General features: G+C 70.6%; 47 protein-coding genes and 1 riboswitch. Of the genes, 17 read left to right on the plus strand and 30 right to left on the minus strand.

Annotated features, from left to right (window positions below; translation table 11 throughout):
- Positions 1–133: 133 nt before the first annotated feature.
- Together dapC and fdxA are read right to left on the minus strand one after the other, a co-directional pair.
- Positions 134–1,237 carry a succinyldiaminopimelate transaminase gene (gene dapC, locus AB0M73_RS41080; RefSeq protein ID WP_363903444.1) on the minus strand — a complete coding sequence of 368 codons (1,104 nt, stop codon included), beginning with the start codon at positions 1,235–1,237 and terminating at the stop codon, positions 134–136.
- Positions 1,234–1,560, minus strand: coding sequence for a ferredoxin (gene fdxA, locus AB0M73_RS41085; RefSeq protein ID WP_043719118.1), 327 nt, complete (start codon positions 1,558–1,560; stop codon positions 1,234–1,236). The genes dapC and fdxA overlap by 4 nt, the downstream gene beginning before the upstream one ends.
- Before the next feature lie 185 nt (positions 1,561–1,745).
- On the opposite strand from fdxA, the gene AB0M73_RS41090 reads away from it, so the two are divergent.
- Positions 1,746–2,447: an N-acetyltransferase gene (locus AB0M73_RS41090; RefSeq protein ID WP_363903449.1), complete on the plus strand. Its 702-nt coding sequence runs from the start codon at positions 1,746–1,748 to the stop codon at positions 2,445–2,447.
- Here the strand turns inward: AB0M73_RS41090 and AB0M73_RS41095 are convergent.
- The 5 genes from AB0M73_RS41095 to AB0M73_RS41115 form a co-directional block, all read right to left on the minus strand.
- Positions 2,444–2,605 (minus strand): hypothetical protein, encoded by a 162-nt coding sequence (locus AB0M73_RS41095; RefSeq protein ID WP_363903451.1) that lies wholly within the window; start codon positions 2,603–2,605, stop codon positions 2,444–2,446. The genes AB0M73_RS41090 and AB0M73_RS41095 overlap by 4 nt on opposite strands.
- Positions 2,602–3,216 carry a hypothetical protein gene (locus tag AB0M73_RS41100; protein ID WP_363903454.1) on the minus strand — a complete coding sequence of 205 codons (615 nt, stop codon included), beginning with the start codon at positions 3,214–3,216 and terminating at the stop codon, positions 2,602–2,604. The genes AB0M73_RS41095 and AB0M73_RS41100 overlap by 4 nt, the downstream gene beginning before the upstream one ends.
- The gene (locus AB0M73_RS41105) at positions 3,209–3,613 is read right to left on the minus strand and encodes a hypothetical protein (RefSeq protein WP_043719122.1); all 405 of its coding nucleotides are present in this window, start codon (positions 3,611–3,613) and stop codon (positions 3,209–3,211) included. Before AB0M73_RS41105 ends, AB0M73_RS41100 begins: the two co-directional genes overlap by 8 nt.
- The gene (mshB, locus tag AB0M73_RS41110; protein ID WP_363903457.1) at positions 3,610–4,476 is read right to left on the minus strand and encodes an N-acetyl-1-D-myo-inositol-2-amino-2-deoxy-alpha-D-glucopyranoside deacetylase; all 867 of its coding nucleotides are present in this window, start codon (positions 4,474–4,476) and stop codon (positions 3,610–3,612) included. Before mshB ends, AB0M73_RS41105 begins: the two co-directional genes overlap by 4 nt.
- 261 nt (positions 4,477–4,737) lie before the next feature.
- Positions 4,738–4,959 (minus strand): zinc finger protein, encoded by a 222-nt coding sequence (locus AB0M73_RS41115; protein ID WP_363903460.1) that lies wholly within the window; start codon positions 4,957–4,959, stop codon positions 4,738–4,740.
- Positions 4,960–5,054: 95 nt separating this feature from the next.
- On the opposite strand from AB0M73_RS41115, the gene AB0M73_RS41120 reads away from it, so the two are divergent.
- The gene (locus tag AB0M73_RS41120) at positions 5,055–5,885 is read left to right on the plus strand and encodes a helix-turn-helix transcriptional regulator (RefSeq protein ID WP_363903463.1); all 831 of its coding nucleotides are present in this window, start codon (positions 5,055–5,057) and stop codon (positions 5,883–5,885) included.
- 9 nt (positions 5,886–5,894) lie between these two features.
- Positions 5,895–6,131 (plus strand): DUF397 domain-containing protein, encoded by a 237-nt coding sequence (locus AB0M73_RS41125; RefSeq protein WP_363903466.1) that lies wholly within the window; start codon positions 5,895–5,897, stop codon positions 6,129–6,131.
- A gap of 126 nt (positions 6,132–6,257) precedes the next feature.
- On the opposite strand, the gene AB0M73_RS41130 is transcribed toward AB0M73_RS41125, so the two are convergent.
- The 12 genes from AB0M73_RS41130 to AB0M73_RS41185 all read right to left on the minus strand — a co-directional run bounded on the left by AB0M73_RS41130 (position 6,258) and on the right by AB0M73_RS41185 (position 20,721).
- On the minus strand, positions 6,258–7,307 hold the full coding sequence (locus tag AB0M73_RS41130) for a dipeptide ABC transporter ATP-binding protein (protein WP_363903469.1): 1,050 nt from the start codon (positions 7,305–7,307) through the stop codon (positions 6,258–6,260).
- Positions 7,304–8,440, minus strand: a complete 1,137-nt coding sequence (locus tag AB0M73_RS41135; protein ID WP_363903472.1) for an ABC transporter ATP-binding protein — start codon at positions 8,438–8,440, stop codon at positions 7,304–7,306. Before AB0M73_RS41135 ends, AB0M73_RS41130 begins: the two co-directional genes overlap by 4 nt.
- The gene (locus AB0M73_RS41140; protein ID WP_363903559.1) at positions 8,440–9,312 is read right to left on the minus strand and encodes an ABC transporter permease; all 873 of its coding nucleotides are present in this window, start codon (positions 9,310–9,312) and stop codon (positions 8,440–8,442) included. Before AB0M73_RS41140 ends, AB0M73_RS41135 begins: the two co-directional genes overlap by 1 nt.
- A 34-nt stretch (positions 9,313–9,346) precedes the next feature.
- Positions 9,347–10,345 carry an ABC transporter permease gene (locus tag AB0M73_RS41145; protein ID WP_043719134.1) on the minus strand — a complete coding sequence of 333 codons (999 nt, stop codon included), beginning with the start codon at positions 10,343–10,345 and terminating at the stop codon, positions 9,347–9,349.
- Between the two features lie 163 nt (positions 10,346–10,508).
- Positions 10,509–12,314, minus strand: a complete 1,806-nt coding sequence (locus tag AB0M73_RS41150; RefSeq protein WP_363903475.1) for an ABC transporter family substrate-binding protein — start codon at positions 12,312–12,314, stop codon at positions 10,509–10,511.
- 309 nt (positions 12,315–12,623) lie between these two features.
- On the minus strand, positions 12,624–14,372 hold the full coding sequence (locus AB0M73_RS41155; RefSeq protein ID WP_363903478.1) for an ABC transporter family substrate-binding protein: 1,749 nt from the start codon (positions 14,370–14,372) through the stop codon (positions 12,624–12,626).
- A gap of 185 nt (positions 14,373–14,557) precedes the next feature.
- The gene (gene typA, locus AB0M73_RS41160) at positions 14,558–16,465 is read right to left on the minus strand and encodes a translational GTPase TypA (RefSeq protein WP_363903481.1); all 1,908 of its coding nucleotides are present in this window, start codon (positions 16,463–16,465) and stop codon (positions 14,558–14,560) included.
- 337 nt (positions 16,466–16,802) lie between these two features.
- Positions 16,803–17,675 carry an NBR1-Ig-like domain-containing protein gene (locus AB0M73_RS41165; protein WP_363903484.1) on the minus strand — a complete coding sequence of 291 codons (873 nt, stop codon included), beginning with the start codon at positions 17,673–17,675 and terminating at the stop codon, positions 16,803–16,805.
- Positions 17,676–17,805: 130 nt separating this feature from the next.
- Complete coding sequence (locus AB0M73_RS41170) at positions 17,806–18,150, minus strand: hypothetical protein (protein WP_363903487.1); 345 nt, start codon at positions 18,148–18,150, stop codon at positions 17,806–17,808.
- Between the two features lie 101 nt (positions 18,151–18,251).
- Positions 18,252–18,662, minus strand: coding sequence for a (deoxy)nucleoside triphosphate pyrophosphohydrolase (locus AB0M73_RS41175; RefSeq protein WP_363903490.1), 411 nt, complete (start codon positions 18,660–18,662; stop codon positions 18,252–18,254).
- A 2-nt stretch (positions 18,663–18,664) separates the two neighbouring features.
- Positions 18,665–20,017 (minus strand): ATP-binding protein, encoded by a 1,353-nt coding sequence (locus AB0M73_RS41180; protein ID WP_363903493.1) that lies wholly within the window; start codon positions 20,015–20,017, stop codon positions 18,665–18,667.
- Positions 20,014–20,721: a response regulator transcription factor gene (locus tag AB0M73_RS41185; protein ID WP_043719143.1), complete on the minus strand. Its 708-nt coding sequence runs from the start codon at positions 20,719–20,721 to the stop codon at positions 20,014–20,016. Before AB0M73_RS41185 ends, AB0M73_RS41180 begins: the two co-directional genes overlap by 4 nt.
- A gap of 275 nt (positions 20,722–20,996) precedes the next feature.
- Here AB0M73_RS41185 and AB0M73_RS41190 point away from each other — a divergent pair, with 275 nt between their 5' ends.
- The 6 genes from AB0M73_RS41190 (at position 20,997) to AB0M73_RS41215 (ending at position 26,561) form a co-directional block, all read left to right on the plus strand.
- Positions 20,997–22,103 (plus strand): sigma-E factor regulatory protein RseB domain-containing protein, encoded by a 1,107-nt coding sequence (locus tag AB0M73_RS41190; protein ID WP_363903497.1) that lies wholly within the window; start codon positions 20,997–20,999, stop codon positions 22,101–22,103.
- A complete protein-coding gene (locus AB0M73_RS41195) occupies positions 22,100–23,068 on the plus strand; it encodes an ABC transporter ATP-binding protein (RefSeq protein WP_363903500.1) in 969 nt (322 codons plus the stop codon). Before AB0M73_RS41190 ends, AB0M73_RS41195 begins: the two co-directional genes overlap by 4 nt.
- Entirely contained in the window at positions 23,065–23,934 is an 870-nt protein-coding gene (locus AB0M73_RS41200; protein ID WP_363903503.1) for an ABC transporter permease subunit, read from the plus strand. The genes AB0M73_RS41195 and AB0M73_RS41200 overlap by 4 nt, the downstream gene beginning before the upstream one ends.
- 178 nt (positions 23,935–24,112) lie before the next feature.
- The gene (locus AB0M73_RS41205) at positions 24,113–24,772 is read left to right on the plus strand and encodes a DUF998 domain-containing protein (RefSeq protein ID WP_363903506.1); all 660 of its coding nucleotides are present in this window, start codon (positions 24,113–24,115) and stop codon (positions 24,770–24,772) included.
- Complete coding sequence (locus tag AB0M73_RS41210) at positions 24,772–25,923, plus strand: histidine kinase (RefSeq protein WP_363903509.1); 1,152 nt, start codon at positions 24,772–24,774, stop codon at positions 25,921–25,923. The genes AB0M73_RS41205 and AB0M73_RS41210 overlap by 1 nt, the downstream gene beginning before the upstream one ends.
- Positions 25,905–26,561 (plus strand): response regulator transcription factor, encoded by a 657-nt coding sequence (locus tag AB0M73_RS41215; RefSeq protein ID WP_363903511.1) that lies wholly within the window; start codon positions 25,905–25,907, stop codon positions 26,559–26,561. The genes AB0M73_RS41210 and AB0M73_RS41215 overlap by 19 nt, the downstream gene beginning before the upstream one ends.
- A 200-nt stretch (positions 26,562–26,761) precedes the next feature.
- On the opposite strand, the gene AB0M73_RS41220 is transcribed toward AB0M73_RS41215, so the two are convergent.
- The 6 genes from AB0M73_RS41220 to AB0M73_RS41245 form a co-directional block, all read right to left on the minus strand.
- Positions 26,762–27,472: a helix-turn-helix domain-containing protein gene (locus AB0M73_RS41220; protein WP_363903514.1), complete on the minus strand. Its 711-nt coding sequence runs from the start codon at positions 27,470–27,472 to the stop codon at positions 26,762–26,764.
- A gap of 29 nt (positions 27,473–27,501) precedes the next feature.
- Complete coding sequence (locus AB0M73_RS41225; RefSeq protein WP_363903517.1) at positions 27,502–28,719, minus strand: FAD-dependent monooxygenase; 1,218 nt, start codon at positions 28,717–28,719, stop codon at positions 27,502–27,504.
- 61 nt (positions 28,720–28,780) lie between these two features.
- Positions 28,781–30,943 carry an NB-ARC domain-containing protein gene (locus AB0M73_RS41230; RefSeq protein WP_363903520.1) on the minus strand — a complete coding sequence of 721 codons (2,163 nt, stop codon included), beginning with the start codon at positions 30,941–30,943 and terminating at the stop codon, positions 28,781–28,783.
- Between the two features lie 231 nt (positions 30,944–31,174).
- On the minus strand, positions 31,175–32,209 hold the full coding sequence (locus tag AB0M73_RS41235; protein ID WP_363903523.1) for an ABC transporter ATP-binding protein: 1,035 nt from the start codon (positions 32,207–32,209) through the stop codon (positions 31,175–31,177).
- Positions 32,209–33,786, minus strand: a complete 1,578-nt coding sequence (locus AB0M73_RS41240) for an iron ABC transporter permease (protein WP_363903526.1) — start codon at positions 33,784–33,786, stop codon at positions 32,209–32,211. The genes AB0M73_RS41235 and AB0M73_RS41240 overlap by 1 nt, the downstream gene beginning before the upstream one ends.
- A complete protein-coding gene (locus AB0M73_RS41245) occupies positions 33,762–34,808 on the minus strand; it encodes a thiamine ABC transporter substrate-binding protein (protein WP_363903528.1) in 1,047 nt (348 codons plus the stop codon). The genes AB0M73_RS41240 and AB0M73_RS41245 overlap by 25 nt, the downstream gene beginning before the upstream one ends.
- A 28-nt stretch (positions 34,809–34,836) precedes the next feature.
- Positions 34,837–34,948: riboswitch (TPP riboswitch) on the minus strand.
- A 45-nt stretch (positions 34,949–34,993) separates the two neighbouring features.
- Between AB0M73_RS41245 and AB0M73_RS41250 the strand changes: the two genes are divergently transcribed.
- Positions 34,994–35,299 carry a 4a-hydroxytetrahydrobiopterin dehydratase gene (locus AB0M73_RS41250; RefSeq protein WP_043730220.1) on the plus strand — a complete coding sequence of 102 codons (306 nt, stop codon included), beginning with the start codon at positions 34,994–34,996 and terminating at the stop codon, positions 35,297–35,299.
- Here AB0M73_RS41250 and AB0M73_RS41255 read toward each other — a convergent pair.
- The gene (locus tag AB0M73_RS41255) at positions 35,284–35,772 is read right to left on the minus strand and encodes a general stress protein (RefSeq protein WP_043719165.1); all 489 of its coding nucleotides are present in this window, start codon (positions 35,770–35,772) and stop codon (positions 35,284–35,286) included. The genes AB0M73_RS41250 and AB0M73_RS41255 overlap by 16 nt on opposite strands.
- A gap of 576 nt (positions 35,773–36,348) precedes the next feature.
- Here AB0M73_RS41255 and AB0M73_RS41260 point away from each other — a divergent pair.
- Both AB0M73_RS41260 and AB0M73_RS41265 read left to right on the plus strand, forming a co-directional pair.
- Positions 36,349–36,570 (plus strand): hypothetical protein, encoded by a 222-nt coding sequence (locus tag AB0M73_RS41260; protein ID WP_363903532.1) that lies wholly within the window; start codon positions 36,349–36,351, stop codon positions 36,568–36,570.
- Between the two features lie 52 nt (positions 36,571–36,622).
- Positions 36,623–37,204, plus strand: coding sequence for a Uma2 family endonuclease (locus tag AB0M73_RS41265; protein ID WP_363903535.1), 582 nt, complete (start codon positions 36,623–36,625; stop codon positions 37,202–37,204).
- On the opposite strand, the gene AB0M73_RS41270 is transcribed toward AB0M73_RS41265, so the two are convergent.
- Positions 37,185–37,685 (minus strand): GNAT family N-acetyltransferase, encoded by a 501-nt coding sequence (locus AB0M73_RS41270; RefSeq protein WP_363903538.1) that lies wholly within the window; start codon positions 37,683–37,685, stop codon positions 37,185–37,187. The genes AB0M73_RS41265 and AB0M73_RS41270 overlap by 20 nt on opposite strands.
- A gap of 54 nt (positions 37,686–37,739) precedes the next feature.
- Between AB0M73_RS41270 and AB0M73_RS41275 the strand changes: the two genes are divergently transcribed.
- On the plus strand, positions 37,740–38,723 hold the full coding sequence (locus AB0M73_RS41275) for a hypothetical protein (protein WP_363903540.1): 984 nt from the start codon (positions 37,740–37,742) through the stop codon (positions 38,721–38,723).
- 24 nt (positions 38,724–38,747) lie between these two features.
- Here AB0M73_RS41275 and ychF read toward each other — a convergent pair whose 3' ends face one another.
- Complete coding sequence (ychF, locus tag AB0M73_RS41280) at positions 38,748–39,827, minus strand: redox-regulated ATPase YchF (protein WP_043719176.1); 1,080 nt, start codon at positions 39,825–39,827, stop codon at positions 38,748–38,750.
- A gap of 80 nt (positions 39,828–39,907) precedes the next feature.
- On the opposite strand from ychF, the gene AB0M73_RS41285 reads away from it, so the two are divergent.
- Complete coding sequence (locus tag AB0M73_RS41285; RefSeq protein WP_363903544.1) at positions 39,908–41,386, plus strand: AlkA N-terminal domain-containing protein; 1,479 nt, start codon at positions 39,908–39,910, stop codon at positions 41,384–41,386.
- Positions 41,383–41,928 carry a methylated-DNA--[protein]-cysteine S-methyltransferase gene (locus AB0M73_RS41290; RefSeq protein WP_363903547.1) on the plus strand — a complete coding sequence of 182 codons (546 nt, stop codon included), beginning with the start codon at positions 41,383–41,385 and terminating at the stop codon, positions 41,926–41,928. The genes AB0M73_RS41285 and AB0M73_RS41290 overlap by 4 nt, the downstream gene beginning before the upstream one ends.
- Before the next feature lie 42 nt (positions 41,929–41,970).
- Here the strand turns inward: AB0M73_RS41290 and AB0M73_RS41295 are convergent, their stop codons facing one another.
- Positions 41,971–44,892: an SMC family ATPase gene (locus tag AB0M73_RS41295; protein ID WP_363903550.1), complete on the minus strand. Its 2,922-nt coding sequence runs from the start codon at positions 44,890–44,892 to the stop codon at positions 41,971–41,973.
- Positions 44,889–46,013, minus strand: coding sequence for an exonuclease SbcCD subunit D C-terminal domain-containing protein (locus AB0M73_RS41300; RefSeq protein WP_363903553.1), 1,125 nt, complete (start codon positions 46,011–46,013; stop codon positions 44,889–44,891). Before AB0M73_RS41300 ends, AB0M73_RS41295 begins: the two co-directional genes overlap by 4 nt.
- A gap of 250 nt (positions 46,014–46,263) precedes the next feature.
- Here AB0M73_RS41300 and AB0M73_RS41305 point away from each other — a divergent pair, with 250 nt between their 5' ends.
- Together AB0M73_RS41305 and AB0M73_RS41310 are read left to right on the plus strand one after the other, a co-directional pair.
- On the plus strand, positions 46,264–47,235 hold the full coding sequence (locus AB0M73_RS41305; protein ID WP_052395200.1) for a DNA recombination protein RmuC: 972 nt from the start codon (positions 46,264–46,266) through the stop codon (positions 47,233–47,235).
- A 209-nt stretch (positions 47,236–47,444) separates the two neighbouring features.
- The coding region (locus AB0M73_RS41310) for a DUF6542 domain-containing protein (protein ID WP_363903555.1) at positions 47,445–48,119 on the plus strand (675 nt) is incomplete at its 3' end.

A 48,119-nucleotide genomic window follows, 5' to 3' on the forward strand; every position in this document is an offset into this window, starting at 1 on the left:
CGCCAAGCGGGAAGCGCATGTGGCGTTTGGGGGTGGAAACGCCACATGCGCTTCCTATGTGGCGTCTGGTGCCAAGTGGGAAGCGCATGTGGCAAAAAAGTGGGCGGCCAGAGGTAGGGGCGTTAGGCTCCGGCTAGCCAGCGAGGCGGGAGGCGGCGGCGGCGATGCGTTCGTCGGTGGCGGTCAGCGCCATTCGCACGTGGCGGCCGCCGGTGGGGCCGTAGAAGGTGCCGGGAGCAGCCAGGATGCCGAGCGAGGCGAGCCAGGAGACGGTGTCCCAGGCGTCCTCGTCCCGGGTGGCCCACAGGTAGAGGCCGGCCTCGGAGTGGTCGATGCGGAAGCCGGCGCCGAGCAGCGCCTCCCGCAGGACCTTGCGCCGGGCCTGGTAGCGGGCCCGCTGCTCGACGACGTGCTGATCGTCGCCCAGGGCGGCGGTCATGGCCGACTGCACGGGCCGGGGCACGATCATGCCGGCGTGCTTGCGGATCTCCAGCAGACGCTTGACCAGCACGGGATCGCCGGTGACGAAGCCGGCGCGGTAGCCGGCGAGGCTGGAGGACTTGGACAGCGAGTGCACGGCCAGCAGCCCCTCGGTGCTGCCGCCGCTGACCCGCGGGTCCAGGATCGAGACGGCGTTGGCATCCCAGGTGAGGGACAGGTAGCACTCGTCGGAGGCGACGATGGTGCCCCGCTCCCGAGCCCAGTCGACGACCTTGCGCAGGTGCTCGATGGGAAGCACCCGCCCGGTCGGGTTGGACGGGGAGTTGAGCCACAGCAGCGCGGGACGGCGCGGCCCGAGCGCGGTGAGCCCCTCCACCCGCGCCACCTCGGCGCCGGCGAGCAGGGCCCCGACCTCGTAGGTCGGATAGGCGAGCTCGGGAATGGCCACCAGGTCCCCGGCGCGCACGCCGAGCAGGGTGGGCAGCCAGGCCACCAGCTCCTTGGAGCCGATGGTCGGCAGCACGGCGACCGGGTCGAGGCCGGTCACGCCGAAGCGGCGGGCCAGCGCGTCGACGGCGGCCTGCCGCAGCTCGGGGGTGCCGTGCGTGGTCGGGTAGCCGGGCTGGTCGCTGACGGCCGCGAGGGCGTCACGGATCAGCTCGGGCACCGGGTCGACCGGTGTTCCTACGGACAGGTCGACCACACCGTCCGGGTGTGACCGCGCGGTGGCGGTGTGGTCGGCCAGCGAGTCCCACGGGAAGTCCGGCAGGGCCGGCCCCGATGCAGAACCACTCACTCGTGCGCGGCCTGCTGCGGCAGCGCCGCCACGAACGACGGGTCGTTGCTGGTCTTGCCGATCTTCGCCGCGCCGCCGGGCGAGCCGAGCTCGTTGAAGAAGTCGGCGTTCGCCTTGGTGTAGTCCTTCCACTGGTCGGGGACGTCGTCCTCGTAGTAGATGGCCTCCACCGGGCACACCGGCTCACAGGCTCCGCAGTCGACGCACTCGTCGGGGTGGATGTAGAGCATCCGGTCACCCTCGTAGATGCAGTCGACGGGGCACTCTTCGATGCACGCCTTGTCGAGTAGATCGACGCAGGGCTCGGCGATCACGTAGGTCACTGCGTTCTCCTGCTTCCGTCTTCGTCCATCTGCCGCGGGACATCGGTGCGTGGTTCCGCGGGCACCCGGCCAGTATCCCCCGGCTGGCCGGTGGGGTTCGCACCCGGGCACCCAATCGCCACGGTACGTCCCGAGGGTCGGGAAAAATGCTGGAACCGCCGTGTGGCCCCGGGCACAGTCACCCGATGGACGCCATCACGGAGCTGGAACTGCGGTGTGCCGACGCCTGGCCGGCGCTGGTCGACGAGCGCCTGGGCCAGTGGCGCCTGAGGGCGGCCGGCGGCTTCACGGGGCGGGCCAACAGCGCGCTGACCACCGGCGATCCCGGCGTGCCGATGCCCGAGGCGCTGGCAACCATCGCCGCCTTCGCGGCGCGACACGGCATCAAGCCGGCAGCTCACGTCACCCAAGGGTCCGAGACCGAGCGGCGTATCCGGGAAGCGGGCTGGAGTCTGGCCGAGGACCACCCGGGCGGCGCGGTGGCCACGGTGCTGACCGGCCCGCTGCCCGATGGGGAGCCCCAGGGCGAGGTTCTGGACAAGCCGTCGCCGCAGTGGTGGGAGTTGGCCGTCGGCGAGCCGACCGCGGCGCAGCGGCATGTGCTGGGCACCGGGCCGCTGCTGGGCTTCGGGTACGTCGAGGGGGCGGCGGTGGTTCGGGGCTGCATCGTGGACTCGACCTTGCACATCTCACGGCTGTCCGTGCGGCCGGAGCTGCGCCGTCAGGGCACCGCGCGGCGGCTGATGGCGGCGCTGGGCGCGTGGGCCCGGGACCGTGGCGCGCGGGATGCGGTGCTCCAGGTCGCCGTGCACAACGAGGCGGCGATCGGGTTGTACGAGGGGCTCGGCTTCACCGAGCACCACCGCTACGCCTACTTGCGGCCCTAGGCCTTTTTCTTCTTGTCGGTGTGACGAACGTCACCGACGATGCGGAACTGGGGGCCGCCGGTGCTGGGCTTGGGCTTCTCGTTCTCGCCGTCGACCAGGGCCTTGATGGCGTCGATCGGGTCGTTGGAGTGTCGGTCGTCCTTGCGCTGCACACTCATGACTGCCTCCCACGCGGGTCCCACCGGACCGCGCTCTGCTCCCGCATCCAGCGCCGCGCACGCTTGCGCAGACGCCACAGCACCAGCCTGCCACCGATCAGGGGTCCGGTGCGCCCGTCGATCGTCGCCAACAGGTCGCCGAGGCGCTGCGCGGTGACGGCGAGGGCCCGCACGGTGACCCGGCCGTGCCGCCGGTTGGCCTCCACGAGCTCGGCAAGCAGCCACGTGGTCTGACCGTCCTCGTCGCCGCCGACGGAGGCGGCGCGGACGTCACGGCCGTAGAGGACGGCGGCGAGGACCCGGACCCGCAGCTCGACGGAGTCGGCCTCGGCGCAGACGACCAGGGCCTGCTCGCACAGGGTCAGGGCCTTGCGGTCGACGCCCGTGGAGGCGACCAGCAGGGGTACGAGGGCGGCGACGCGGCTGGTCAGCTCCGTGGGCAGGGCGCCGAGGCGGGCCAGGTACTTGGGGTCGACGCCGTCGATGTTGGCCACAGCGCCGATGGCCCGGCCGTGCAGGCGGAAGGGGTCCGGGTCGTCGAGCACGGCCAGCACCTGCGCGGCGGCGCGGGCGAACGGCCGGAGCGCGGCGACGACCTCCGCGTCATCCACCGGCGGTGGGCTGCGGCGCTCGGGCCCGGCCCAGCGCGTTGCCGAGGACCACCGCCGACGGCAGCGCACCGGCCGCGAGCAGCGCGAGGATCCGCCAGTCGGGATAGACCTGGAAGTTGCCGCCCGGACCGCCCACGGCCAGCCACAGGATCACGGCGATCCACGCGAACCCGGGCAGGCCGCCGACCCAGGTGACGGGCCGCAGCCGGGCCGCCGCCCGCACGAGCATGGGCGTGGTGACGAAGGCGATCAGGATGGTGATCGGGAACGGGAAGCCGCCCAGGTCCGGCAGCACGGAGCCGTCGAACCGGGCGGGCAGGAAGACGGTGTCGACGACCGCGAGCAGGATCGCGTCGAGTACGAGCACGACGAGAACCACCCAGTCGCCGGGCCTCATCGCATGCGCTCCACATCGTTCAGGCCGCCGAAAAGGTCGGTCTCGGCGCCCTCGGCCGGGCCGGCGGCGAGCACGTAGAACTCGGTGCCGACGACGGGCTGGGTGATGCCGTTGGACAGGGCGTAGCAGGCGGCGCCCTCGCCGTTCTGCCACACGCTGACCTGGGTGGCGTGGGCGCGCAGGGCGCTGAGCTTGGTCGGCACGTGGGGCTCGATGGCGACGCGGGTGGTGATGATCTCGTCGTCGACGACGGGCAGCTCGCCGGGCTCGGGCATCCGGTACGGCACGCCCTCGACGCCGCGCAGCTTCTCCAGGCCGGCGGCGGTGGCGTCGCGCGAGGTGACGGCGTGGAAGACGCGCAGCACGTCCGGCACGGAGGCCGCGGCGGCGGTGGTGATCTCGTGCGCGCGGATGTGGTCGGGGTGGCCGTAGCCGCCGTTGCTGTCGTAGCTGACGACAACCTGCGGCTTGACCTCGCGCAGCACCTCGGCCAGCTGCTCGGTCTGCAGGGCGAGGTCGCCGCCGACGAAGGCGCGCGGGTGGTGGTTGGCGTCGACGCCGACCATGCCCGAGTCGCGCCACCGACCGATGCCGCCCAGGTAGCGGTGGTCGTTGACGCGCAGCGCGGCGCAGGCGGAGCGGAGCTCGCCGACCCGGTAGCCGCCGAGCTGGTCGGCGGCCTCGGCGCGGAGTTCGTTCAGGCGGGCGGGGATGATCTCGCCCTCCTCACCGAGCGTGCAGGTGACGACGGTGACGTGCACGCCGAGGGAGGCGTAGTGGGCGATGGTTCCCCCGGTCCACAGGCTCTCGTCGTCGGGGTGCGCGTGCACCAGCGCGAGCCGTGGTGGGGCGGTCAGGGTCACTGGCCAAGCGTAGAGCTCGGGTCTGACGACCACCGGTGGTGGGGAGGCCGAGACCGCGTTCGGGACTGGGGAATCTGCGAACGCGGCCTCGTTTCCCCCCTTGATCGTCAGCGCCCGGGCGGCCCGAGTTCCCCCCTGCCGCGAGGCCGGCAGCGACTCGGAACATCCGGACGTCGACGTGTCTGAGCTAACCAAGGGGGCGTGACGTCTCCGTGACGCGTCGGTGGCGTAGCGTTTCGACGGCCCCGACCTGCGGAAACGTCAGCCGCCGGCCTGCCGTTCGCGGGCCTGTTCCGCGCAGTCGTGACAGGTCGGCCACAGCCACTGCTCGCGGGGGACCCGTTTGGCCGCCATGCCCTTGCCGCACAGCGCCATGACGTGCGTGCCCCAGGCCAGGAGCTGCTCGTCCGGGTAGCAGTGCCGGCGTCCGTCGGCCGGCTGCCACGCGAACCGGGGGCCGGTCAGCCGCACCAGATCGCTCATAGCAAGCACAGTACAACCTACATATGCGGTTTAGATGTGACACGATCGAGTGACGTCGGTGCACATGCGGCCGGCATGAGGTGAGGATGTCCGCCATGGCGAACCCGGTGGTCAGCAAGATCCTGTTGGGCTTCGAGATGCGAGAGCTGCGGGAGAACAGCTCGGTCAGCCGTGAGGCCATGGCCGAGGTGTTGGACTGCGACCTGTCGAAGATCAGCAGGATCGAGAACGGCAAGGGCTCGCTGAGCACCTTGGAGGTCAAGGCCCTGGCCGAGTTGTTCGACCTGCCGGCCACGCGCCGCGACCGTCTCCTCGGCCTGGCCAAGGATTCTCGGCGCAGGACCAGCTACCGCGTCGCGGACTGGGCCCAGAAGTTCATCGGGCTTGAACAGGCCAGCAGCGAAATCCGGAGCTACGAGAACGAGTTGGTCCCCGGCTTGTTCCAAATCGAGGACTACACGCGGGCGGTCACCCGTGCCGCCGACCCGACTCGTCCGGCGCGCGAGGTCGACCGACTTGTCGCGGGAAGAGCCGAGCGGCAAGGAATCCTCACTGGGGAGGCACCACCGAGGATCGTGGCGGTGATCAACGAAGCGGTGGTCCGGCGAGTGGTCGGCGGCAGCACCGTGATGGGTGATCAACTGACACGGTTGAGGGAGATCGCCGACCTCCCGACGGTGGAGCTGCACGTGCTCCCCTTCATCGCCGGCGCACATGCGGCCATGGGGAGCTCGTTCGTGTTGTTGCAGCTGCCGGATCCCTACGACGTGCGGATTGTCTACCTGGAAAGCCTCACCAGCGCCGACTATTTGGATCAGGAAGAGCAAGTCGACGCGTGTAGCCTCACGTTCGAACGGCTCCTCGGCTCGGCGCTCAGCACCGCGCAGACGGTGGAGCTGATCGACCAGGTGATGCGCACACTCTAGGAGGGCCGCATGGCGACCCCGCGCTGGCGGAAGTCCAGCTACAGCAACGGCAATGGCGGGAACTGCGTGGAGCTTGCGCAGTGGCGCAAGTCCAGTTACAGCAACGGCAATGGCGGCGACTGCGTTGAGCTGTCCCTGCAACCCCTCGTGACCGCCGTTCGGGACTCGAAGAACCCCGAGGGCAGGCATCTTCTCTTTCCCGCCACGGCCTTCGCCGCCTTCCTGACCAGCCTCAAGACCAGCTGATCCCCTCGGCGTCACGAAAATGTCAGACCCTCTCGCTAGGGTCGAGACACCGTGGGGAGGAACACCGGTGAACGGCTCGTGGGCCGTCCGACGAGGGGGAGTCGTCGAACGGCCCACGGCGCCAGCTCAGACGACCGGCATCTCCTCGGCGAAGTGGCACGCCGACAACAGCTCGCTGTCGCCGCGCCGCTTCAGCTCGGGCACCTCGGTGGCGCAGACGTCCTGCGCCTTCCAGCAGCGGGTCCGGAACCGGCAGCCCGACGGCGGGTTGACCGGGCTGGGCACGTCGCCGGTGAGCACGATCCGGCTGCGCTGGCGCTCCCGCTCCCGCTTGGGATCGGGCACGGGCACGGCCGACAGCAGCGCCTGCGTGTACGGGTGCATGGGCTTGCTGTAGATCTGCTCCCGCGGCCCGACCTCGATCAGCGAACCCAGGTACATGACCGCCACCCGGTGCGACAGGTGCCGCACCACGGACAGGTCGTGGGCCACGAACAGGTACGCCAGGTTGAGCTCCTGCTGAAGCTCGCCCAACAGGTTCACCACACCGGCCTGCACGGACACGTCCAGCGCCGACACGGGCTCGTCCAGGACCACGAACTTCGGGTTCAGGGCCAGCGCCCGGGCGATCCCGATGCGCTGCCGCTGCCCGCCGGAGAACTCGTGGGCGTAGCGGTTGCGGTGCTCGGGGTTCAGTCCGACGATCTCCATCAGCTGGTTGATCCGCTGCTGGATGGTCTCGGCGCTGCCGTAGCGGTGGATCCGCAGCGGCTCGGCGATGATGTCGTTGACCTGCCAGCGCGGGTCCAGGGACGCGTACGGGTCCTGGAACACGATCTGGAGGTCCCGGCGTATCGCCTGGAGCTCCTTGCTGTGCATGGTGGTCAGTTCGCGGCCCTCGAACTTCACCGAGCCCGACGTGGGCTTGTGCAGCTGGAGGATGGCCCGGCCGGTGGTCGACTTGCCCGAGCCGGACTCGCCGACCAGGCCCAGCGTCTCGCCGGCGGCCAGGTCGAAGCTGACGCCGTGCACGGCCTGCACCTGTCCCACCGTGCGCGGGATGATGCCGCCGCCCCGCACCGGGAACGACTTGTACAGGTCCTTGACCTGGAGCAGAGGAGTGCCGGTGGTGCCCGCGTCGCCGCTGGCCGGCCTGGTCTCGGTGCCGGTGCTCACGACGCGGCCTCCTTCTTGTCGCCGCTGTCCGCGAGGTGCTCCTCGACGATCACCTCGGGGTTGTCGATCAGCAGGGCCGCGAGCGGCTCCTCGGCGCCGATCTCCTTGCGGGCGAACAGCTTCTTCGGGTCCTCGTAGCCGGCGAGGTCGTTCCACCGGTGGCACCGGGTGAGGTGCGCGACGGCGCCGCCGATCTCGATCAGCGGCGGCTCCGACTCGTGGCACACCGGCGCCACCAGCGGGCAGCGCGGCGAGAAGGCGCAGCCCGTCGGCAGGTTGACCAGCGACGGCGGCGCGCCGCTGATCGGGGTCAGCTTCTGCCCGATCAGGCTCGGGTCCGGGTTGGAGCCGAGCAGGCCCACCGTGTACGGCATGCGCGGGGCGTCGAACACGTCGTCGACGGTGCCGGCCTCGACCACGGTGCCGGCGTACATGACCTGCACCTTGTCCACCATGCCGGCCACGACACCCAGGTCGTGGGTGATCATGATGATGGCCGCGTTGGTGTCGTCCCGGATCCGCAGCAGCGTCTCCAGGATCTGCGCCTGCACCGTCACGTCCAGCGCGGTGGTCGGCTCGTCGGCGATGATCACGTCCGGGTCGTTGATGATCGCCATGGCGATCACCACGCGCTGCCGCATGCCGCCGGAGAACTCGTGCGGGTACTGCTTGGCCCGACGGTCCGGCTGCGGGATGCCGACCTGCTCCAGCGCCTCCACGGCCTTGGCCCAGGCCGCCTTCTTGGACACCTTGTGGTGCTCAAGGTAGGCCTCGGACAGCTGCGCCCCCACCGTGAAAACCGGGTTGAGCGACGTCATCGGGTCCTGGAAGATCATGGACACCGAGTTGCCGCGGAACTTGCGCATCTCGTTGTAGCTCAGGCCGTTGAGCTCCTGGCCGCGGTACGAGATGGAGCCCGAGATCCGGGCGCTGCGCGGCAGCAGGCCGAGAATCGCCATGGAGGACACCGATTTGCCGGAGCCGGACTCGCCGACGACCCCCAGCACCTCACGCGGCTTCAGGTCGAACGACAGGTCGCGCACCGCGTGCACGACGCCGTCGTCGGTGGGGAACTCGACCGTCAGGTCGGCCACCCGGAGCAGCGGCTCGTTCGGGTCGATCGTCTCGGTCATCACGCACGCACCTTCGTCTGCCTCGGGTCGAACGCGTCACGCAGTCCGTCACCGATGAAGCTGATCGTCATCGAGATCGCCACGATGGCCAGGAACGGGCCCCAGAACAGCCACGGGCGCAACAGCACCTGGGTGTAGTTGTCCTGGACGATCAGGCCGAGCGAGGTGTCCGGCAGCTGCACGCCGAGACCGATGAACGACAGCGCGGCCTCGGTCAGCACGGCCGTGGACACCGACAGCGTGGCGTTGACCGTGATGGTGCCGATCATGTTCGGGATCAGGTGCTTGAACACGATGTGCCAGGTGCCGCCGCCCGAGGCCCGGGAGGCCTCGACGAACTCGCGGGCCGACAGCGACAGCGCCTCGCCGCGGGTGATGCGGGCGATCTGCATCCAGTTGAACAGCGCCAGCACCGCGGCCACGATGTACCAGCTGGGCGCGAAGGCGTGCACCAGCAGGGCGGTCAGCGCGATCTGCGGCACGATCAGGAACAGGTCGACCAGCCGCATCAGGCTGCTGTCGACGAGGCCCTTCAGGTAGCCGGCGACGGCGCCGATCAGCACGCCGACGATGGTCGAGCTGATCGCCACCGTGAAGGCGATGGCCAGCGAGAACTGGGTGCCGCGCAGCAGCTGGGCGAAGGCGTCCCGGCCCAGCTGGTCGGTGCCCAGCACGTGGCCGCCGCCGGGCCGCAGGTAGCTGCCCGCCCTGGTGTCGGCATAGCTGAACTTCAGGAACATCGGCACCACGAACGACGCGACCGCCAGCAGCACCAGCACGGCGAGGCTGACCATGGCCAGACGGTGCCGCACGAAACGGCCGAGAATGATCGAGGTCTGAGAACGCGCCTTGGCGTCGAACTCGTGGCGCACGGCGACCGCGCCGTCGCCTGCGGTCTGGGTTGCGTTAGCCAAGGCGAATCCTCGGGTCGAGAAGGCCGTAGAGCAGGTCCGAGATCAGGTTGAACACCACGACGACCGTCGCGGTCACCGCGAACCAGCCCATCAGGGTCGGTGGGTCGTAGTTGGACACGGCCTTCACCAGCACCGTGCCCATGCCGTTCCAGCCGAAGACCCGCTCGGTGATGATGGCGCCGCCGATGATGGCGCCGATGTTGAGCGCGAACAGGGTGCTGACCGGGATGAGCGCGTTGCGCATGGCGTGACGGAAGATCACCCGGCTCTGCGAGAGGCCCTTGGCGCGGGCGGTGCGCACGTAGTCGGCGTTGAGCGTCTCCAGCATGGAGGCGCGCTGGAACCGGCTGTACGCGGCGAAGCTGATGGTCATCAGCGAGATCGTCGGTAGCAGGAAGGTTCCGGAGTAGCTGACGATGACCTGGCCGAGGTTGCTGCCGAAGCCGCCGGGCGGTGGGCCCGCGGTGGTCAGCCAGCGCTTGAGGTGCAGCGACTGGAGCAGGTCGTTGAACTGGATGCCGTAGTTCTTGACCACGACGGCCACACAGGCGATCGGCATCGAGAACATCAGGAACGCGACGCTGGTCATCAGGTAGTCGAAGATCGAGTACTGGCGGACGGCCGAGAACACGCCGACGCCGATGCCCAGCACGAGCGCGATCAGCTCGGCCCCGATGACCAGGCGCATGGTCACCCACAGGGCGCTGGACACGGTGGTGAACACCGGGCTCTGCGCCTCGCCGAGCGCGACGCTGGTTCCCCAGTCGCCGCGCAGGAAGCTGGTCAGCCAGTCCCAGTACCGGACCAGGATCGAGTGGTCCAGGCCGAGCTGGACGGACAGGGAGTGGATCTGCTGCGCCGTGACGCCCGGCTTGGTGCGCAGCCCGGCCAGGGGGTCGCCGGCCGAGGCCACGAGTATGAAGACGAGGAAGCTGCCGATCAACAGGATGGGTATGGAGATCAGCAACCGTCGAATCAGGTATTGGAACACGGGTTGCTCCTCGACGACCTCACCGGGCGCTGGTCGGGTAGCCGGCTGGAGCGAGGTCTGCCTGGACGGGTGGGGACGGGGTCAGTGGTGAACACGGGTGCGCCCCGGCGCCGATCGCGAGCGCGACCGACGCCGGGGAGCTTCACACCCGGGGTAGAGCAGATCAGGCGTTCGGCTTCTGCCACTCGTTGGCGTTCCACATCGAGCCGTAGTAGCTCTGGAAGTACGCCTTGTCGATGTCACCGGTGTAGGCCCACATGTTCGGGGGCTGGAACAGCGGGAACGTCGAGTAGGTGTCGGCGATCGCCTTGTCCGCGGTCTGGTAGTCCGTCACCGCGGCGGCGTCGTCGGTCTGCGACAGCGCCTTGGCGAAGGCGGCGTCGGCGGCCGGCGAGGTCGTGCCGTTCCAGTTCTGGTTGCCACCGGTCTTGTAGGTGGTGATGCCGGCGGAGTGGAACGGAGCCACCGACCAGGCGAACAGCGCCACGTCGTAGTCGCTGTCGCTGACCCGCTTGTCCAGGAAGTTCGCGTCGGTGTCGTCCTGGATGTCGATGCCGGCCGCCTTGCACTCCTGCTGGAGCAGCGCGACGGTCTGCTTGCGGCGCGGGATGTCGGTGTGGCTGATCTTGAACGACAGCTTCTGGCCGCCCTTGGCCATGATGCCGTCCGGACCCGGGGCCCAGCCGTCAGAGGTCAGCGTGGCCTTGGCGGTCGCCGGGTTGGAGATCAGCTTGTCCGAGTAGTTGTCGGCGTAGCCGGGCATGCCCGGGAAGAAGATCACGCTGTTGAACGGCTTGGCGTCCGGCTGGACCTGCTTGATCAGCTTGTCCACCAGCTCGTTGCGGTTGATGCACTGGCCGAAGGCCTTGCGCACCGCCTCGTCCTGGAAGATCGGGCGCTTCAGGTTCAGGTCGAGGTGCTCGAAGTTCAGGCCGGCGTTGGCGCCGTAGGTGATGCCCGACGAGCCGAGGCCCTGCAGCGTCTGCGCGGCGTTGGCGTCCGGCTGCGCCGAGGACAGGACCTGCTCCTCGTTGTTCTGCAGCGCCTGCACCTGGGCGTTCGAGTCGGGGATCGCCTTGAGGGTGATCTTCGCCGGGCCGCCGGGGTTGCCGGCCCACTTCGGGTTGCGCACCAGCGTGATGGACGAGCCCTGCTGCCAGTCGCTGATCATGTACGCGCCGGAGCCGGGGGCCAGGTCGGCCTTGAAGCCCTTCCAGCCGGTGTTCCAGAAGTCCGAGACCTTGGTCAGGATGTCGGCCGGGCTCTTCGGGGTCACCTGGGTGATGTCCGAGACGCCGGTCTGCTTCTCCAGCACGTGGGCCGGGAGCAGGTCGTCGGAGATGCCGAACAGGCTCTTCCAGTCACCGAACGGCGACGAGAACTCCGTGACGAAGGTCTGGTCGTCCTGGCACTTGGCCGAGTCGATCTGGCTGTAGCCGGTGGTGCCGCCGGGCAGGAAGTACGTGGTCTTGCCGTCCGGCTTCAGGTCCGTGCCGCTCTGGGCCAGCCACGCCAGGTAGAAGTCCTTGCAGTTCCAGGCGGCGCCGTCGGACCAGGTCACGCCCTTCTTGATCTTCCAGGTCACGACCTGCTTGGGGCTGGTCGAGGTGACCTCGACCGAGTCCATGACGTCCTTGTTCAGCAGGACCTTGTTGTTGCCGTCCAACACGAACGGCCGCGCGAGGACCTGGATCAGGGCGTAGCTGTTGTAGGACTGGACCGCGTCGGCCGTCGCGTTGTTGTACGCGGTAAACGGCTTGTCGGTCGAAACAACGACCGGGCCAATGTCGTTGACCTTCGGCGCGGTGTAGGTGTCCCCGGATTCACCCTTGCCAATGGCCGCGCTCGCGAGTCCGCCCGAACCCGACCCATTGTCCTGACCGCCACCACTGGAGCCGCCACATGCGGTCAGCATGAGCGCGGCGCCAGCCATCACCGCGATCGCGGGGATCGCTTTCGATCTCCTCATTGACACGTGCCCTCCTAGCACAGGGCGGCAGCGACCCGATCAGGTCGATCTGCACACCCGGGGACCATAGCGCGCAACAAGCTACTCGACCTGCGCGCTGTGCCAGGCACCGTAAGAACAGGAATACCCGTGGGTCACTGGGCACACCGGGATCGTGACCAAAGGGTGACACGGTGACAGCGCGTAGCGATTGAGCAGTTACCGGGCGGGATCGTTCGCTACCCGAACGGGGGAAAAATCTGTCAAGAGTTGAAATCGGCGAGCGCCGCCATGCTGCCCGAATTAACAGCGATTAACAACACGAATGGGTCATCGGCGAACAGAACGCCGCCACGTCGGCGCGCCGGCAAAGGGCCCGACCAAGGGGGGTCCGCCGTTCACACCAGTGATCTCGGAACCGGTGGCGAGCACATCGGCCAGTTGGAACAGCGGCATCGCGACGTGCTGGGACCACAGCGCCGGCTCCACCGTGGCCAGCGCGTCCGACAGCGACAAAGCGCCGGTCAGGGCCGCTTCGACGGTCGGCTGCAGGCCGTGGTCGCAGAAGCCGTCCGGGTTGGCCGCCGGCAGCGCCGTGCCGCCGTCGGGCAGCGGTCCCCGGCAGCCGAAGGACGCCGCCAGCACACTGGCCGGGTCGCCGCCAACCGCCTGCGGGACGATGCCGATGTCCACCGAACTGTCGCCGTCACTGCCCTGGTTGTCGGCAGGGGCGGTGCCGGTGGTCGTGGTCGGCGCGGTGGTCGTGGTGGCCGGCAGCACCGTGCCGAACAGCTGGTCACCGGATGTGTTCAGGATCGTGGCCCCGATGCCGGCCGCCGACAGCTGCTGCTGGAGCACGCCGGCCAGCTGTGAATAGGGGGCCCGGTCGTTGGGCGCGCCGATGACCAGGTTGAGCGGCACGCCGTCCTTGAGCCACGACCCGTTGGTCTTGGTGTAGCCCGCCTGGGTGAGGAGCTGGTTCACCAGATCGTGGTTGGGCGCCCCGACGCCGGCCGGGATCGTCGGCTTGTAGCCCGGCTGCGACGGGGCCAGCACCAGCGAGTCGGCGCGCAGCGAGGCCGACGGGCCGCCGCCCGTGCCCAGGGTGATCAGCGCCTCCCGGTCGATCGCCGCGAACACGGCGGCCCGCAGCGTCGGATCGGACAGCCGGGCGCCGCCCTGCCGCAGCAGCACCTCGACCACGACCGGGTTGGGCACCGTGGTCAGGTTGACCGCCTTGCCCAGCTCGGCGAGCGCCTTGGACGTGCTGTCGCTCGGGTTGAGCACCGCCAGCTGGTCGTCGCCGGTCTTGAGCGCGCTGACCAGATCCGCCGGGCCGGCCTGGCGCAGCACGATCTGCTGCAGCTTGGTCGACGCGCCCCAGTAGCGGTCGTTGCGCTGCAACACGATCTCGCCGCGCTCGGGGTCGATGTTGCGGATGGAGAACGGCCCGCCGGCCGCCGGGAAGGTCTCGCTGAGCGCGCCCGTCCAGCCGCCCGGGGCGTCCTTGAGCACGTGCGCCGGCAGCAGGTCGGAGAACAGCGACCGCCAGCCCGGGTAGGGCTGGCTGAAGGTCACGTCGGCGACGCGGCCGCCGTCACGGGCCGAGACGCCGCTGATGAGGCGGTAGCCGGCCGGGTCGATCACGCCGGGCTGGGTGCGCATGTTCTGCCACAGGTAGGCGAAGTCCTCGGCGGCGATCGGCGCGCCGTCGCCCCAGGCCGCCTGCGGCTGGATGGTGTACGTGACCGTGTACGGGTTGGCCTTGGTCACCTCGGCCGACACCATCAGCGTCTTGTCCAGCAGCGGGCTGCCGTCCGGGCCGGTGTGGAAAACCGAGGGAAGCACGAGTTCGCCCAGCGCCCGGGTGACCGTCGTCTGGTTGGCCAGCAGGTGCGGGTTGAAGCCGCCCTTCACGCTGTCCACGCCGACCACCAGCTGCGTCGGATCCGTGGGCCTGGTCGGCGTCACCGTCGTCGGCGGGGCGCTGACCAGCGGCGGCGGCGGCGAATCGGTGCACGCCGTCACCAGTGCGCAGCACGCGGCCGCGAGGGCGAGCAGCGCCGACCTGCCGCGCACGAATCCGCCTCCCAGTGGTTATGGCGAAGCCCCCGTGTGGTCCATGGCCGGGCCTCAGCCCTCAACTATGGACCACACGGGTGATTAGACGCGTGCGGGGTACTGAAGGTTGTCGCCGCGCTGGCGCGCGGGGCGAGGCCGCTCGTGACCGGGGCCTCGCTACTTTGGTTGCGGGGGCCTCGCTGCTACTTGGCGGCGGCGGCCTGGTCGCGGGTCTTGGCGCGGGAGCGCTCGCGGCCGCGGGTGGTGGAGTCCAGCACCAGCTTGCGCACCCGGACCACGGTCGGCGCGACCTCGACGCACTCGTCGGTGGCGCAGAACTCCAGCGCCTCCTCCAGCGACAGCTTGCGCGGGCGGGCCAGCGTCTCCATCACGTCGGCCGAGGACTGCCGCATGTTGGTGAGCTTCTTCTCCCGGGCCACGTTGATGTCCAGGTCCTCGGCGCGCGGGTTCTCGCCCACGACCATGCCCTCGTACGAGTCGGCGCCGGGCTCCACGAAGAAGGTGCCGCGGTCGGCCAGCTGGATCATGGCGTACGCCGTGACCATGCCGGCGCGGTCGGCCACCAACGAGCCCGAGTGGCGGGTGCGGATCTCGCCGGCCCACGGGTGGTAGCCCTCGAAGACGTGGTTGGCGATGCCGGTGCCGCGGGTCTCGGTGAGGAAGTCGGTGCGGAAGCCGATCAGGCCACGCGCCGGCACCACGTACTCCAGCTTGATGCGACCGGTGCCGTGGCCGTCCATGTGCTCCATGCGGCCCTTGCGGTTGGCCAGCAGCTGCGTGACCGCGCCCAGGTGCTCCTCGGGGGCGTCCACGGTGAGGCGCTCGTAGGGCTCGCACAGCACGCCGTCGATGGTGCGGGTGACGACCTGCGGCTTGCCGACGGTCAGCTCGAAGCCCTCGCGGCGCATCTGCTCGACCAGGATGGCCAGCGCCAGCTCGCCACGGCCCTGCACCTCCCAGGTGTCGGGGCGCTCGGTGGGCAGCACGCGGACCGACACGTTGCCGACCAGCTCGCTGTCGAGGCGGGCCTTGACCAGGCGGGCGGTGAGCTTGGTGCCGCCGTTGCGGCCGGCCAGCGGCGAGGTGTTGACGCCGATCGTCATGGAGATGGCCGGCTCGTCCACGGTGATCCGGGGCAGCGGCTCGGGGCTCTCGGCATCGGCCAGCGTGTCGCCGATGGTGATCTCCTGGATGCCGGCGATGGCCACCAGGTCGCCCGCGCTGGCCTCGTCGGCCGGCTGGCGCTCCAGGCCCTCGGTGATCAACAGCTCGGTGATCTTCACGCGCTGGGTCGAGCCGTCCTCGCGGCACCAGGCCACGAACTCGCCCTTGCGCATGGTGCCGGCGTGGATGCGGCACAGCGCGATACGGCCGAGGAAGCTGCTGGCGTCCAGGTTGGTCACCAGGGCCCGCAGCGGGGCCTCCGGGTCGCCGGTCGGGGCCGGCACGTGGTTGAGCAGCACCTCGAACAGCGAGTCCAGGTTCTCGCCGTCGGGCAGGCCGCCGTCGGCGGGCTGGGTCAGGCTGGCCTTGCCGGCGCGGGCGGAGGCGTAGATGACCGGCACGTCGAGCACGGAGTCGTCCGCGCCGACCTCGGCGGCCAGGTCCAGCAGGAGGTCGTGGGTCTCGTCGACGACCTCGGCGATACGGGCGTCGGGGCGGTCGACCTTGTTGACGACCAGCACCACCGGCAGGCCGGCGGCCAGCGTCTTGCGCAGCACGAAGCGGGTCTGCGGCAGCGGGCCCTCGCTGGCGTCCACCAGCAGCAGCACGCCGTCGACCATGGCCAGCGCACGCTCCACCTCGCCGCCGAAGTCGGCGTGGCCGGGGGTGTCGACCACGTTGATCGTGATCACCCCGTCCGGCGTCGCCCGCCGCACGGCGGTGTTCTTCGCGAGAATGGTGATGCCCTTCTCGCGTTCGAGCTCGCCGGAGTCCATGACCCGGTCGACCAACTCGGCGCGGGCCGAGAAGGCGCCCGACTGCCGCAGCATGGCGTCGACCAGGGTGGTCTTGCCGTGGTCGACGTGCGCGATGATGGCGACGTTGCGAAGGTCCGTACGGATCTGACTCGCGGTGGCCGTGGGCACGCGGAACTCCTAGAGCGTTGCGAGTGGGAGGTGGGCACCAGCGGCCGTCTAATACCCGCACGTGTCCTCGCCCATCATACCTTTTCGGACGCATGGGTTCCGACTAAGGGCAGCCTCACCTATCCTGTTGGGAGTCGAGGACGGGAGCTCCGCGGGTGGGCAAGGCCAAGGTGAAGAAGAAGTGCTGCCGGTCCAAGCCGCGGTGCAAGCGCTGCCCGGTCGTCGCCCTGCTCAAGGCCAAGAAAAAGGCGGCCTGACGGCGTCGACAGAGCGTAGTTGACGATCTTGGTCCGCCGGCCGGGCCAGGCTTTTCCCTAGTGACAGGGTTCACACCTGATCAGTGCGTGGGCGCGATCACTTTGACGTCGTAGAAGACCCCGTTGTGGTCCGGGAAGACCAGGTTGCCCTGCGCGTCGACCATCTTCCACAGGACGTGGCACACCCCGGCCGCCTCGGGCGTGACGGTGACGCTCACGGCCACCATCTGGCCCGGGCCGGCGTCCGGCACCTCCGCCCGCGACGGCGAGACGCACTGCGTGGTCGTGCCGCCGGCGATCTCCAGGAACCGGTCGTGCCAGGCCACGGTCCCGGTGTTCTTGATCCGCCACACCTTGGTGAAGGTCTGGCCGAGCGGGACCTCCGAGCCGTCCGGGTAGGTCATGTCGCCGGGCAGGCCGTCGCCGCCGAAGGCGCTGGCGTCGCCGGGCAGCGGGTACGGGTTGCGCTCGCCCCAGGTCGGCAGCTGCCGGAACAGGCGCGGGATCAGCACCGCCCCGACCGCCAGCAGCACCACCGCGGCGATGGCCAGCACGGCCGCGCGCTTGCGGGCCCTGGGCGTCTTGGCAGGCTCGGCGGACTGCGCGGCGATCGCCGTTTCCGGGCTGGCCGCCACCGCACTGGCGAGCTCGGCATTGGCGTTCTCCCAACGGAAACGCCACTCGCGCCGGACGTCCTCGCCGGAGCCGGCCAGCGCGCGCACGAACTCCCAGGTGGTCTCCCACGACGGCATCACGCGGCCCCTGGTGGCCGCCGACAGCGTGGATTTCGACGCCGCCGCACCGAGTTCGGTGCGCATCCGGTCATAGGACGGGTTGCCGGCCAGCTCCTTGAGCTCCAGGAGATCGCGGGCGAATCGCGCGGCCGGACCGTCCTGCGCGTCCGGAACGATGTGCCTGCGACCTCGACGAGCCTGATTCTGAGGACCGGTCACGAACGCGAATATAAACCACCCGGGGGTATGTCAACGATCGGTGACGGGACATGCGAGACGGGTGACCCCTCCCCCGGGATCACCCGTCTCACGCGTTACGGGCCCCCGCCCTCCCGCGACCGCGCTCGGCTCAGAGCGTGCAGCCCTTCTTGATCTTGATGACGTGCTCGTCCAGGCCGATGTCGAACTTCTTCTTGCCGGAGGTGCCGCCGTTGGTCTTCAGGCAGTAAATGGACTGGCGGTCGTCCTGGTCCGACGTCACGATGCCGGCCGAGACCGCGCCCGAGCAGTGGTTGTTGAAATACACGGTCACCGAGGTGGCGCCGTCGCCCCACGAGTAGTTCGCCTTCGCGTTCGCGGGCGAGGTGCAGGCGATGCTCGCGCGGTGGGTGGCCGCGTCGGCCGCCGGGGCCGCCACCGCCATCACGCCGAGACCGATGGCCGAAGCCGCAACCGCCGCAATAACCTTGTTCATGTTGTCCCCTCATCACATCCGCGGAAATCCGCTGCGCACATCCCATCCCGGCGTCGGCTTCCGGTTCAAGCCGAAAATGTGCGAAGTCTCGTTCGCGCAGGTCAGAGATTTGTCCGAGGGGCCGATCGAACAGTTCCCGCCAGATCCGGAAGGAACAGCAGGTCCGCGTCGAGCCAGGCAACGCCGTCGAATTCGTCGACCTCGACCCATGTCACCGCGCTGTGCTCGACGGCAATCGGCTCGGCGCTTTCGTCCACCAGCGTCGCCGAATAGAGCCGCAACACCATGTCGTCACGGAGTGGCACATCCGGGCCGACACGTTCGCCGGCCCTGACCTCCACACCCAGTTCTTCACGGCATTCCCGGACCACCGCGGCCTCGTCGGACTCGCCGGGCTCCACCCGTCCGCCGGGGAATTCCCAGCGTCCGGCGTCGGCTTTCGGAAACGCGCGCTGCTGGGCCAGCACCTGGCCGTTGCGGATGATCGCGGTGGCTACGACAACCTGGGTCACGCTCAGATCTTGCCCCAGGTCGCCAGGCCCGCGGCCTGCCACCGCACCTCGAACCGGGCGCCGCCCTCCGGCGAATCCGTCACGCGCACGGTGCCGCCGCGCCGCCGCACGGTCTCGGCCACCAGCGCCAGGCCCAGGCCCGCGCCGCCGGTTCCGCGGCCACGGTCGTCCTGCACGCGGTAGAAGCGGTCGAACAGGCGCGTGCGGTGCTCTACCGGCACGCCGGGGCCGTCGTCGTCCACCAGCAGACGCACGGTCGTGCCCGCCGGCAGCACGGTGATGTGGACCTGCACGCGTGCGTACCTCATGGCGTTGTTGAGCAGGTTGTTCAGCACCAGCGCCACTTCCCCCGGGGCGCACAGCACCATGGCCCCCGCGCGCGGGGCGTCGACCCGGATGCGCGGGCCGCCGTTGCCGGACCGGCGCTCCGCGGCGGCGATGGCCGCCGCGCTCACGTCCACGCGGCCCACCGGCTGCGACTCCCCGGCGTCGGATCGCGCGAGCGCCAGCAGGTCGTCCACCAGCGTCGACATGCGTTCCGACTCGTCCGTGACCGCCGCGAGCACCTCTTGCGCGAACTCCGCATCCGGGTGCGCCACCGCGACCTCGGCCTGGGCCCGGATCGACGCCACCGGCGACCTCAGCTCATGCGCCGCGTCCCCCGTGAAACGCCGCAGCCGCTGCACCGCCTCGTCGCGTCGGGCCAGCAAGCCGTTCATGGCCTCGGCCAGCGCGCGCAGCTCGTCGTGCGCCTCCGGCACGGGCAGGCGCTCGCCCATCGGCAACGCCCCCGCGGCCGCGTGCATCCGGCGCACCGGCCACAGCGACCAGCCCACCACGACCCACGTCGCCACGCCGATCAGCAGTGACGCCAACACCGCCGCCACCGACAGCCAGTCCGCGCCCTCGCGTACCGCCTGGTTGTAGCCCACCAGCTCCGCCCCCGCCGCCACCAGCCGTGGCAGGCCCGTCGGGTCGTAGACCACCCGCCCGATCCAGCGGTGCGGCGGGTCGTCGCCGAGGCGCAGCACGTCCATGCCGGACATCAGCGCGTCGACGTCGCGCTCGCTCAGGTTCGGCCGCGGTCCCCCGTCGACCGGCGCTCCCTCGGTGTCCAACACCCTCAGCTGCCCGGTGACCAGCTCCGAACCCACCGGCCGGCCCGCGGCCACCGCCGGCGCGGCAGTGCTCAGCGCGTTGTGCAGCTGCGAATCCGCCGCCCCCACCAGCAGCTCTCCGATCGCCCCGCCGGCCAGGCGGGACAGCACCAGCAGGCAGGCCATCGCGAACATCGTGGCCGACACGGTGATCTTGGAACGCAGCGACCGCCGCCGCCACCAGGAGCGAGGGTTCATCGACGCAACGCGGCATCCAGCTCAGGGGAGCTGGCCATGTAGCCGTGGCCACGGATCGTCCGGACCACGTCACCGGCGCCCACTGCCTCCAACTTCCGCCGCAGGTAGCCCACGTACACCTCCACCGCGTTGCGGGTCGCCGCCAGCTCGTCGCCCCACACCGTTCGCAGCAGCTCGTCCTTCGTGACGACGGCCCCCGCGCGGCTGGCCAGCACCTCCAACACCGCGAACTCCCGTGGGCTCAACGCCACCGGCTCCCCAGCCCAGCGAACCTCCCGGCCCGCCCGGTCGATCACCAGCTCCCCCACCTTCAGCTGCACGGCGGCCGCCTCCGTCGACGCGCCCCGCCGCAGCACCGCCCGCACCTGCGCCACCAGCACCATGAAGGAGAAGGGCTTCACCAGGTAGCCGTCGGCCCCCAGGTCCAGGCCGTCGGCCTGGTCCACCTCGCCGTCCTTGGCCGACACCAGCAGCACCGGCGTCTCCACGTGCTCCGCCCGCATGTGCTGGAGCACCCGGTAGCCCGACAGGCCCGGCAGCATGATGTCCAGCAGCACCACGTCGAAGCTCCCGGTCAGCGCCGCCTTCAGCCCGTTCGGGCCGTCCGCCGCGCACACCACGTCCATCCCCTCGGCCGTCAGTCCGCGTTCCAGCGCCCGACGCACCCCGATCTCGTCATCGACTACGAGCACCCGTGGTCTCACCGGGCCAGTATGGCCAGGGAAAGAGGAGGTCTCAGGGATCTCTCAGCGCCGCGCGCCCCCACGCTCGACCCCACCGCCGGCCCCGGTCACGGGCTTCCCGCAGCTCGGCCGGGTCATCCCCGCGGCCCTCGGTCTCAGCGTTCTCTCAGCGCCCGGCCCCCGAATCCCCACTTCAACCCCCCTCTCTCAGTCTTCTCTCAGCTCCTCAGCCCGGTCTCAGCTGGCCTTGACCAAGCTCGGAGGCGTTCACTTGAACGCAGATGGGAAGGGGAGCCATGAGCGGGAAGAAAGCAGGTCTGGTCGCCGGGGCGGCCGGCGTGCTGGCCGGCGTGGTCGGGCTGGGGGTGCTCGCGATGCCCGCCGGCGCCGGGCCCGCCCCCGTGCTGCCGAAGGTCAGCGCCGAGGAGCTCGTGCAGTCCGTGCTGACGACCAAGTCGATGCCGGCGCTGGCCGGCACCGTCACCGCGACCAACAACCTGGGGCTGCCGTCGGTGCCGGGGCTCGGGCAGGCGTCGCGGTTCCTGGGCAACGGCACGACCAACACCCAGGTCTGGACCGACGGCAAGGGCAAGGGCCGCATCTCGCTGCCCAACGGCACGTCCGAGGAGACCATCGTCTACGACGGCGCGACCGTCTGGGACTGGACCTCCTCGAACAACACCGTGCACAAGGAGACCGGCGGGCCCGACAAGGCGCACCCGGACAAGCCCTCCAGCGGTGAGGTCGCCACCGACCCGGCCCAGGCGGCCAAGCAGATCATCGCGCTGATCAGCAAGGACAGCACGGTGAAGGTGGACGGCACCGCGACCGTCGCCGGCCGCTCCGCCTACGAGGTGGTGCTCGCGCCCAAGCCCACCGAGCGCACGCTGCTGCGTGAGGTGCGCATCGCCGTCGACGCCGAGACGAAGATCCCGCTCCAGCTGAGCGTGCTGGCCAACGGCAACGCGCAGCCGGTCGGGCAGATCGGCTTCTCCAAGCTGGAGATCGGCACGCAGGACCCGGCGCTGTTCACGTTCACGCCGCCGGCCAACGCCAAGGTCGTCACCGGCGACGCCGAGAAGCTGGCCCAGAAGAAGCCTGACGCGGCCAAGAACCTGCCGGAGCCGAAGTTGGTCGGCACCGGCTGGGACACCGTGCTGGTGGAGAAGCTGCCGGCCGGCCTGCTGGGCGACGGCGACAAGACGGCCAAGACCAAGGACGGCCAGACCTTCGACCCGTCCAAGCTGCTCGGCCAGCTCGGCAAGCGCGTGAGCGGGCCGTGGGGCGCCGGCTACCAGGTCAGCACCGCGGTCGGCACCGCGCTGCTCCTGGACGACGGTCGCGTGGCCGTCGGCGCTGTCCCGCAGCAGGTCCTGATCGACGCCCTGGCGAGCGTGAAGTGACCACAACCTCCCTCGTGGAGCCGGGGGTGGGGGCGGCCGTGGCCGCCCCCGCCCTCGCGGCGCGGACTCGGGGACTGCGCAAGACCTACGGCAGCACGGTCGCCGTCGACCAGGTCGACCTGGACGTGCCGGACGGTGCCGTGCTGGGCATGTTGGGCCCCAACGGATCGGGCAAGACCACCACCATCCGCATGCTGCTCGGGCTGGTGCAGCCGACAGCCGGCGAGGTCGAGCTGCTCGGGCATCCGATGCCCGGCGGCGCCCAGATCACGTTGCCGCACGTCGGCGCATTGGTTGAGGGGCCGGGGTTTCACCCGTTCCTGTCCGGGCGGGAGAACCTGCGCCGCATCGCCTGCGCCGAGCCGTTGATGGCCACCTCAGCGATCGCGTCTTCGGTTGACGAGGCGCTGTCCCGGGTCGGTCTCAGCGACGCCGCCGACCGTCGGTACCGGGGGTACTCGCTAGGCATGAAGCAGCGGCTGGGGCTGGCCTCCGTGCTGCTGCTGCCGCGGCGCCTGGTCGTGTTGGACGAGCCCACCAACGGCCTCGACCCGGCCGGAACCCGTGAGATCCGGCGGGTCATCGCCGAGCTGCACGCCGCCGGCACGACCGTGCTCGTCAGCTCCCACCTGCTGGCCGAGATCGAAGCCACCTGCACACACGTTGCCGTGCTGCACAAGGGTTCCGTCGTCGCCCAGGGCGAGCTGGCCGAACTGCTGGAGGCCGGCGCACCCGCGCTGATCGTGTCCACTCCGGACGTCGAGCTGTCCCTGGACTCGCTGCGTGACAACGGGATCGCGGCACGGTCCACTGAGGACGGTCTGTTCGTGGAGTTGATCGGCACCAGCGCGCCCAAGGTGGTCAAGGTGTTGGTCGAGTCCGGGGCCGAGGTGCACGAGGTGCGCCGCCGCCGCACCGGGCTGGAGGAGCTGTTCGCGCAGCTCACCGAGGGGGAAACGCAATGACCGCCGCCGTTGTCGCCCGCCCCGCGCTGGACCGCCCGGTCCGCGCGCCGCTGGGCCGGCTGCTCGTGTCCGAGCTGCGGTGGATCCTGCGCCGGCCGCGCACGATCATCGCCATCGTGCTGCTGTCGCTGGTGCCGGTGCTCATCGGCGTCGGCACCGTCATCGCCGGCAACGCCAACGCCGGCCCCGGCGGTGACGGGCCCGGCTCGCTGTTCACCATCCTCATCGGCAACGGCTTCGTGCTGCCGGTGCTGTCGCTGACCTTGCTGCTGGCCATGCTGCTTCCGTTGCTGGGGGCCATGTCCGCCGCCGACGCGCTGGCCGGCGAGTCCAACCACGGCACGCTGCGGGGCCTGCTCATCGCCCCCGTCAGCCGGGCCCGGCTGCTCGGCGTCAAGGCCTTCGGCGTCGGCACCGTGGTGTTCATCGCCACCGCCGCCGTCGCGCTCGTCGGCCTCGTCACCGGCGTCATCCTCGTCGGCACCGACGGGCTGATCACCTTGACCGGCAACACCCTCAGCTTCGGCGACGCCCTCGCCCGCATCGGGCTGTCCGTCGTCTGGGTGACCTTCCAGGTCTGGGCCGTCGCCGCCATCGCGCTGGCCGTCTCGGCCTTCACCGAGCACCCGCTGGTCGTCATGGCCGCCACCCTGGCCGGGGCCCTGGTGTTCGCCATCCTCACGGTCATCCCCCAGCTCGACTGGATGCAGCCCTACCTGCTCACCACCGGCTGGACCTCGCTGACCGACGTGCTCCGCGACCCCATGCCCTGGGACGGCCTGATCGACAGCACCCTCAAGGCCGCCTGCTACCTGCTCATCGGCCTGTCGGTCGCCTACGCCCGCCTGTCCACCAAGGACGGCTGATTTTTCGCTACGTGAGTGGCTCATTTCGCATTTTCGGCCACCTGAGCCACTCACGTAGGCCCCTGGGCGAAAATGAGCCACTCACGTAAGCGGGGGGTGTGTCCCCCGGGAGAGCTACAGGGAAGTGGGCTCTCGGCGGGGATATCGCGGCTGGCCGGCTGCTCCTAGCGTTTCCGCCGTGAACCTTGGAATCCGCCGCTGGGCGCGCCTGGTCGTCATCGCCAACATCGTGTTCGTCGCCGCCTGGTTGCTGGCGGCCGCCTGGCAGGGCCCGAACTACAGCGTCGCCGCGCACACCATCAGCGACATGTACGCCGACGGGGCGCCGGGCGCGTGGTTTCTGGTGCTGACGTTCACGCTGTGCGGGGCGGCGGTGCTGCTGTTCGCGTTCCGGTCCCTGTGGCCGGCGCTGCGGTCGGCGGGCTGGCCGGCGCGGGCGGGCGTGATCCTGTTGGGGCTGTCCATCTTCGGGCTCGGCGACCTGCTGTCGGTCTTCGAGCAGCAGGGTTGCCGCCTGGCCGACGCCGGCTGCACGCCGGAGGCGCAGGGCGCGACCTTCGGCGGCGCGGCCGATGCCACGCTCAGCACCATCGGGGCGTTCGCGCTGCCGGTGTGCGGAGTTCTCCTTGCCCTGGCGATGAAGCGGTTGCCCGGGTGGCAGTCGTGGTTCCGCCCGACCCTGTTCGCGGCGATCGGGCTGCTGGCGCTGCTCCTCCTGGACGGCATTCTGGGCGGCATGGGCGCGGGCGGCATCGGGGAACGGCTGTTCGCGCTGGGCGGCGCGGCCTGGATCGCCGTGCTGGGCCTCGGTGTGCTCCGCCGGACTACAGTCGCGTGATGCTGCGACGGGCCGTGGATCCGGTGCTCACCTGGTGGCGGGCGCTGGGAATCCTCACCCAGGACGGGATCTTCGCCCTGGTGCTGGCCGCGCTGGCTTTCGCACCCGGCCTGATCGACAACGGCACGGATCTGGCCGAGTTCCCGCACCGCCCGCTGGACGCCCTCGGCATCGCCCTCGGGCTGGCGCAGTGCCTGCCGCTGGTGCTGCGCCGCACGGCCCCGCTGCCCTGCCTGGCGCTGGTCGTCGCCGCGTTCGTGACGGACCAGCTGCTGGCCTACCCGCCCAGTTTCGGCAGCGAAGGCCTGCTGGTCGTGCTCTACACCGCCGGCGCCTACCTGACCGCCCGCTGGCCGCTCGTCGTGGGCCTCGCGGTGTACGTGGCGTTTTGTGTTGTGCTGCACGGAATGGGCTCGCCCGAGCAGCCGGCGCAGTACATCACCTTCTTCCTGATGACGGTGGTGTGCTGGGCGGCCGGCCGGTGGATGCGGTCCTGGCGGGCCGGCGTCGAGGCCCGGCGGGTGCACAGCGCCGAGCTGGCCGTCGCCGAGGAGCGGGCCCGGATCGCCCGCGAACTGCACGACGTCGTCACTCATCACGTGACCGCCATGGTCGTGCAGTCCGACGCGGCCCAGTTCCTGATCCCGACCGCCCCCGACCGTGCCGTCGACGGGCTGGTCGCCATCGGCGACACCGGCCGGCGGGCCCTGGCCGAGCTGCGCACCCTGCTCGACGTGCTCGACGGGGCCCGTTCGACGCCGGTGTCGACCTCGACGGACACCATCGACGAACTGGTCGACCAGGTGCGGTCGGCGGGGCAGCCGGTCGAGTTCACCCAGCGCGGCGACCGGCCGTCGGACACGCCGGACGGCGTTGCCCTGGCCGTGTACCGGGTGGTGCAGGAGGCGTTGACCAACGCGGTCAAGCACGCGCCCGGCCATCGCACCGTGGTCCGACTCGACTATGCGGAGGACGACATCACCGTGTCCGTGCACAACGACCTCGCGGCCGGCCGGTCCCGCACCGCCGACCTGGGCGGCGGACGAGGACTGACCGGGCTGCGCGCCCGCGTCGCGGCGGTCGGCGGCTCGCTGTCCGCCTCGCGTGACGCCGACGGATTCGAGGTGCGGGCTTGTCTGCCGCTGCGGTGATCCGCGTGTTGATCTGCGACGACCAGGAGCTGGTCCGCGCCGGCTACGCCACCATTCTCGCCGCACAGCCCGACATGGCGGTGGTCGGCGAGGTCGGCGACGGCCGGGCCGCGGTGTCCGAGACGCAGCGGCTGCATCCGGACGTCGTGGTGATGGACGTCCGGATGCCGGTGCTGGGCGGCATCGAGGCGACGGCGCTGCTCGCCGGCCCCGGCGTGCCGGATCCGGCCAAGGTCCTCGTGGTCACCACGTTCAACCTCGACGAGTACGTCTACGACGCGCTGCGCGCCGGGGCCAGCGGCTTCCTGCTCAAGGACGCCCGCCCGGCCGACCTGATCGCCGCCGTGCGCACAGTCGCGGCCGGCGAGTCGCTGCTGTCCCCGGCCGTCACCCGGCAGCTGATCGGCCGCTTCGCCGACCGGATCCGCCCGCAGGCCAACCCGGTCGACGGGCTGGCGCCACGGGAGATCGAGGTGCTCAAGCTGCTGGCCGCCGGCCTGTCCAACGCGGAGATCGCCGCCGGCCTGGTGATCAGCCCGGAGACGGTGAAGACCCATGTCTCCCGAATCCTGGCCAAACTCGGCCTGCGCGACCGCGTGCAGGCCGTGGTCTTCGCCTACCGCTCCGGGCTGTGCTGAGGGTTCAGAGCCGAGGAAACCGGGCTCCAGGTCGGTGTTGCGCACGCTGCCGTAGGTTCTGCGCAGCGTGGCGGCGATGTCCTTGTCCAGTGCGGCATCCGCGACGCCCGGCTCCTGGAAGTAGTTCTGGTAGAGGCCATCCCCGGCCGACCACAGTGGCCTGCTTCTCGCCGAGGGGGTGGTGCGGCACGGATTTCTCCTCAGTCATCACGTTTGGCGATGGAGGCCAGCACCAGCTCGCGACGGGCGTTCAACGCGACCATGGCGGCCTCGGCGGTGGCCCGGATGTCCTCGGGGCCGGCGGTTTCCGGCCCCAGCAGGGCGGTCACGGCGGCGGCGAACACCTGGCCCGGGTCGTCGACCGTCACCATGGCCAGCTGCGGCTGGGTGATGGCCGCGGTCACGAAACCCGAGAGCAGGGCCTGCAACGCGTAGGCCTGGTCGTCGAGGGTCCAGTCGGTACGGGCGAGATTGTGCTTGCGCCACACCGGAACCGCGGCGTACATCAGCGAGGCCGGGCCGACCTGGTCCCGCAGCTCGCGGCTGCGGGGGTGGTTGGTGAGCGCGCCGAGCAGGTCGTCGTCCTCGACCTGGAGCGCGCGTACGAAAGGGCGGTCGACCGTGAACCGGACCACCAGCGGCATCAAGCGGCTGGGGCGACAGACCTCGGGATCGGCGACGATCATCTCCGCCAACGAGTCGACCATAGCGATGAAGTCACGGGCGAACAGGCCGACCAGCAGGTCCTCGCGGGTGCTCCAGTGCAGGTACATGGTGCCCTTGGCGACGTGCGCCCGCTCCGCGATCTCCGCGACGGTCAGGCCCTTGACCCCGCGCTTGAGCACCAGCTCCCGCGCTGCGGCCAGGATGCGCGCCGCGCTGCCCGAGTCCTGTTCGGCAAGTGTCGCCATGACCGTCCTCCCATCGCGCCAGCCTGGGATTATGCCCGCGCGATGTCGAATTCCTTCATGCGGCCGGACTTGTTGTGCGTGCGCATGAACCGCAGCACGCTCGACGTCACCGGCATCGACATGCCCTTCATCATCACCCGCCGCACGGTGATCTGCTTGCGGTTGGGCGTGAAGACCGCGGTTTGCTGCACGCCCAAGTGCTGGTAGTAGCTCAGGTACGGCCGCAGCCGGCGTTCCCACTCGGTCAGCGCCCGCGCCACGTCGCCGTGCCGGCCGAGCATGCTGCCGAGCAGGTCCGCGCCGGCCAACCCGGCCGACACGCCCATGCCCGCGTACAGCGTCACGCACCAGGCCGAGTCGCCGACCAGCACGACCCTGCCCTTGTGCCAGCGGTCCATGTGCACCTGCTCGACGGAGTCGAACAGCAGTTCGTCGGTGGTCGCCAACGCCTCCAGCGCCGCGCCGAGCATGTCGCCGGTCGGCCCGGGACCGAAGGCCTTGCGCACGCGGACCGCCGGCGGCTCCGTGAACTCGGCGTCCACGTCGTCGGTCCGGTACCCGAGCAGCACGGTCGGCGCGTGGTCGGCGAACGGGAACACCCACAGCGACCGGTCGGGCTCCAGCAGCGTGCAGCCGTCGTGCAGGGCGAGGCGGTCGAGCCCGCCGGGCAGCTGGAACGCGGCGATCATGTAGTTCAGCCGGCGCAGGTACCGCTCGTCCGGCCCGAAGGCCAGCCGGCGGACCGTCGAGCGCAGGCCGTCGGCCCCGACGACCAGGTCGAACCGCTCGGTGACGCTGGTGCCGTCCTCGGTGTTGCGCAGCGTCACCGTGACGCCGTCGTCGTCCTGGTCGATCGCCGTCGGCACCGTGGCGTAGCGGACCTCGACGTCCGCCGGCAGCGCCTCGAACCCCGCCTGCTCCACGTCGCCGCGCAGCATCAGCCACGGCTCGCCGGGTATGTCCCGGAAACCGAGGCCGTATCGCCATTCGCCGAAGCGGTCCATGTCGTAGGTGACGCCGTCGTACGCCGTCCGGTCATGCAGCCCGTCGAGCATGCCGAGCCGCGCTGCGGCGGTCTTGCCCGCGCCGAACAGGCCCACGAAGTAGCCCCCGGAGCGGCGCTGCGCCGCCTTCTCGATCAGCACGGGCTGCCAGCCGGCGCGCTTGAGCCCCAGTGCGGTCCCGATGCCGCTGATGCCAAGTCCGACGACCAGCGCCCGGCGTCCCTGTTCCGTCTCAGTGGTCATGACTCCAAACTAGACCTACTGACCGGATTCGTCATTCCGTCTATTCTGTTAGCTGCGCCACTCAGCCCCACGGACCCCCGTCCACGGTCGCGGTGCCGGCTTTCAGCAGCTCCAACTGGGATTCGATGCGATCGGCGTCCTCGGTCCGGCGCTGCGTCCGGTACAGGCGCAGCGCCTGCCGCCACGCGGCGCCTGCCCGGTTGTTCTGGTCGAGGGCCCGGTAGGTCTGCCCCAACCGCTCCAGCGTCTCGGCGGTGGCGTAGGTGTCGCCCAGCTCCTGCCGCAGCACGAGGGCCCGCTGGTAGTGCCCGAGCGCCTCGGTGTGGCCGACGGCGGCGGCCATCCGGCCCAGGCTGTCCAGGATCATCGCCTCGCCCGGCCGGTAGTGGTGCGTGCGAAACAGGCTCAGCGCCTGCTCGTACGAGCGCTGCGCGAGCTCGAAGTCGCCGAGCCGGGAGGCGAAGTTGCCGATCATGTTCAACGCGAACGCCTCGCGCAGCGGGCTGTGGCTGACGCGGTAGATGCGCAGCGCGGCAGCGGCATGGCGCAGCGCCTCCACGGTGTCGCCCTGGTGCCCCCACACCCGGGCCGCCGCGTGGTAGGCGGCGGCCCGGTGCGCGTGATTGCCTGTCGCGCCGGCAAAGTGGATCGCGTCGGCGACGAATCTCAAGGCCTGCCGGTGCATCCCGAGCCGCGAGTACGCGTAACCGAGCATCTGGTGCACGATCGACTTCGCCACCGGATCGTCGCTCTCCCGCACAACCTCGTGCGCCAGCTGCCAGATCGTCAGGTCGTGGTGCAGATGCCCGCACGACCAGTGGTAGGCGTGCTGGATCCACGCGAGCTGCCAGACGTGCTGCCGCCAGCCGGAACGATGCGCGAGCTCCTGCACGGCCAGCAGCTGCGAATGCTCGACCTCGAACCACGCCAACGCCTCCTGCCGGCTGCCGAGGGCTGCCGGCTGACAGCCCTCGGTCGCCGGTTCGAGGTCGACCGGCTGGCTGTCCGGATCGAGCAGCTGATCGGCGATGTGGCCGGTGTGCAGGTAGAAGTCGGCCAGCCGGCGCAGCGCGGCCTCGGGGCCGTGCGGGGTCGGCGTCTGCCGCGCCTGCTGGATGCCGTACAGCCGGATCAGGTCGTGCACCCGGAACCGCCCCGGAACATGTTCCTGCACAAGGGAAACCCGCTCCAGCTCGCGCAGCACGACCGCGGCGCCGTCCAGCGGGAGGCCGACCAGGCTCGCCACCGCGGGCAGGCTGAGGTCCTGCCCCGGGGCCAGGCACATCAGCAGGAACGTCTCGGCCTCGCGGTCGGTCAGCGCGGCGTAGGACCACGAGAACACGGCCGACAGGCCGGTCGCCGGATCGTGCTCGTCCAGCACGCCGAGCCGGGTCGCCGCGTCGCGCAGCTCCTCGGCCAGTCGGGTCAGCGTGAACCAGGGGTTGGCCGTGGCCCGGCCGGCGACCACGCCCAGGGCCAGCGGCAGCCCGGCGCAGCTGTCCAGCAGCTCGTTGACGGCCGCCGGCTCGTCGGCGATGCGGGCGGCGCCGAGCCGGCGGGCCAGCATCGAGTGCGCGTCGGCCGCGGACAGGACGTCCATCGGCACGAGTCGAGCGTCGTGCTGCACCAGCAGTCCGACCAGCCGACTCCGGCCGGTGATCATCACCGAACAGTTCGAACTCCCCGGTAACAAGGGCGTGACCTGGGCAATTTCCCGCACATTGTCCAACAGTATGAGCATTCTTTTACCGGCGACCAGGCTGCGGTACAGGCAGGCCATACCATCGATGTCGAGTGGAATTCGCCCAGATTCGACACCGAGTGCCTGAAGGAAGAAGTGCAGAACGGCGTAAGGGGTCTTCGGCTCACCGGCCGCGTCAAAGCCGCGCAGGTCCGCGAACAACTGGCCGTCCGGGAATCGGTCAATGTTCCGATATGCCCAGTCCAGCGCCAGCCAGGTCTTCCCGATGCCGCCCGCGCCGCAGATCATCGCGATGCCCGACCGGGTCAGCGCCGCCGTGAGCAGCCGCGTTTCCCGCTCTCGACCTGCGAACGCGCGCGGCCGCGGCGGCAGGTGGCCGGGCGGAGCCGGCCGGCTGGCGGTCTGTGGATGCAGGTGCACGCCGCCATTGATCTCCCCGGCCTGCACCACGTTGTCGTAAAGACCGGCGGCGACGGTATTGGCGACCGCCGATCCGAGAACCTCATCGATTTCTTTTGACATCAGACACGCCCGGGCGCCGAACAATGGCGACGCCCGCTCCTTCCCCATCCCCAGATCCGAAGGACATCCGGACGCTACCGGCCGCCGAGGGCGACTGTAGGCCTTTGCGACGACCAGTCGAAAACGCGCGACAAACGGTCGAGCGAACTTCGGCCGGACCGATCGTCGACGTCCAACCCCGGAAATCAGGGAGAAAAGGTTTGCGAATTTACGGCACCGAACCGGCCCGAATCACACGGCCGGTCCGGTCAGCGCGATGCCGTCCGCGTCGAGGGCGAGCCGGATGGCGTCGCCGGGCTCGGGCGCGCCGGCCACCGGCGCCACCGCCTCGACCGGGCCGCTGGGCACGCCGTCGCCGCTGAGTTGCACCAGCAGCCGGGCGTGATCGCGCCGGTGCAGCCGCTGCACCACCTCGCCGTGCACGAAGCCGCCCGGATCGGTGCGCAAAGCGTTGGCGCGCAAGCCGAGCAGCACAGTTCCGTCGCCGGAGCCCGGCAGCGCGACCTCGCCGAGCGAGCTGGTCACCAGGTCCCGGTCGGCCCGGGCCGGCACGAACGTGGTGCAGCCGAGGAAACCGGCCACCACGTCATCGGCCGGGTGCCGCCACACCTCGTCCGGCGGCCCGACCTGCCGAATCCGCCCGGCCTGCATCAGCGCGACCCGGTCGGCCAGCGTGAACGCCTCGTCGTGGTCATGGGTGACGACCAGCGCGGTGGTGCCGGTGGCGCGCAGCAGGGCAGCCAGGTCCACGGCGAGCTGCTCGCGCAGCGCTCGGTCCAAAGCGGACAGCGGCTCGTCTAGCAACAGCAGGCGGGGCTTGGGGGCCAGGGCCCGGGCCAGGGCGACTCGCTGCTGCTCGCCGCCGGACAACTCCGTCACGCGGCGTTCGCCGTAGCCTTCGAGGCCGACCAGTGTGAGGAGTTCGTCGACTCGGGCACTGCGGTCGGCCTTGTCGACGTGGTGCATGCGCATGCCGAAGGCGACATTCGCGGCAACATCCCGGTGCGGGAACAACTGTCCGTCCTGGAACACCAGCCCGAAGTCGCGCCGGTGCACCGCGACGCCGGCCAGATCCGTTCCGTCCCAACGGATCGAGCCCGCAGCGGTCCGCTCCAGGCCGGCGACGGCCCGCAGCAGCGTCGACTTGCCGCAGCCCGACGGCCCCAGCAGCGCGACCACCTCGCCGTCGGCCACGCTCAGGTCCACATCGGACACTGCCGCGAACGAGCCGTAGCGTACGGACAAACCCTGTAGTTCCAGTGCCATCAGAACTCCCCAACGGCCGGCGTCAGACGTTCGATCGCCACCACGGCGACCACGGTGACCAGCATCAGCACCACGCACGCCGCGTAGGCCATCTCGTTGTTCAGCTCGCCGGGACGGGAGATCAGCCGTGCGATCGCCACCGGCAGCGTCGGCGCGTCCGGGCGCGCCAGGAAACTCGTCGCGCCGAACTCGCCCAACGCGACCACGTACCCGAACCCGGCCGCCGCGATCAGCGACCGCCAGGCCAGCGCCAGATCGACCTCGCGCCACACGCGGAACGGCCCCGCGCCGAGGGTGCCGGCGGCCTGCCGCAGCCGCTCGTCGATCGCCCGCAACACCGGCAGGACCGTGCGCACGATCAGCGGCGTGATCACCAGGGCCTGCGCGAACGGCACGAGCAGCGGCGAAGTCCGCAGGTCGAAGGGCAGATCGCCGAGCGTGACGAGGTAGCCGAAGCCCACCGTCACCGCCGACACCCCCAGCGGCAGCATCAGCGCCAGGTCCAGCGTCTCGCCGAGCACCGCGCGGCCGCGGCGCAGCTGCGAGAGCACCACCGCCGCCGTCACACCGAGCAGCATCGCCAGGATCGTGGCGTCGGTCGCCGCGCGGATCGAGTTCGACGCCGCCTGCCAGGCCGACACCTCCAGCGTGCCGTCGTCGCCGGTGCCGGCCAGCGCGCGCCAACCGTCCATTGTGGTCAGTGACCGTGCGATCAGGCCGACGATCGGCACCAGCAGGGCGATCACGACGACTGCGGCCGCTGCCACCACGATCCATTCAGCACCGACCGGCCTTTTCGCCGTCTCCGTGCGGCCACGCAACTTCAAGGCCGTCTCCCGGCGTCGCCGTGCGAACGCGCCGACCAGCAGGACGGCGATCACCGCGACCACCTGGAGGATCGACAACGCCGCCGCGCCGGGCAAATCGAACAGGTCGACCGTGCGGAGGTAGATCTCGGTTTCCAACGTCCGGTAGCGCGCCCCGCCGAGCATCAGCACCACACCGAAACTGGTGGCACAGAACAAAAAAACCACCGCCGCGGCCGAACCGATGGCCGGCGCGATGGCCGGCAGGACCACCGACGTGAACGCCCGCCACCGCGACGCCCCCAGCGACCGGGCCGCCTCCTCCGCGCGCCGATCCGTGTGGGCCCACAGCCCGCCCACCGTCCGGGCCACCACTGCGACGTTGAAAAACGCGTTGGCCAGCACGATCGACAGCACGCCGCCGTCCGGCAGCAGCGACCGGAACGCCAGGCCCACCACCACCGTCGGCAGCACGAACGGCACCAGGATCAGCGTGCGCACCAGGCCGACACCCGGCAGCTTGCAGCGCGCCATCACATACGCCAGCGGCATGCCCATCAGCACCGCCACCAGCGTCGCCGCGGCCGCCTGGCCGAGCGTGAACGCCACCAGCCGCCAGGTGTCGCCGCTGGTCAGCACCTCCGTGACGCCGCTGCCGCCCAGGCCGATGCCGACGATCGACACCACCGGCCAGGCGAAGAACAGGCCGAGGAAGCCGACCGGAACCAGGGCCAGCAGCAGCAGAACTAGCCTTGGAGCAGCGTTCGACACTGCTGGACCCACTTCTCCCGGTTGGCGTCCACCTGGTCGGCCGGCAGCTGCGCCGGCGCGTCCGGCAGCGGGGCCGCCGTCTTCCAGGCGTCCGGCAGGGCAACGCCCTCACGCGACGGGTAGACGTACATGCTGCCCGGCACCTGCTCCTGGAACTTCTGCGAGATCAGGAAGTCCAACACCTTCTTGGCGTCGTCCGGGTTCTTGGCGCCGTTGAGCACACCCGCGTACTCGACCTGGCGGTAGCAGGTGTTCAACACGGCCTTGGTCCGCGGCTTGCCGTCGTCGCCGATCTCGTCGGCCGGCGAGGACGCGTAGGACACCACCACCGGGCGCGGGCCCTTGCCCGACGAGCCCGAGAAGTCCTGCGTGTACGCCTCGTCCCAGCCCGCGTCGACCTTCACGTCGTTGGCCTTGAGCTTGGTCCAGAAGTCCGGCCACTTGTCCGCGCCGAACTGCTTCACCGTGCCCAGCAGGAAGGCCAGGCCCGGCGACGAGGTCGACGGGTCCTCCACCACGGTCTGTCCCTTGTAGCGGGGATCGACCAGGTCGTCGTAGCCGGTCGGCGCCGGCAGGTTGTGCTGGGCGTACCAGCCCGTGTCCACGTTCAGGCACACGTCGCCGACGTCGATCGCCGTCAGCCGGTGCGAGTCGTCGATCTGGTAGCGCTGCGGGCCCTTGCCCGCGTCCGGGCTGCTGTACGGGGCGAAGACGCCGCCCGACAGCGCCCTGGACGCGAAGGTGCTGTCCACGCCGTACGCGATGTCGCCGATCGGGTTGGCCTTGGTCAGCACCAGCTTGTTGGTCAGCGCGCCCGCGTCGCCGTTCGTGCTGACCTTCACCGTGATGCCCGAGGTCTTCTGGAAATCCGCCCACAGTGCCTTGTCGACCGCCCACGAGTCGTGGGTGACCAGCGTCACCGTGTGTCCGCTCGGGGCCTGTTCGCCGCCTCCGACCAGCGAACAGCCGGCGAGTGTCGTCGCCGCCAGCGCCAGCGCGGCCAGCCGTGCCGTCCGGGTCAAGTTCTCCTCCAGGTGACCTCGTCGCGCGAGGTCGCCCGTAGTGCCTCCCTCCACCGGCATGACCCGGATCAGGTGCTTACGGTCGAGAGCTCGCCCGCTCTCCTCTCAGCCCGGCGTACCGGACTCCCGTGGCTCACCCGGAGCTTACGCTGCGTTCAGGCGTGGTCAGGACCACCATGGAGGGCATGGCGGAATTGCTCAGTGACGACCAGGTGACCGAGGCGCTGGGGCGGCTGTCCCAGTGGACCCAGGACGGCGAGGCCATAGTCCGCATCGCGGAACTGGCCAGCTTCTCCGAGGCGATCCAGGCGGTGAACCGCGTCGCCGAGATCGCCGAGAACGACAACCACCATCCCGACATCGACATCCGCTGGCGGACCCTGACGTTTCGATGCTCGACGCACAGCGCCGGCGGCATCACGGCCTTGGACGTGACACTCGCCGGCGAGATCGACAATGTGCTGGAGCTGCTCGGTCAGCCGAGCGAGTAGAGCAGGTTGCGGCCCGCCTCCGCGTTGCGCGGCTGGCACAGCACGTCGTAGCGGCGGGCCACCAGCTGGCTCTGCGACACGAAGTCCCGCTTGCCCCTCGTCGAGGCGTAGCTGATCGCCGCGAAGATCATGCTCGATCCCACGCCGGCCAGCAGGCCCAGCGCGATCACCAGCCAGCCCCCGCCCGCCGTGAACAGCGACAGCAGGATGCCCACGAACAGGCCGAACCACGCGCCCGAGGCCGCCGCCGCGCCCAGCACCCGTCCCCAGCTCAGCCGCCCCGCCACGCGCTCGACCAGCATCGGCTCCACGCCGACGATGGTGATGTCCTGCACCGGAAAGTCCCGGTCCGCAAGGAAGTCCACCGCCCGCTGCGCCTGCTCGTAGGTGTCGTACGACCCGATCGGCCAGCCGGTGGGCGGAGTGGGCAGCGCCGACGCCGGCCCGTTGTTGTTCGCGAATGCTGTAGTCATCTTGGCCCTCCTTGTCGGCCTTACACCTGCTTCAACGCCGCCCCCACCCCCCTTGTGCCCCTCCCCCGAACTCCACAGCCGAATCTCAGACTGCGCCCCGCAAGTCCCGCCCAACCGCAACATGCACCCCCGCGAGTCCCGCCCACCGTCACACCGAAACCCGCTTTCCGACACACCCCAGCGCCACCTCCACCCGCACGCCCCGCTGTCTCCCGCCCGGCGGCACACCGAAGGCCGCCTTCCAGCACGCCTCCACCGGCGCGCCCCGTTGTCTCCCGCCCCGCGGCACACCGAAGGCCGCCTTCCAGCACACCCCAGCAACACCTCCACCCGCGCGCCCCACCATGTCCCGCCCGGCGGCACACCGAAAGCCGCCTTCCAGCACGCCCCCACAGAGCCCAGCGACACCCCTCCCCCAGGCCCCGACGTGTCCCGCCCGAACCTGTTTTCCGACAGACCCTCGGGAGTCCCGTCCCGCCCTCTCACCCCATCGGGTTGTGACCTGCGCGACCCGGGCAACGATCGCCCCTCCCCGTGCGTCGTTGGTAGTGAAGCCGTTCAAGGGGATCAGAAGTGATGAAGTTCGTTCGCACCGCAACCGCCAGCGCCGCCGCCGTCGTTCTCGCCGTCCTGTTCGCCGTGCAGGCCCAGGCCGCCTCACCCAACCCGCGGGTCACCGCCCAGCCCGATCAGGGCAACGGCGACCTGATCTTCGCCGGCGCCGCCGGCCTGTTCATCCTCACCGCCGCCTTCGGCGTGATCATCTACGCCGCTCGGCACCGCCACTCCGAGCAGTGAGCCACCTGTGTCGGGGCTCCCTGAGCCCCGACACACCGGCTACCGCTGGGTCATGACCGCTCTGCCGGACTGGATGCGCCCTCCCCGCGCCGAGGGCTGGTTCGCGGACGACCTGGACCACCTGCCGGGGGCTCCCAGGCACACGGAACTGATCGACGGAGCCCTTGTCTTCATGGTGTCGCCGCGGCGGTACTGGCGTGCCATCGTCATTACTGTTTTCACGAACACCCTTGCCAGCCAGGCTCCGGACGGCATTTACGTAGTTCCCGAGATGACGGTCCGGCTCGACGAGCGCAACCGGCCGGAGCCCGACATTCTCGCGACAGTGGCGCCGATCGACTTCAACCGAACCTGGTTCGCTCCCAGCGATGTGGTGCTCGCTGTCGAAGTGGTCTCCCCGGAATCCGAGCACCGGGACCGCACGGTCATGCTTCGCAAGTACGCCGAAGCTGGCATCGCCCACTTCTGGATCATCGAAGAGGAAGACGGGGCACCCGTGGTGCACGTCTACGAGCTGGACCGGCCGACCAGCACATATGTCCCGGCCGGCATCTTCCGTGGTCGCCTGGAGCGTCCGGTGCCGTTCCCCATCGACATCGACCTCGCGGCGATGTTCAACCCGAAGAAGCGCTGAGGTCCAGCCACATCACGTGGAGGCCGACCAGGCCGTGGTCGGGGTGGTCGAAGGCCTCGGGGACCGTGCCGATGGTGCGGAAGCCGAGGGAGTGCCAGAGGGTGACGGCGCTGGTGTTGGTCTCGACGACGGCGTTGAACTGGATGCTGCGATAGCCGGCGGAGCGGGCCCAGTCGATGACGTGGAGGCCGAGGGCGCGGCCGACGCCGTGGGAGCGGTGGCTTGGGTCGACCATGAAGCTGGCCGTAGCGACGTGGGAGCCGCGGCCGGGCCGGTTGGGCCCGATCTTGGCGGAGCCGAGGATGGTGGGACCGTCGACGGCGACGACGGTCCGGCCGGGCGGGGATTCCATCCACCAGCCGCGGGCCTGGTCGAGCGTGAGGTCCTCGGGGAAGGCGTAGGTCCGGCCCTCGGCGACGATCTGGGCGAAGAACGGGTAGACCAGGGGCCAGTCGGGCTCGACGGCGTCACGGATGAGCACGCGCGAAACGGTAAACGGGACCGCAGGGACGTTCCACCCCGATACGTTGCCCCGATGGGGAGACGAGCGAACAGCAGGCTGGTGTCGGCGCTGACGATGGCGGCGGTGCTGGCGGTGAGCATGGTGCCGGCGGCGCAAGCGACGCCGAGCACGGCGGGCGACGCGCAGCTGGTGGCGGTGGAGGGGAACACCCTGGCCCACACGATCCGGTACGCGAACGGCAACTGGCAGCGGTTCGGGCACCTGGACGCCGCCCCGGTCGGCGAGCCCACCTCGGTGATCATCAAGGGCGAAGAGCACCTGTTCTTCCACACCTCGACGACGCTGCGGCACTACATCCGGCACGTGGACGGCACCTGGGATCTGGCCGGCAGCGTGCCGACGGTGACCGCGAACGAACTGGACACGATGGCTGCGGCCGGTTTGAACGGCCGAATCGCGCTGATCCGCAAACACGGCGACGGCGCTCTGCTGTCGATCCAGCAAGGGGACGGCACCTGGTCGACGTGGGAATCGGTGCCGCTGGGCCTACAGCCTGTGTGGAGCGAGTCACTGACCGCGGACGGGGGCACCCTGCGCGTGGCGGGGGTCACGGCAGACGGCAAGAACCTCGCGATGGTGAGCCGGTCGCCGGAGGGCGTGTGGTCGTCGCCGACGTACCGAACGCTCGGAGTGCTGGGCAACTCGCTCATCATCACAGCGGCCGGCATCGCACAGATCGGCACCGACCTTCACGTCATGGTCAGCTACTCGTTCAACGGCACCCGCCTGTGGCACCTGATCCTGCACGCCGACGGCACCTGGAGCGACATCGGCGAGGTCGAGTCGAACGACGCCGCCGGACCGATCCCCAACCTCATGGACTTCGCGGTGGCGGCCGCCCCCGGCGGTTCGCTTCAGGTCGCGGTGGCCACCACAAGCGGCCTGTTCCACACCGTCCGCCACGCCGACGGCACCTGGCAGCGCTTCGGCGACGTCGCCGGCGCGGCGGGCCCGGTGAACACGACCCGCATCACGCTGTCCGCCGACAACGGCTGAGGCGAAGCCGGGCGACGTCGTCGATCAGACGTTGAAGCGGAACTCGACGACGTCGCCGTCGGCCATCACGTAGTCCTTGCCCTCCATGCGGGCCTTGCCGGCGGAGCGGGCGGCGGCGACGGAGCCGGTGTCGACGAGGTCGCCGTAGGAGATGACCTCGGCCTTGATGAAGCCGCGCTCGAAGTCGGTGTGGATGACGCCGGCGGCCTGGGGCGCGGTGGCGCCCTGGGGGATGGTCCAGGCGCGGGATTCCTTGGGACCGGCGGTGAGGTAGGTCTGCAGGCCGAGGGTGTGGAAACCGGCGCGGGCCAGCGCGTCGAGGCCGGGCTCGTGCTGGCCGATGGACTCCAGCAGCTCCCGGGCGGACTCGGCGTCCAGCTCGATGAGCTCGGACTCGACCTTGGCGTCGAGGAACACGGCGTCGGCGGGGGCGACGAGCTCGCGCAGCTCCTTGAGCCGGGCCTCGTCGGTCAGCACGCCCTCGTCGGCGTTGAAGACGTACAGGAACGGCTTGCTGGTCAGCAGGTTGAGCTCCCGCAGCAGCGGGACGTCCAGCTCGGCCTGGGCCTGGAACAGGGTCCGGCCGGCGTCGAGCACGTCCTTGGCCTTGGCGGCGGCCTCGAAGGCGGGACGGCGGTCCTTGTGGGTCCGGCCCTCCTTCTCCAGCCGCGGCAGCGCCTTCTCCAGGGTCTGGAGGTCGGCCAGGATGAGCTCGGTGTTGATCGTCTCGATGTCGGACGACGGGTCGACGCGGCCGTCCACGTGCACCACGTCGGGGTCGTCGAACACGCGGATGACCTGGCAGATGGCGTTGGCCTCGCGGATGTTGGCGAGGAACTTGTTGCCGAGTCCGGCGCCCTCGGACGCGCCCTTGACGATGCCGGCGATGTCGACGAACGACACGGTCGCGGGCACGATCTTCTCGGAGTGGAACAGCTCGGCGAGCTTGTCCAGCCGCGGATCGGGCAGCGCGACCACACCCACGTTGGGCTCGATCGTCGCGAACGGGTAGTTCGCGGCGAGCACGTCGTTGCGGGTCAGCGCGTTGAACAGGGTCGACTTGCCGACGTTGGGCAGACCGACGATGCCGAGGGTGAGACTCACGACGGAGCAGTCTACGCGGCTCGAAGCTCGTGTCCGAAAACCGCCAGCCGTCGGCGGTCGACGCTGGCAGCATTCATACCGTGCTCATCGATCCGGAACACGCCTACCGCGCCGTCGCCTCCCGCGACGCGCGCTTCGACGGCCACTTCATCACCGCGGTGCGCACGACCGGCATCTACTGCCGGCCGTCCTGCCCCGCGGTGCGCCCGAAGCGGGAGAACGTCGAGTTCTACCTGACGGCGGCGGCCGCACAGGCCGGCGGCTACCGGGCGTGCCGGCGCTGCCTGCCCGACGCGGTGCCGGGCTCGCCGGACTGGAACGTGCGCGCCGACCTGGCCGCCCGCTCGATGCGGCTGATCGCGGACGGCGTCGTCGAGCGCGACGGCGTGCCGGGGCTGGCCCGCCGCCTCGGCTACTCGGAGCGGCACCTGACCCGGGTGCTGGCGGCGGAGCTCGGCGCCCCGCCGCTGGCGCTGGCCCGGGCCCACCGGGCGCACTCGGCCCGGCTGCTGATCGAGAGCACCGACCTGCCCTTCTCCGACGTGGCCTTCGCCTCGGGCTTCGCCAGCATCCGCCAGTTCAACGACACCGTGCGCGCGGTCTTCGCCGTGACGCCGTCGCAGCTGCGTGAGGGTGCGGCCAAGCGCAAGCCCCACGAGGCGACGCCGGGCACCATCTCGCTGCGGCTGCCGTTCCGACCGCCGATGGACGCGGCGGGCATGCTCGCGTTCCTCACCACCCGGGCGATTCCCGGCGTCGAGGAGGCGAGCGAGCACAGTTACGCCCGCGCCCTACGGCTGTCGCACGGCACGGCGACCGTCCGGTTGACCCCGACGCCGCAGCACATCGACTGCACGCTGCGCCTGACCGACCTCCGCGACCTGGGCAGCGCGGTCACCCGCGTGCGCCGCCTGTTCGACCTCGACGCCGACCCGGTGGCTTGCGACGACCTGCTCGCGGCGGACCCGCACCTGGCGCCGATGGTGGCGAAGACGCCGGGCATCCGGCTGCCGGGCGCGGTCGACGGCCCCGAGATCGTGCTGCGGGCGCTGCTCGGCCAGCAGGTGACGGTCGCGGCGGCCCGTACCGCGCTGGCCCGTCTCACCGAGAAGCTCGGTGAGCCGCTCGAGACCGCGGACGGCACGCTGACCAGGTTGTTCCCCACCCCCGAGGCCATCGCCAAGGAGGGCGCGGCGGTGCTGACCGGCCCACGCCGACGCATCGACACGGTGCTGTCCACCTGCGCGGCACTGGCCGACGGCACCCTGACCGTCGACGTCGGCCGCGATCCGGAGGAGCTGCGCGCCGAACTCGAAGCCCTGCCCGGCATCGGACCCTGGACCGCCGGCTACGTGCTGATGCGCGTGCTCGGTGCGCCCGATGTCCTGCTCACCACGGACGTCGCCCTGCTCAAGGGCGCGGCCAACCTCGGCCTGCCGTCGGATCCCCACGGCCTGGCGGCACGCGGCCGGGCCTGGCGGCCCTGGCGCTCGTACGCCGGCATGCACCTGTGGCGGGCCTCCCAGTCGCCGACACCGATTCCCAGGAGTTCGAAGTGACCACCGCGTACTCGTCCACAGTGGACACCCCGATCGGGCCGTTCACCACGCTCGTCAACGACCACGACGTCGTGCTGGCCTCGGGCTGGACCGCCGACCTCGGAGACCTGCTGCCCCAGGTCCAACCGTCGCTGCGACCGACCGAGGTCGAGGCGAAGGCCGAGCTGGGCCACATCACCAGGGCCGTCCGCGACTACCACGCGGGCGAGCTGCTGGTCATCGACGACATCGAGGTGCTGCAACGGTCCGGCGAGTTCCGCGAGCACGCCTGGCATGTGCTGCGCACCGTCCCGGCCGGCAAGCCGGTGACCTATCGGCAGTACGCCGAGCTGGCCGGCCGCCCGGCCGCGATCCGGGCCGCCGCGGGGGCCTGCGCGTACAACGCCGCGACGCTGTTCGTTCCCTGCCACCGTGTGCTGCGCACCGACGGCTCGATCGGAGGGTTCCGCTGGGGCGCCGAGATCAAGCAGTGGCTGCTGGACCACGAGGAGGTTGTCGGGGGTCTGGGGGTCGTCCCCCAGAAACAAACCAGGCTCGACTAGGTCCGCGCTCTCCGCGGACAGAGGTCCCCAAAAGCCTGCAGCTTAGGCGACCACCTCCAGTCGGGATCCGGCGCGGGCCTTGCGCACGCGCAGTCGGGTCGGGATCCGCTGCCGCAGCTCTTCGACGTGCGAGACCAGCCCCACGACGCGGCCGCCGGCCCGCAGCTCGTCGAGGGTGTCCATGACCATGTCGAGGGTCTCCGGGTCCAGGGTGCCGAAACCCTCGTCGACGAAGAGCGTGTCGAGCAGCGCGCCGCCGGTCTCGGCGGCGACCACGTCGGCCAGGCCCAGGGCGAGCGCGAGCGACGCGAGGAAGGACTCGCCGCCGGACAGCGTCTTGGCCGGCCGGATCCGGCCGGTGTAGTCGTCGAGCACGTCGAGCCCGAGGCCGCCCCGGGTGCCGCGCGGACCGGCGACATCGGAGTGCACGAACTCGTAGCGGCCCTGGCTCATCCGGCGCAGCCGGCGGGAGGCGGCGATGGCGACCTCCTCCAGCCGGGCGGCCAGCACGTACGACCGCAGCGACATGCCACGGGCGTTCTGACCTCGGCCGATGACAACGTCGGTCAGGGCGTCCAGCTCGTCGTACTTGGCCAGCACGGGAGCGAGAGCGGCCCACACCGAACGCAGTCGGGCGCCCTGCTCGGCCAGTTCGGTGTGCCGCTGCTGGGCGGAGCGGAGCGCCGCGACGGCGGCTTCCAGCACCTCACGGGCCTGCGCCGCCTCGGCTTCGACCGTCGCGACGTCGACCTCGGCGGCCGGGTCCACACCGGCCAGTTCGGGCTCGGCCAGCACACCTCGGGCCGAGTCCTCGACCGCCTGCACCTCTTCGAGACGGTGCTCCAAGGCGGCGATGGCCTGGTCGGAGCGCACGGCGGCGATCGCCGCCGGCACGTCGTCGAAGCCGGCCGCCGCGGCCGCCTCTACGACGGCTTCCCGTTGCGCGACAAGCCTTTTCTCCACGCCGACGGCCTCGTCGCCGGCGTTGGCGACGAGCTCGACGATGTCGGCGACGGAGAGCAGGTGCTCACGCCGGGCCGCCACGTCCGGGAACTCGCCGCGAGCGAGCCGCACGCGTTCGGTGCGCTCGTCGACGTTCTCCCGCAACGAGGTCAGCTCGGAGACGACCACGGCCAGCTCCCGCTCGGCCTCGGCGTGCCGCTCGGTCTGCCGGCGCGTCTCGTCCTCCAGCCGGCCCACCTCGGCCACCAGCCGGTCGACCCACGCGGCGATCACGCGCAGCTCGTCCCGTTCGTCGGTGAGCATCTTCAGGTCGGCCTTCAGCGACTCGGGATCCTTGCCGGCCAACCGATCCCGGAGCATCAGGCACTCCTGCTCGGCGGTCCGCAACCGCGCGGCGGCCGACTCCCGGCGCTGCTTGGCCTCCTGCTCGGCCCGCTGCGCGGCAGCGTCCTGCTCGCGGGTGACCGAGCCGTCGGCGGCACGGGCCGGGACTGGGTGCTCGGTCGAGCCGCAGACCGGGCAGTGGTCGCCGGGAACGAGCCCGGCCGCCAGCTCGGAGGCCATGCCGTCCAGCCGGCGCTGCCTGATGTCCAGGAACCGGTCGTAGGCCGCCTGATGCTCGTCGACGGCCTTGCGGTCACCGGCGACGGCCCGCTCCAGCGCGCGTTCCAATGCCGGCAGCCGATCCGCGTCAACGGCGATCTCGGACAGCTGCTTCCACTGCTCCTCCACGGCGTCCAGCCGTGTCCGGGCGTCGCGGGCCTTCTCCAGACGTTGACGAGCGATGCTCACCTGGTCGGGCAGCTGGGACAGGGCTCCGCCGAGCTGCCGGATGCCGGCGGCGAGCTCCTCACGGCGCTTGTCCTGCTGCCGAATACGCCGCTGGTCGGCCGTCAACTGCTCGGCTTCGGCCACGAACTGCCGCAGCGTGCCGGCTTCCTCGCGAAGGCGGCCGGCCTGACCGCGGGGATCGTCCTCCAGCAGGACCGGACCGAGCCGTCGCACGCCGGCCCGTTCCCGGTCTCGCACCTGAGCCAGTTCCTGCTCGATCTGCCGCTCGGTCAGGTGCGCGGCCTTGACGCCGACGGCTCGTCGGGCGGCCGCCAGCTCGGCACGCCAGGCAGCACGCTCCTCGGTCGGCAGCCCTGCGAGCTGCTCGCTCGCCCGGCGCACCCGCCGCACCCGATCGGCCAAAGCCCGTCGCTGGGCCAGCTCGGACTCCGCTTGGCGGGCCCGTTCCCGGCTCTCGACCTCGGTTGCCTGGGCCGCGGACACCAGGGTGGCGACCCGTTCGGACAGGTCCTTGAGCCACTGCTCGTCGGCGTCCTCGGGCATCTGCTCACCGGCGGCCTGCGCGGTGCGGGCGACCTGCTCACGGACCGCCTGCCGCTGATCGGACACCTTGCGGCCGGCCATTTGCCGGCGATCGCGGAACCACTGCTCGACGTCGTGATATCGCTGCGTGCCGAACAGCTTCTCCAGCAGCTTCTCCCGCTCGGACGTGTCCGAACGCAGGAAACGGGCGAATTCTCCCTGCGGCAGCAGCACAACCTGGAAGAACTGCTCCGCGGTCATGCCGAGCAGCCGCTCGACCGTGCGGGCCACCTCGTCGTTGCGGGTGATGCCTTCGGCGTCGGAGCTCAGCCACGTCAGCGAGACCATCGCCTTCTGCGTGGTGAAGCCGCCGCCGCGCCGCTTGGGCCGGTTGTACTCGGGACTGCGGACCAGACGGAACCGTTGTCCCTGAACGGAAAGCTCCAGTAAGACCTCGGTGACCAGGTCCGAGTCGGCGTTGTCGTAGCGCAGGCGCTTGACGTCGCCCCGCGCGCCCGGAACCCGGCCGAACAGGGCGAACGCCACGGCGTCGAGCAGCGTTGTCTTGCCGGCGCCGGTTTCCCCGTGCAGCAGGAAAAGGCCGTCGGCGCCGAGCTGGTCGAAATCGACCGCCTGCCGGCCCGCGTAGGGGCCGAAGGCGCACAACTCCAAGCGGTGCAACCTCATTCCGTCTCCACCTCCCGGAAAGCCTGTTCCAGCAACAACGATTCCGACGTGGTCGGCACGCTGCCCCGGACGTCGTGCACGAAGCCCTGGGCGATCTGGTGATCGCTGCGGCCGCGCACGGCGTCGGCGTAGCGCAGTTCGGCCGCGGCCCGGCCGCCGTCGGGACGCCATTCGGCGTGCACGGCGTACGGGAACCGCTCCTGCAATTTGCGTTGCAGGTCAAGGGGTCGAACCTCGTCGGTCACCGCGACCGACAGGAAGCACTCTTCCAGATCGGCGTGGGCAGGGTCGGCGAGAAGATCGTCCAGGCGGCCTGCGAGGGTGCCCAACCGGCGCGGAACAGGCAGCTCGACCTGCGTGACCTTGTGCAATCCGTAGCTGTCAAGGTCGACCAGCAGGACCTGCTTGCGGTGCCGCGCCTCGGAGAAGGAGTAGGCGAGCGGGCTGCCCGAATAACGAAGGTTCTCGGCCAGCTTCTGTGCGCCGTGCAGATGGCCGAGGGCGATGTAGTCGACGCCGTCGAAGACCGAGCCCGGCACGTGGTCGATGCCGCCGACACGGATGGAGCGCTCGGATTCGGAGGTTTCGCCGCCGGTCACGAAGGCATGCGCGAGAACCATGGTGCCAAGTCCGCTTCGGTTGCGTAAATCGGCACGAACTCGGCGCATCGCTTCACCCAGCACCGCGGCGTGGCCGCGGCCGTCGACGCCGAGGCTGTGGCGGGCCGGTTCCGGGTCCAGGTAGGGCAGGCCGTAGAAGGCCACGTCGTCCAGCACGACCGGGGTGTCCAGCGTCGACAGCTTCGTCCTGAGGTGCAGCCCGCCGGCCGCCGCGAACGGGCCGAACACGCCGATGCGCTGGGCGGAGTCGTGGTTGCCCGGCGTGATCACGATCTGCGCGCCGGCCTCGCGGATCGCCGCCAGCGCCCGGCCACAGGTCTCGATGGACTCCGCCGACGGCATCGCGCGGTCGTACAGGTCGCCGGCCACCACGACCACGTCCACCCGCTCGCGCTCGACCAGGGACGCCAGTCCGGTCAGGGCCGTCTCCTGGTCGGCCAGCAGGTCGCGGCCGTGGAACGTGCGGCCGACGTGCCAGTCGGAGGTGTGCAGGACCCGCATGGAACCCCAAGCTAAGGCCCGACACCGACAACCCATGGGAGGCCCCTCGGCGAGTCTTGAAGGTGTGACGGAAGTCCTCACTCAAGAGTCGTGAGGCCGCGCCGGTGCTTCGCACGGTTGCTGCATTTCGATCGCCGCCACTCGACGCAACCCGCCACCCGAGTCGACGCGGCGTTCGAAATGCAGCAAGGGCGAGGCACCGGTCACGAGCGGCCGAACCGCCCCGCCGGAGGCGGGGCAAACTAACACCGTGAGCTCCGAAGTGATCAGCACCGCCGCGATCGTGCTGGCCCTGTTGCTGGCCGGTGGCCTGGTGCTGCTGTGGCGGATGTACCAGGACAGCGTGCGTCGGACCGATGCGGCGTTCGCCGCGGTGGAGGCCGAACGGGTCCGCTTCGACCGGCAGCAGGCGACACTGCGCCGGTACGAGGTGGCGTTCTCCTCGATCACCGGAAGGGGTGAACTCGGCGAGCAGGTGCTCGTGGAGACGGCCCGCACCCTGGGGCTGCGCGAGGGCCTGCACTTCACGTTGCAGACGGATCTGGCCGGCGGCGGCACGGTGCGGCCGGACATGGTGCTCGCGGTCGGCGGCGGCCGGCAGGTGCCGGTGGACGCCAAGATGAGCATGGTCGTCTGGGCCGAGGCGATGGAGACCGACGACGCCGACGAGCGGGCGGACGCGCTGCGGGTCCATGTGCGCAACATCCGGTCGCGGGCGGCGGAGCTGGCCGGCAAGGGCTACTCCCGCTGGGCCGACGCGATCTACGGCACGGTGATGTTCGTGCCGTCGGACGCGGCGGTCGTCGCGGCCATGGACACCGATCCCGAGCTGCTGCGCTGGCTGCTGGATCGGCGGGTGTTCCTGTGCGGCCCGACCGGGTTCGGGGTGCTGGCCTCGGCGGCGATGTTCGCGGCGACGGAGCGTGCCCTCGCGGCCGACGTGGAGCAGGTGCGGGGCCAGGCCGCGGCGGCGCACCGGGCGGCCAACACGGCGATCGACGCGGTCAACCTGTCCAGCACGCACCTCCAGCGCTTCCTGTCGGCGCGGCGGCGCGAGCTGGACGCGTTGGAGGGGTTCCGGGGCGCGGTGCAGCCACTGACCGACGCGGCCGGCAGCCCGACGCCGCTGACCACCGTGCGTCGCGCCGACGAGGTCACGGCCGGTCCGTTTACCCCGATGGCCGAACCGCTTAACGCCGAGCACACACCGGACGGAGGGTGATCGACTGCCGGTTTTGCCCGCTCATAGGGGCATCGCCCGCAGCCCGTAGGGGTGACTGACCATCATTCTCACGGAGCGTTCACAAGCTTCCGGACACAAACGGGCTACCGTGTCGTCTCGTGACCGCCACGCGCGATCGCCGAAGCGATCCTGACACCGAGCCGGGGCCCGCCTCATGGGGGGACGCACCGGCCTTCGGCTCACGAGCCATGCCCTGGTGGGGCGCGGTGTTGACGGCCCTCGTCCTGACTGCGGCCGGCGCGCTGCTCAACGAGCTGACGAGCAAAGCGCTGGGACTGCCGTTCCAGGTCCTGTACACGATCGGCTGCGTGCTGGCCGTGACGTTCGTGCGACGCCGCAGCCTGTTCGGGCCGATGGTGCAGCCGCCGCTGATCATGATCATCGTGGCTGGTGTGGTGCTGGCGCTGTTTGCCGGCGCGAGCGGCGGCCTCGCGGCCAAGGCCCTCGCGATCGGCCCGGCGCTGATCGGCAACTTCCCGGTGATGGCCATCGCCACCGTGCTGACCGTGGTGATCGGCGCGATCCGCCTGATCCTGCAGCGCAAGCCGAGACCGGACGAGGACGAGGACTTCCCGCCGGCGGCCCGGGCCGTGCGGCGTGAGCCGTCGGGCCGTGAGGACCGCGAGCCGCCGCGCCGTGAGCCTGCCCCGCGCCCGGCCGGCGCCCGCTCGCGTCCGGCGCCGCCGCCCGCGCGTGACCGTGAACGGCCTGATCGGGACCGGCAACAGCCTCCGCCCCCGCCGCGGCAGGTGCCGCCGGGTCGGGGCATGCGCACCGGCGAGGAGATGATGCATCGCTTCCATCGCTACCCGGAAGCCGTGCACAACGCGGCCATCCTGGGGGTGCAGTGCGCCTTCGACCTC

Source organism: Kutzneria sp. NPDC051319 (assembly GCF_040682195.1).
Lineage (GTDB): Bacteria > Actinomycetota > Actinomycetes > Mycobacteriales > Pseudonocardiaceae > Kutzneria.

Excerpts from the sequence above, each read along its gene's own strand:
- AB0M73_RS41300 (WP_363903553.1), bottom strand. The coding sequence starts at position 46,013 with ATGCGGGTCCTGCACACCTCCGACTGGCACGTCGGCCGCACGTTCCAC.
- AB0M73_RS41105 (WP_043719122.1), bottom strand. The coding sequence starts at position 3,613 with ATGAGGCCCGGCGACTGGGTGGTTCTCGTCGTGCTCGTACTCGACGCG.
- AB0M73_RS41250 (WP_043730220.1), top strand. The coding sequence starts at position 34,994 with ATGGCGGAATTGCTCAGTGACGACCAGGTGACCGAGGCGCTGGGGCGG.
- AB0M73_RS41190 (WP_363903497.1), top strand. The coding sequence starts at position 20,997 with ATGAGCGGGAAGAAAGCAGGTCTGGTCGCCGGGGCGGCCGGCGTGCTG.
- AB0M73_RS41200 (WP_363903503.1), top strand. The coding sequence starts at position 23,065 with ATGACCGCCGCCGTTGTCGCCCGCCCCGCGCTGGACCGCCCGGTCCGC.
- AB0M73_RS41220 (WP_363903514.1), bottom strand. The coding sequence starts at position 27,472 with ATGGCGACACTTGCCGAACAGGACTCGGGCAGCGCGGCGCGCATCCTG.
- AB0M73_RS41180 (WP_363903493.1), bottom strand. The coding sequence starts at position 20,017 with ATGAACCCTCGCTCCTGGTGGCGGCGGCGGTCGCTGCGTTCCAAGATC.
- AB0M73_RS41095 (WP_363903451.1), bottom strand. The coding sequence starts at position 2,605 with ATGAGTGTGCAGCGCAAGGACGACCGACACTCCAACGACCCGATCGAC.
- AB0M73_RS41255 (WP_043719165.1), bottom strand. The coding sequence starts at position 35,772 with ATGACTACAGCATTCGCGAACAACAACGGGCCGGCGTCGGCGCTGCCC.
- AB0M73_RS41210 (WP_363903509.1), top strand. The coding sequence starts at position 24,772 with ATGCTGCGACGGGCCGTGGATCCGGTGCTCACCTGGTGGCGGGCGCTG.
- AB0M73_RS41225 (WP_363903517.1), bottom strand. The coding sequence starts at position 28,719 with ATGACCACTGAGACGGAACAGGGACGCCGGGCGCTGGTCGTCGGACTT.
- AB0M73_RS41135 (WP_363903472.1), bottom strand. The coding sequence starts at position 8,440 with ATGACCGAGACGATCGACCCGAACGAGCCGCTGCTCCGGGTGGCCGAC.
- AB0M73_RS41090 (WP_363903449.1), top strand. The coding sequence starts at position 1,746 with ATGGACGCCATCACGGAGCTGGAACTGCGGTGTGCCGACGCCTGGCCG.
- AB0M73_RS41170 (WP_363903487.1), bottom strand. The coding sequence starts at position 18,150 with ATGAACAAGGTTATTGCGGCGGTTGCGGCTTCGGCCATCGGTCTCGGC.
- AB0M73_RS41230 (WP_363903520.1), bottom strand. The coding sequence starts at position 30,943 with ATGTCAAAAGAAATCGATGAGGTTCTCGGATCGGCGGTCGCCAATACC.
- AB0M73_RS41275 (WP_363903540.1), top strand. The coding sequence starts at position 37,740 with ATGGGGAGACGAGCGAACAGCAGGCTGGTGTCGGCGCTGACGATGGCG.
- AB0M73_RS41120 (WP_363903463.1), top strand. The coding sequence starts at position 5,055 with ATGGCGAACCCGGTGGTCAGCAAGATCCTGTTGGGCTTCGAGATGCGA.
- AB0M73_RS41260 (WP_363903532.1), top strand. The coding sequence starts at position 36,349 with ATGAAGTTCGTTCGCACCGCAACCGCCAGCGCCGCCGCCGTCGTTCTC.
- AB0M73_RS41235 (WP_363903523.1), bottom strand. The coding sequence starts at position 32,209 with ATGGCACTGGAACTACAGGGTTTGTCCGTACGCTACGGCTCGTTCGCG.
- AB0M73_RS41150 (WP_363903475.1), bottom strand. The coding sequence starts at position 12,314 with ATGAGGAGATCGAAAGCGATCCCCGCGATCGCGGTGATGGCTGGCGCC.
- AB0M73_RS41265 (WP_363903535.1), top strand. The coding sequence starts at position 36,623 with ATGACCGCTCTGCCGGACTGGATGCGCCCTCCCCGCGCCGAGGGCTGG.
- AB0M73_RS41295 (WP_363903550.1), bottom strand. The coding sequence starts at position 44,892 with ATGAGGTTGCACCGCTTGGAGTTGTGCGCCTTCGGCCCCTACGCGGGC.
- AB0M73_RS41115 (WP_363903460.1), bottom strand. The coding sequence starts at position 4,959 with ATGAGCGATCTGGTGCGGCTGACCGGCCCCCGGTTCGCGTGGCAGCCG.
- AB0M73_RS41125 (WP_363903466.1), top strand. The coding sequence starts at position 5,895 with ATGGCGACCCCGCGCTGGCGGAAGTCCAGCTACAGCAACGGCAATGGC.